A 48575-nucleotide genomic window follows, 5' to 3' on the forward strand; every position below is an offset into this window, starting at 1 on the left:
GAAGAGTCATGACTTCTGTATAAGGAAATGCCTTAAGTCAGCATGACTTTCGTCGAGGCAATGGCTGGCCTGCCAAGCGTATCAACGTTAAGGCACACAATCATGCTAGGCAGAACATCCACGCTTTGCCGGTCGACAATGTTTGGACAATCGGTAACCGTACAAGTATTGCTTACCGCTTGAACAATTGAGACGGACCAAGACGGCAGGCGGACCCCTATCAGGCCACTCTGCGATCGCAATGATCTGGTTTAGTTGCTCACAAGCCGCAGCAAATACCTCCAAGGGAGCCTGTCTCCAGGTCTCACGGCCACCTTGCGGATTGCAGTCGATCCAGATGATGTCACGTCGCTCAGGCACCCATAGCTTGCCCGCCATTAGATAGCCTCCGCGCCGATGCGTTGCGTGACCATGGATTCGCCGCCGTGCTTGATTGGGTCAAACTGAAGGATATGCATCCGATGCTGGTCCTGTCCCCGCGGCCGTTCAATGAACGGACCAGCATCGTGATTGGCTTGCCGATGACTACCGCAGCCTACAACGAGACCAATCCGTTTGCGATCAAGTTTCAAGGACCGAAGGAAAAGGTCAGCTACGTTCTGGCTCATCAACCCAAGTCGATTGACTGGCGTGCCCGGAATGCAAAGGCTCACAGCCAGACGCCCCGGCGCGGCCGCGCGTGCTTGTTGTTGGCGATCAATAATTCTGCTAGCGACGCCCCTATGTGCGCTAATGGGCCGAGAGGCTACTTCACGAATATGAGCGGCCCGAAGCCTAACCCCTCCATCGAGCGGCAGCCGCAAGCTGCGCTTGAGGCTGCCGCTCATGTCGAACGTTGAGTGAGCGCATTTGCCGCGCGATCCCGCGCCACGAATGCCCGCTCCGGGTCGGTCAGAGACCGGCGGCCAGGAGCAGCGTTCCTGAAGGTGACTCGGGAAGCAGCTACCATTCGGAAAGCCATCCCTACAACGACGGTGAGAAAACGATGGGTTCAAAAATGACCGAGCCAGATCTGACGCTTTATCGAATAGTTGACGAGATTCTCTATTATCTCTGGGATCCCATTGGCGTCGCGAACTCTGCGGGTCCTCGGGATGAATATCGCATGTACGTGCCAAAAGTCTTTGAGCTGGTGATATTGGCCGATGGTCCCACCCTGTTGGCATACCTTCTGTCAGTCGAGCGAGACGGGATGGGCCTCGCTGGGAATTCCGCATCCGCCCAGCAGATTGCCGAACTACTGCTCGCCTGGCGAGCAAAGCTTTCCGAAGCTTCCCTTTCGTGACAATGCGTGCCGCTGTCTGGTTGGCCGCATCCGGCCATATGCTGTCATTCGCCACATCCGCCCCAGATGACCGCAGTGGATCACAAACCGGTCAAACGGCGAAGTTCGCCTGTGGTGCTGTGTTCGAGGGAGCGGTCACCCCTCACTTCAAGCGCAGAAGAGAGCCTATCGAATCCACTGGCTGCAATCGATGTCCAAGTTCGTTAGCTGTACAATTGACCTAAATCCTTTCGAATGCCGGGCCACAAGGGAACCGGAGACATCGTCAGCTTAGATACCGATGAAAAATTCACCGAGTACTGCCGCAAGCGAGCGGGCAAAACCAGCCTCAAGTAGCGTTCCTGGCATCGTTCGGACCAAAACGAGGAAGGCTGGCGATGCCACTCGCGACCGAATGCTCGATGCCGCAGAAGCGTTGTTTGCCAAGAGCGGATACCACGGAACGTCGATGCGAGACGTGGCAGAGGCCACTGACACCCGGATCGCCCTGGTTACGTATCACTTCGGCACCAAGGACGTTCTCTTCAACAAGGTTGTCGAACGTCGCGCTTCCTATATGGCGCATCAGCGTATTCTCGCCCTCGATGCAGCACGAACTCGCGCAGGCGACAATCCTATACCGCTCGAAGACCTGGTTTCCGGTTACGTTTACCCATTTGTGGAGCGAAGCTCCCACGGCGGACAGGGCTGGAAGAACTATTCACTGCTGATCTCTCGCGTCTCCAATTCTCCCGATTGGGCGAAGTTCATCAGCGACCACTATGACCCCATTGCGCGTCAGTTTGTCGCGGAGTTCCGCCGGAGTTTGCCAACAGTCCCTGAAGAGGACATCTACCACGCATTCAGCTTTATGGTCGGCGCGATGGTTGCCTTGGTGTCGGAGCCCGGAAGAGTGGAGAGTCTTTCGCTTCGCAAGTTCAAATCCACCAATCTGGAACGGGCTTTCGAGTGCATGCTCCCATTCCTGGCCGGAGGCTTTCGGGCGCTTACCGACAGGTTATAACGCGTCCGCGCGTCATGCAGGATGGCGACCTGGACGCAGGCGCCTGGTCGTGTGGCATGGACGCCGGACTCATTCACGACATCCCCAAGGCCGAGGAACTGATCGACCGAATCATGCACCAGTCGGAAGAGATTGTCGCCAAGCGGCTTCAGGGGATGCTGGCGCGTGGCTGAATATTGGCAATACCGGCAGCGGAGAAGGCCATGTGTGGAATTGTGGCGAAGTCCAGGGTAACCCCAAAGATCAGGGTAACCCTGTTGAACGCCAGCAACATCGTTAGTGGCCGGACTGGGCGATGTACGCCTCGATCCAGTTGGAAAACTCACAGGCGAGGTGCCAGCGGTGCTCGGTTATGAACCAGTAAGGGAGCGCAGCAGGGAAGAAGATGGCCGCATGCACTTGGAAGCCTTGCGCAAGCGTTCGCATCCGATGGTTAGTCCCGCCGATCACCACCCCGTAGCTATTCATTGCGGCCCCCGAAAACCGGACCGGGAAGTCGGGATCGACAACGATCGGTAAGCCACGTGAGTCGCTGTAGTCGATGACAAAGTGACTTGCCTCGATGGCGCCGCCCGTCACTTCAATGACGTCCTGGCTGTCAGGTCTGATTCCGTGAAGTAAGTAATGGTCGGGGCAGGCCACGAGCATCGAACGCTCGTCGTCGAGCGAGATGGCGTGATCCGTGAACCATTGGGCGAAGTCTTCGGCGGTTCCGCGGTTACTGAAAATATCGATCTCACTGATTGCCCATTGCGGGTACACCGCTGCCAGGTTTGATGCCTGATCGGTAATCAGAAGGTCTGTCGCTACCAACTGACGCATGGCCGCGTCGCCCGCTTTAATCTTGGTGTCAGCTAGAAGATTGCGCTCCTGGACGATGTTGGAAATGTCCTCCGGTGGGCGGATCAGCAAAGCTGAAAGGTCGCCGACGTACGCTGCAAGCAGGTTTCCGCTCATGCGATTTGCAACAATCTGCAAACGTCTCGCCTCCCAGACGAGCACCTCGTTACGCGTGACAGCCTGACCGGCCAGGTTGGAAGTGAGAACGAGATTCGATTTCGCAGTTGTTGAAGCTATTGAAGCTGTTGGAGCCTTCGCGACCGTGTCAGGTTCGGATGAGGCGTCGCCAGCGCCGCAGCCGACGAGTCCCAATGGCACAACCGACGAAGCGCCAATGAGCCCGACTATTTGAGAAACGACCTGCGACTCAGCTTGGATATGGGCGACACGATTCAGTCTCCTTTTTGTATTGCAATCTAGATTGCGATCTAGGCTTCCGGCAAGGTGGGACGGTGGGACGCCTACTCTGCGTCAGCTTGCTCCTGATGCATTCAACGCGATGCATCGGAGCCTATACGTCATGACTTAGCGACGCAGTTTTGCAGTGAGTACATCCGCGATCCAGTCAGCCATGTAATCCGTCGCAAGACTCATGTTCCCGATGCTGCAGTGTTGCTCGCCACCTTCATCGGCCGTGAAGATTCGCAGCTCGCGACGCGGGCTGTTGACGCAATCCTCATATGTCAGATATGCCGACTCCACCGGAACCTGACGATCCAGCTCGCCATGGTTCACAAGAATCGGCACGCGGATTCGGTCGAGAATCCCTTTCAGAGTAAAGCCGCTGGCAGTATCGAGACACTCCTCGACCGAATCCGCGCCAAGCACCCATTGCACGTGTTCGAGAAAATGTGGAACCGACTTTTGAGTGCCGTGGCCTTCCAGCCGCATGCGGAAGCGCTTGCCGAAGTCGTAGTTCGCCCCCCAGGCGACGCAGCATTTGAAGCGCGGTTCGAACGCGGTGGCGCGCGGCGCATGATAGCCGCCCATACTCAGCGCAATCATGCCAATCCGGTCGCGATCCACCTCCGGGCGACCTTCAAGGAAATCGATACACGCCGCAGCGGGAACCTCAGCCTCCGGGAAGTTGCTCAGGCCGTGCTTGCGCAGCGCTTCGCCGACTCCGGGATTGTCGACGATCAGTGTAGAAACTCCGCGCTTTGCCAAAGCGGCGGGGAAGCCTGACAGGAACAAAAACTCTTTGACGCCATCCAGGCCATTGAAATGCACCATGCAGGGCTCCGGCTTTTCGCCTTCTGCCTTAACCAGCAAGGCCGGCAATACAGTGTCCTTGTAGGGAACCATGACGCGCTCACAATTCACCTGGCCGAGCTCCACATACTTTGCAAAGTAGTGGAGCATGCGGTCATACGCTTCCAAGCGAGGCGGATAGTCGTGGTGTGGCATCCGCTCTGCGGTGATAAGCATGATTGCCGCTCGCCGGTACTTCTCCGACGCCGTCAGGCTGTGCCCGGCTGCTTCGTCGCCAGCTGCGCTTGCAGCCAGCTTCTGACCTGCGTCATTCCACTCGTGAAAGAACGCCTGAGCCGGGTCCATTCCTTCCGGAACCTTCCCATCGCGTAGCGAACGCGATGCCCGGTCAATCTCGTCCATGTTCGCCCCCATGTCCAGGGCCATGGAGAGCGACAGGTTCCAGGCGTAATCCGAAAAGTATTCAAGCATGCTTTACCTCTGCTGTTTCCAACAACAAGTTATCAATCAGTTAGTTTGCGCGCAGGTGCTCCGCGGCGAAATCTGCAGCGAGCCGGCCGGCGATGGTGAGGTCGCTCTGGTTCGAGTACAGGCTCATGTGCGAGACCTTTGGCAATACTGCGAGCTGCTTGCGAACCGAAGGAATGCTGTTGAAGACGCCAATCTCGATGTCCCAAAGCGTGATGTCATCGCCTTCCGCGACCACCATGAGGACGGGCTTGTCGTAGAGGCGTTTTGCGAACGGCGCCACGTCATAGGACAGCAGCAACTCTGTCGATTCGACCGTGCTCCAGTGTTCGTGCCGAGGCGCCTCACGCGCCTTGATGTCATGAAAGATTGTGTGAATCGAAGGGAACGGCCAGGTGCACAGTTCTTCGAACGGCTGCGTCGACGACATCGGCAAGCGCCCCCCTGCTGACCCCTCTCGCGTCCTCTCGCGCCGATCGGCCAAGATCAGCTCGTTCAGCTCATGAAAGCGTCGGGAACCGTGGACGCGGCGCATATTTTCGTAGCCGTCCACCACCGGAATGTTGGAGATCACGCATTTGACCCGCTCGTCGGTCGCTCCGACCGCCAGCACGTGACCACCGGCGTATGAAATGCCCCAGACACCAATTCGCTGCGCATCGATCTCGGGCAGCGATTCTCCATACGTTACGGCACTTTTAAAATCTTCGATCTGAGCCGCTGGATCGATATGTTGCCGGGGCTGTCCTTCGCTCGCCCCCATGCAGCGGTAGTCGAACATGAGCACAGCGACGCCCTTCGCGACGATCGCCTTGGCGTAGTGAGGCATGACGATCTCTTTGACGTAGCACCAACCCCCTCCCATGATGAGCAGGGGGAACGGTCCACTCCCATCAGGCAGCACCAAGTCCCCCCGGACCTTTTCCCCTTTACTCAGGAATTCCACTTCTCGCCGCCGAAAAATCCCCATCGCAGTCTCCTCTGCAAAGCCGTTTGAAGCCATCGCATCGCTCCGGCACAGCTCAATTATCGGTACACTTGACCAAGTACGTATACATAGGGGATACCCGGTACGACGCGGCAAAGTCAGGCCCTTGCAGGCGAGAGGGATTCAGACAGCTTTCTACGTGATATTTACGGGATCTTTCGCGTCCATGTCGGCGCGACCACGCCGGCCTCACGAACGTAAAGACCGTCCTGGCAGCCCCCGTTTAATTGGTCGTTCGTACACTTCACGTCGTTTGGCAATACGAATCCCGGCCCAAACCAATTTGGCAGCGTCAGTGGGGATGAGGCATACCTTCTGACAGGTTTAAGGAGGGCGACCGCGGGCGAGCGGGCCGCCCGCCAGAAGCCGAGGGCGGCACGACGGATCAAATGCGGGTCTTGATCAGGTCAGCAGCCTTCTCTGCCACCATGATTGTTGGCAGGTTGGTATTGGCGCTTGGCACCGACGGCATGATCGAAGCGTCCACGACACGCAGGCGCTCAAGGCCGATAACCCGGCAATGCGGATCGACCACTGTGTCCGGGTCATTGGCCTGGCCCATGCGGCAAGTTGAGGCCACATGCCCCATTGGTGCCACCGCGCCGAGAATTTCATCGTCCGAAAGGCGCCGTTGCTCCGCCCGATTCGCGATCCATTTTCCCGGCTTCAGCGCACGGCCAAGCAACACACGCGAGATGTAGCTTGGCGAGTTCAAGGCAACCTTCGCTCCCAAGGCAAGCAGGTGCCCGCGCACACCGCCTCGATTGAACTGATTCGCCGCCATCACCGGCGGCAGAATAAACGCATCGTGATAGTAGTCTGCGAACTCAGGCGCGGCCAGCAGCGTTTCGACCAGCCGAGCCGCCTGCAGCATCCGCGGCGCATCGCGCGGATCGTCGAAAAACCGAAAGTCGATCGAAGGGGTGACATCCGGATCGGGCGATATCAGGCTGACGCTGCCGCGGGAGCAAGGCGCATACAGGGCGGCACTGAGCATTGCGAGGTCGGTTCCGAAACCGCGCGGTCCGACCCGTCCCAGCAAGGAAAGGAACAGGTCGCCATCAGGACTCCCTTCCTGGCCCGACGAATGCCGCAGCCCGGCGCATGCAAAGGTGCGCAGCGAGGCGGACTGACGCGCATGGCGCGGTAATGTCATCGCGAACTGCAGATAAGGATGGTTCTGCAGATGGCGCCCCACACCCCTAAGGTGATGTCGGGGGGTCATACCCAGAGCCCTCATGGCTTCGGCATCGCCAATACCGGAGCGCAGCAGGATCGCAGGTGAATGGACGCCACCCGCGCACAGTATGGTTTCCTCAGCAGCAACCTGGGCCCGCTCCCCTTCCCTCACGTAGACGGCGCCTGTGACCCTGCCACAGTCAATCTCGAGGTGATGGACGGTTGCGTCCGCCAGGATGGTCAGGTTCGGCCTGGCGCGGACTTCCCGGGTCAGATAGCACGACACTCCCGAGGATCTCTTGCCACCGTTGGCAGCGTAGGGCATGGCGAAGAATCCACACCCAGGCTGCTCGTTGATGTCGTCGATCGTCGAGAATCCGCGTGCGTTGAGCACCTTCTCAGCGGCGACAGCGAATCCCGGCCACTCAGAGCGCGGCGGGCGGCGGATCACGAACGGGGCCGATTGACCGAAGTCAGGTGGCCTGCCGACATCCCCCTCGGCGCGCCGAAAGTAAGGTAGAACATCGTCCCAGCCCCAACCCTTCGCACCTGCTTTCGCCCAACTGTCGTAGTTGGCGGGCAGTCCGCGCAGCGTCCACATGCCGTTGATGCTGGATCCGCCGCCAAGAACCCTGGCCTGCGGATAGGGGTATTCTTCGCCGCCGGACCGCCGACGCGCGCGCAAGTCCTTCCAGAAATATGCCGGATTCAGCGACGCGCTCGGAAAAGCGTCATCAATGTCCGAAGGCACGGCTTCCGGCCGGATATCGGGACCCGCCTCGAGCAAGCACACTGTAGTGGAGGGATCTTCCGACAATCTCGCCGCGAGGACCGCGCCGGCCGTCCCGCCGCCGATGATCAGGTACGTTACTTTCACTGAGTTCCAGCCAGGATCAGGTTGCGCGACACGTCGGGCCGCGCAAGGCCATCGTTGCGGTGCTTATCGATTGTCGACGCGCTTGTTGAATGCATGAATGCTGACTTGTTGCCAGAGCCCTGCGTGCGCAAACGGGTCATTGGCATTGAAGGCAACCGCATCCTCCTTCTTCTCAGCCTCCACGAGGAAGAAAGAGCCGATCATGGTCTCACCATCGTCAGCAACAAGCGGACCAGAAATCAGCGTCTTGATGGATGCCTGCGCAAGGTAGGCCTTGTGCGCATCGTAGTTCGCCAGGCGCACGGACAGCGCACCCGGCTTGTCAACGGCATGAATGACGTAGAACATATTTTTTCTCCTTAGTTGGCGATGTAGTCAACCTGATATCGAGCGATACGCAAGTCACCGAGCTCGCGCTTGACGCGCTGATGCTCAGGATGGCTCGCATAGTCTTCCAGCGCGCTGCATGAGGCGAACTCCGTATAGAGAACGACGTCGCATGCATAGTCAACGCGGCTCGAATCGACCCCGACCTCAAGGTGCAGAAGTCCGGGAATCCGGCCACGCAGGCTTTCGAAAGCGGACTTGAGCTGTACCACCGCGGCGTTCTTCTCGTCATCGCTGTCACCGCGCAGGTTCCACATCACGATATGCTTGACCATGGTCACCGCTTCCTCCGCGTCGGATCGGTCACCGGATTCAGGATGAAGTCGAAATCCAGCGTGTAGAACGGCGTATCCGATTGGCCGCCATCTGGCGTGCTGCCGGGGGCGTGCTCAACCCAGTCAGCGATCAGGGAGGACCGCACACCAAACACCGCATCGGTATCGAGATACTCGCCGCCTTCGCGGAATACGTGCGTGACCAGCGTTTCGTAGCCGGGTGCCGATACCATGAAGTGCAGGTGCGCCGGCCGCCAGGGGTGACGCCCCATGGCATCAAGCATCCTTCCAACCGGGCCGTCGTGCGGAATCGGATAGCTTTCCGCGACGATGGACTTGAAGTCGAAATGCCCTGCCGAATCTGCCACCAGTGTCCCGCGTCCTTGTGCATGGCCCTCGGTCTTCTGCACATCGTAGAAGCCTTCCGAATCCGCCTGCCACACCTCCAGCTTTGCACCGGGAATCGCTTCGCCTGAAATGCCGCGGACCTGTCCGCTCACGAAACAGGGCTGTCCGACCATCCCGTTGCCAACGTCCGCGCCGAGCTCGTAATCGGGCGCATCGTCGACATAGAATGGCCCGAATACGGTTGCCTCAGTACAGCCCTCGGGCTTTCGATGATTCTGGGCGGTGACCAGCGTCGACAAACCAAGGGTATCGGAAAGCAGGATGAACTCCTGCCGCGTCGGCGAACACGTCTGGCCCACCTCGGTCAGAAACTGGATGCCTGCGGCCCACTCAGCCTCAGTCAGCTTGGTTTCGCGAGCAAAGGCATGAAGGTGCTGGATCAGGCTGGTCATGATCTCCTTGAGCCTGCTGTCCTTCATGTCGATGTTGCGCGCCAGTACCGCCTGGGTAATGGTCTCCTCATTGAGGTTGCGCATGATGGTGACTCCTGAGTTGCAGATGAAAGGGTTCAGGCCTTGTCAAGGTCTTCCCAGCGCGGACAGGTTCGCTTGTCGGCGGGAATATCGAGTGCCTGGAAGTTGGTCTTGTCAATCACGGTGGCCGGCAGCACGATCTCCTGCTTGACCGGCAGCCCGCGCAGTTTGCGGATCGCGGTCATGGTGCCAAGGCAGCCTTGTACGAAACCGTTGTAGTCACCCGTAGCCAGCATCGTGCCGCTCTTGATCGCGTCGATCGCTTCCTTGGTTCCGTTGATGCCGGAGACCAGGGCCTTGCGATTGGCCCCTTGCAGCGCCTCGATCGCACCGATCGCCATTGCATCGTTCGCAGCGAAGACCGCGTCAATCTGCGGATACGACTGCATCAGGTTTTCCATCACCTGCAGCGCCTGCAAACGCTGGTAGTTGGCAGGTTGCGAGGCCAGCAGCTTGATACCGGGGAATGACTTCATCGCATCCTTCACCCCACGCGCGCGATCGATGCTGGTGGCGGACCCCTTGACGCCTTCCAGCATGATGATGTTGCCCTTGCCACCCATGGTCTTGAACAGATGCGTCGCGGTCTTCAGGCCCAGTTCATAGTCGCTGGCGCCGATGAACGCCACGAAGGTGCCGGAGTCGCTGCGATCTGTCACGTTGACGATCGGGATGTTTGCGGCATTGATCTTCTTCACGCCCGGCCCCATCGCTTTGTAGTCGACCGGTACGAACACCACGGCGTCGGCCTTCTTGACCACGACGTCTTCGATCTGGCTCATCTGCTCCGGAATGCTGTCCGGCTTGGTAGGGATGTAGTGCGTGGTCTTTGCATTCATACCCTTCGCCGCCGCATCCGCACCCTGCCGGAGCGCCTGGAAGTATGGATTGGTCTGGTTCTTGGTGAAGACCGCAATCCGCTCACCGTCCGCATGCGCCGCCGTCATGGCAAGCATGCCGAAGGCGACCAGTGCCGCGGTCTGTTTGAGATGTCGCGTGTTCATAAGATGTCTCCTGTTATCTGGTAGGTATTGCTCTTGAGGATTTACCGCGTACCGTTGCGGCGACGTGAAATGGTGTCGAGGAAAACCGCAAGCACGACGATGACGCCGGTGAGCAGCGGCTGCCAGTTCGCGCTGATGGTCAGCAGGTTCATGCCATTGAGCACCAGCGTCAGAATGATGGCGCCGACCAGCGTGCCCGAGACCCGGCCCACGCCCCCGAACAGCGACGTACCACCGATCAGCACGGCGGCGATGGCCGGCAAGGTCAGCGCCTCGCCAATGTCGCCCTCGGCCGAGTTCAGACGCGCGAGGAACACCAGGCTTGCGAGCCCTGCCATCGCGCCACTGACCAAATAGACCAGCACCAGGCGCCGCTTAACCGGAACGCCGGACAAGCGCGCAGCGACAGGATTGGCGCCGATCGCATAGATCTCTTGTCCGAACGTAGTCTTTTGCGACACCGCCATACCCGCAAACAGGAACGCCAGCATCAGGAACACCGGAATCGGCACCCCCCAGAAATATCCGCTACCGATGGCACGGAACGCGGGCGAGAATCCGTGGATCGTTTCACCGGCCATGAACCAGTACGTGAGCCCATGAAGTACCCAAAGCATGCCGTAGGTGGCGATGAACGGCGGAATCCGCAAAGCTGCCACCAGCACACCGTTGGCAAGGCCGATCAGCATCCCGCAGCCAAGCCCGGCGCCGACACCGAGCAGGGTGGAGCCCGTTGCCTTCATCACAGTCGCGGCAAGGCAGGCGGACATCGCCACATTCGCGCCGACCGACAGATCAAGCCCACCGGTCAGAATCACCAGGGTGAGGCCAGAAGCGAGCAGGAACAGCAGGCTGGCCTGGCGCAGCACATTGAGCAGGTTTCCGGCTGTCAGAAACGCATCGGATGCGACGGCCAGCAAGGCACAGAGCAGCCCGAGCGCCCCGAGCCGGTACACGAATGAACGGGCATCGGCGGAAAGCGTCAAGCGCGGCGTAATAGCGTGGGTATTCATGCTTTCTCCTTGGTCTTGTACGACTCGATCAGCAGTACCACGAGAACGAGCAGACCGATGGCGGCAACCTGCACCGCGGATTGGACCCCGAGCAGATTGAGCCCGTTGCGCAACACACCCACCGTCAGCACACCGAGAAGCGTGCCGGGCAACCAGCCATTGCCGCGATCGAAGGTGGTACCACCGACTGCCACCGCCGCAATGGCATCGAACTCGAGCCCGATTGCAGCGGTCGGATGCCCGGCGTTCATGCGGGCGGTCAGCAGCAGTGCGGCGAGGCCCGCCATCAATCCACCCAGGGCATAGACCGCAATCAGGTAGCGATTGACGCGGACGCCGGCAAACTTGAGTGCTTCGCGATTGCCACCCAAGGCAAAGACATAGGCGCCGAATCGGGTGCGGTAGAGCAGCCAATGGAACAGGCCGTAGCAGATTGCGGCAATCCAAAGCGGGATCGGGATGCCGAGCCACGCGCCGGCATAGATCTCCGGAATCGTGTCGCCGATGCCGACGACGCTCTGGCCGTCCGTCATCACCAGCGCGAGCCCTTGCGCGACTCCGAGCGTGCCAAGCGTCGCCACGAACGGCGGAATGCCAAGCCACGCGACCAGCCCGCCATTGAGCAGACCGAACGCAACGCCGACACCCAGGGCGGCCACCAGGGCGAGGGCCACCGAGCCCGTGCCAATGACAACCGTTGCCAGCACCACACCGCATAGCGTCAGCACCGCGCCAATCGAGAGATCGAGCCCCTCCGTCATGATGATCAGCGTCATCGGCAAGGCGATCAGCAGCAGGATCGTGGATTGAGTGCCGACGTTGAGCAGATTGGCGACGCTAAGGAAGCCTTGACCGGACACGCTGAATGCGAGCACCAGCAGAAGCAGCACCCAGGCCGAGCCGGGTACCCGCGCCAGCGCGGGGACGAAAAAGCTGCCAGGCGATACGGCAGGCGGTCGCGACATGGCTTGTGAGAGAGTTCGGGTATCAGGCGTATCAGACATCGTTCATCCCCAGTTGCAGAATGCTTTCCTCACTCATCTGGCCGTGAGCGAGTTCGCCGGCAATCCGGCCTTCCCGCATGACATAGGTGCGGTCGCAGACATTGATAATTTCCGGCAGCTCGGAACTGATCAGCAGCACCGCTGCGCCCTGCTTCACAAGCCCGTCGATCAGCGCGAAGATCTCGGCCTTCGCGCCGACATCGATGCCGCGTGTCGGTTCGTCGAAGATAAAGAGACGCGCCTCGGCCAGCAGCCACTTCCCGATCACGATCTTCTGCTGGTTGCCGCCCGACAAGTTCTGCGCGAGCTGGTCGCCATTGGGCGTTGCGATGCGCAGCCGCTCGATCTCCCGGGTCGACATGACTTCGGCCTTGCCTTGGCGATACCACTGCTTCGGAAACGCGCGGCGCAGCCCCGCCAGCAGCAGGTTGTCACGCACCGAGCGGATCAGCGCGAGGCCTTCGGTCTTGCGACTTTCCGGAATCAGCGCCGCGCCGAGCGCCCTTGCCTTCTCGGGTCCGCCCCGCATCGTCTTGCCAAAGATCCGGACCTCGCCCTCCCGGATCGGGTCCGCGCCGAACACCGCGCGCGCGACTTCACTTCGCCCCGAACCGACCAGTCCCGCAAGGCCGACGATCTCTCCGGCCCGCACCTGAAGGCTGACGTTCTCGATTCCATTGCCGGCACTGACGTTGCGCACATCCAGCGCCAGCTCGCCGGGCTCCCCGCCGCGCTCGCGGCAATAGCTCATATCAACCTTACGGCCGACCATGCGCGTCACGAGCTCGTCGGGCGTCGCGTCGCCGGGCAGGTAGCTGCCGACCTTGCGGCCATCGCGCATCACCGTGATGCGGTCGCCGAGCGCAAACACTTCAGCCATGCGGTGCGAGATATAGATCAGCGATACGCCATCGGCCTTGAGCCGGCCGATCACCTCGAACAGCCGCTCTGTTTCGCGTTCGGAGAGTGCCGCGGTCGGCTCGTCTAGCACGAGGATGCGCGCATCCTGCGACAGCGCCTTGGCGATCTCGATCATCTGCTGCTGGGCCACGCCAAGGCGATGTACCGGCGTATGGGTACTCAGGTCCATGCCAAGCATGTCGAGCAGGCGACGCGCCTCGGCGTGCATCCGCTTGTGATCGACCGAGCCCGGAATACGGCCCCGCGGCTCGCGGCCGAGAAAGATGTTCTGCGCGATATCGAGATACGGGACGAGCGAGAACTCCTGGAAGATCACGGCAATGCCGAGCCGCATCGTATCGGCCGGACCGGACACCTTGACCTGCCTGCCTTCGTGGTAGAACTCGCCCGCGTCCGCGACATAGACGCCGCAGAGGACTTTCATCAGGGAGGATTTTCCCGCGCCGTTCTCGCCCAACAGCATGTGCACCTCGCCGGGATAGATCGAGAACGAGATATCGTCCAGTGCCTTGACCCCGGGAAATGTCTTCGAGATACCGCGCATCTCGAACAGCGGTGTTATTTCGTTGATTGTGTTCATAGTCTCCTCTTATGCGTATGCGTGCCCATGCAGCAGCCGCTCACCGGAAGCGCGCAGCGCATCGAGCGCCGCCGGCAGGCCGTCGACGAGCAGGCGGCCATTGCGCTTGCGCGCGACGCCGGCCACAAACACGCTGTCGATATTCGCCAGGCTGGCCTGCATCACGATGGCGCTGGCCGGATCGTGGACAGGGTTCATGTTGAGCCGGCGCGCATCGATCATGACGAAGTCGGCCTGCTTGCCTGGCGCAAGCGAACCGATGCGGTCCGCCATGCCGAGCATCCTTGCGCCCTCCAGCGTGATCCACGCCAGTGCGTCGCGGCAGCCCACCTCATGTTGGTCGGCGATACCCTCATGGACTGCGCGATATGCCGCGTGATCGAGCGCACGCTGCACACCCAGCGCGAAGCGCGCGGCCACGAACATTTCACCGGACAGGCCAGATTCGAGGTCGATGCCCAATGAAGGATTGACGCCGAGCTTGCGCAAGCGGCCCGTGATCGGGAAGCCGTGCCCTTGCGTCAGTTCATTCTCCGGTGTGATCGAGAAGCTCATGCCCGCGTCGACGAAGCGCGAGAGCTGGCCATCGTCGAGATTGTTGCCGTGAACAATATTGATATGGGGACCGAGCAGGCCTTCGGCGTCCAGCCGCTCCCAGCCGTCCGGTGTCCGCGCCGCGCCGCCGCCCTGATGCATGCTCGCGATCAGGCCGAGCTCGCGCGCCAGCTTGAAGTCGTGCAGCGCAACGTCCAGCGTCGAATAGTGCGGCCCGAGAACCGCCATGCCCAGGCTCACGAGACTGGAGCCTTCGAGGCGGCGCGCGATACGCGTGACTTCCGCGCGCGGATGCGGCACTTCCCAGAACGGCTTGCTGCCGGGCTTCGGATCCGGCTTTGGCGAACCATGGAAAAAGGCCGCGCGAATGCCAGCCGCTTCCAGCGCATCGACAGCAGCATCGCTATGCTGCGGGGTCGGATTGTTGTGGCACCAGTCGACCAGCGTGGTCGTACCGCAATCGAGCTGATTCCATGCGCCGGCCAGTGTGGCGATGCGGATGTCTTCCGGCGTAAAGCGTGTTGCCAGCCCCGCATGCATACGGCGGAAGTACTCGGTGAGCGTCCATCCTGCCGCCACGCCGCGCAGTGCCGTCTGCCAGGTATGCATATGCGCATTGACGAAGCCCGGCGCGACGATGAACCCTTGCGCGTCGACCTCGCTTGCACCGGGCGCCTCGATGCGGTGTCCGATGGCGGAAATGCGCTCGCGTTCAATCAGCATGTCGCCGACCAGATCGCCGTGTGTGGCGTCCAACGTGACAAGCGTAGCTCCGCGAATCAGTGTTCGCCTCATGACGTTGTCTCCTTCCTCCAGCATCAGCACTAATTGGTCACTAATTGATGACTGGCTGATTGCAAAGAAGTCTATACTTTAAAAAATCGAAAAAGAATGCCGCACCAAGGAAATCTTTCTTCCGCGCAGCGAGAAAATAGAATGGTGCAAGTGTTGGAGACGATGCATGGATCGGTGGACAGAAATCGAGTTGTTTGTGCAGACGGCGGAATTGGGAAGCCTCACCAAGGCCGCCGAAAATCTGGAAATGTCGAATGCTGCGGCCAGCCGCCACCTGACCTCGCTAGAGCGCAGACTGGCTGCGCGCCTGATCGAGCGGAGTACGCGCCGCCTTTACCTGACACAGGTAGGTGAGCAGTTCTTCAGACGTTGCAAGGAATTGCTTTCTGCGATGAAGGAGGCGGAGGCCGACGTCAGCGCCAACGTGCTGGAGCCGGCCGGCACCCTGACGGTGACGGCATCGCTGTCGTTCTCGATGATCCACCTGGGGCCCCTGATTCCGGAATTCACCGAGCGCTACCCGAAAGTCAGCGTCAATATCATTGCGGCAAATCGCTACTACGACATCATGGATAGCGGAATCGACCTCGCCATTCGCACCCGCGAGTTCGAGCCGGACTCCAATCTGACCGTGCGCCGGCTGGCGCAAATGCGCCGCGTGCTGGCGGCGTCGCCCCGCTATCTGGACCGCAAGGGAATGCCGCGCACCATCGAAGATCTCGCCAATCATTCGATGCTGATCTATTCCTACGCGCTTCACCCCAATGAACTGAAGTTCAGCCGCAATGAGGAACAGCGCACGATCAATGTGCGCAGTACGCTGGAATCGAACGACGGCCAGGTACTACGGGCCGCCGCGCTCAAAGGCATGGGCATCCTCGTGCAACCCAAGTACATCGTGCATGACGACATCGTCGCCGGAAGGCTGGTGCCGGTGCTGGACGACTGGGACCTGCCACGTCTCACGGTCAACATCGCGTTCCAGACCCGTGCACACTTGCCCGCGCGGGTTCGCTTGTTTATCGAGTTCCTGGTGGACCATTTCCACCAGATGGACTATGAGCGGAAGTGGACCACCTGAACGGCTCCCCGGTCGCAACCGGGAACTAGCGCTGCGGCAATCCGGCCGCTTGCCCGGCGAACTTGATCACTGCCGCGTAGTCCTCGCCGGCAAAGCCTTGCGCGGCGGCGCCTTGCAGCATCTGGCCCAGCAAGGCGGTCAGGCCCATCGGCACGCGCAGGTCTGCGCCAGCGTCCAGGATCAGGCCGACATCCTTGAGCATCTGGTCCACCGTGAAGGTCGGGGCGTAGTCATGCACCGATAACTGCGCGGACTTCGCCTTGACGATCGGCGATGCAACTGCACTGGCTGTGATCACTTCCCACATGGTCTTCCAGTCAAGGCCACCCTTCTGGCCAAGCGTCAGCGCCTCGGCGAGCATCCCGGAGGTCAGCGCAATCAGCAGGTTGATGACCAGCTTCATCAGACGGGCTTGCTCTGCATCGCCGAGATAGAACTGGGTCGGTCCGAATAGCGCGAGCAAGGGCTTGACGCGTTCGTACGGGGCAGCGGGGCCGGACACCATTGCTGTCAGGTTTGCCGCTTCCGCCATATGGTTGTTGCCCGACACTGTCACACGGAGGTACGCAATATCACGGGCAGCCAGCAACGAAGCCGCGGCTGCAGAAGCCGCCGGAGAGATCGTGCTGGTGTCTACGTAGATGGATCCAGGCGTTGCGTGGGCCGCGACCTCGGCGGATACGGCGGCAAACGCTGCGTCGTGTGGCATGGAGCTGAATATCACCTCTGCCGGTGCGACGGCATCGGCAAGCGATGCTGCAATCGCGAGGCCGGCCTCGCGTGCCTGTGCAATCTGCGCTGGGGCGATATCGAACGCCACGACATCATGCCCACCATGCGCCATGTGCCGTGCCATCGGCAACCCCATCTTGCCTGTACCCAGAAATGCAATCTTCATGCTCTCACTCCATTCTTGCCTGTCGTTCGCTTTGTCATGCCGGGCGGCTACCTTCGTACGCCGCCTGCAACAATGCCCGAATCGGCTCGCGCTCGATCGGACGGGGATTCCAGTAGGGATTGGCCAGCGCCTGCTCGACTGCGACGTCGATGTCTTGTTCGCGCATGCCGATGTCGCGTAGCGCGACCGGCACGCCATGTTGCATTGCCAGGTCGTACAGCGCCGCCGCGGCAGAGATCTCATGGTTGCCGAGTGCGCGCTGGATGCGGAACATCGCTACCTGGGCGGCCGCGGCGTTGTAGGCCAGCGCATGGGGCAGGACGATGGTGTGCGTTTCCGCGTGCGGTAAATTGAAACTGCCGCCTAGCGTGTGGCATAGCTTGTGGTGCAGCGCCATGCCCACGCTGCCAAGCACGGTGCCACACAGCCATGCGCCATAGAGGCATTGCGCTCTGCCATCAATATTTTCCGGGGCCGTCACAACGGCGGGAATGCCGGCGGCCAGTGCGCGAATACCCTCTTCGGCCATCAGTGCCATCACCGGATTGGCGTCGCGCGCATAGAGTCCTTCGGCCGCATGCGCAATGGCATTGAGTCCGCTCGTCACGGTGAGCTGGGCGGGCAGCCCGACGGTCAGCTCCGGATCGTAGAGCGTGACACGTGGCAGCACGCGCGGATCCCGGCCAGTCTTCTTCTGCCCGCCTGCGGTCAGACCATAGATCGGTGTCATTTCGGATCCGGCGTAGCTGGTCGGGATCGCGATATACGGCAATCCCGTCTCCAGCGCGATCGCCTTGGCCAGGCCAATCGTGGAGCCCCCGCCGATCGCCACTGCGCAGTCGGCATCGAGCGCGCGTACCCGCGCGACCGCTTCCTGCGCGACTTCCACGGGAACGTGCATGACGGCGCCGGCGAGGATCCCGGCGCAACGCGATCCAAGCAGGTCTGCGACACGCTGCGCCTCGGATCGCTGATTCGGGGTGCTGAGCACAAGGGCGCGACGCAGACCCTGGCGCTCGGCTTCCGCCGCGACCTGCTGCAGTGCGCCAGCACCAAACACTACGCGAGCCGCGTTCGCCTCATAGACGAATGACTGGACCGGTTCCATATGTCTCCTGTTAATGCGGATGGCACGCGGAAAATGCGTTATCGGGACCTTACACGTCCGCCTGATACGTCGAAACAGCGCGCGAGAAAAACAGATTTTTGGAAAGTGGAAGACTACTTGCGCAGGGCATCGGGCACGACTGAATGTCGCGTTCACTCCAACTGGATACCCAAGGGTGGCAGTTGAGTCTTGAACCTCAATACTTCGGACTCCAACTGCTTCGCGAACTGATCCGGCTTCATCAGCACTACGTTCGCTGCGTTGAGTTTCAGACTTGCCTGAAACTCGGGCGTCTTGACTGCCTGCTGCAACGCAGCATAGAGCTTCTTTACACTTTCCGGCGACATAGCGGCAGGCCCCAACAATCCGGACCACGCGGGCACATCGGCATCCTTGATCCCCAATTCTTCGAAGGTCGGCACCTCCGGCAAGGTCGGCGAGCGCTTCGCAGCCGATATAGCCAGGGCACGAACTTTTCCGTCCTTGAGAAGGGGCATTGCGGTCGACTCTCCGATAAAGATCGAGTCCACCTGCCCTCCCAGGAAATCACTTACGGGTGATCGGTAAGGGACATGCAGCATCTGGACTCCTGCACCTTTCGCGAACAGCGCACCTACCACGTGCGTGGTGTTCCCGATACCGAAGGAGCCATACGAAACTGAGCCGGGCTTTGCCTTCGCTGCTGCCACAAGGTCGCGCGCAGTCCGGAATGGCGAGTCAGCACGGACTAGCAGGACAAAGCCGGTGCTCTGCGTAATCATGCTGATGGGTGTGAAGCTCTTGATACTGTCGTACTGAAGCTTGGGGTGCAGCGCAGCGTTGGTACCGTGCCCTGCGGTCGTGTACAGCAGGGTCAGTCCATCGGGCTTGGAACGAGCCACCTCCGCGGTACCGACTATCCCGCCGCCGCCCGGCCGGTTATCAACGATGAAACTCTGCCCGGTCGCCTTGCGCAGCGCCTCGGCAAGCACCCGTGCGGACGTATCGAAACTGTTTCCAACGCCAATAGGCACTACGATTCGAACGACCTGCCCCTGCGCCAGCGCCGCATGGGTTGCGAACAGGCAGAAGCACGTCGCCAGGAAGATGAGCTTGCGTAACATCGATGTCTCCTTTCAGTCAGGCCGAATCTTATACTGTACGATTGACCAACTTAAAGAAGGGTTTTTACTATGTACGCTTCGGTCTCCGGATCGCGTCGAAATACTTCTTGCGAACAGGTCGCATATTTGCAGTGGTATCATTTGCCTGGAGATGCCATGAAAATTGGTCATTTGTACCGATATTGTTGCAGAACCGCTCTCGCGCAGGCACGGCGCAAGGGCGGTTCGGCTTACTTACTCCGAATCAAGCCTGGAGGATTGCTGCAACCCGATCCGTCATATGGCCTAGCGGTGTATTCAGGCTGTCCAGATGGCAATGTTGCTCACCGCCCTCCGCGGCCGTGTAGAGGTGAAGTTCCCTGGACGTTGCATTCACCGCATCGCCGACGACTCGATGAGCCTGCGAGACCGGCACCTGCATGTCAGCCTTTCCGTGGAAGACAACCAGGTCGCATCGAAGCTCGCCAATGACGTCCCGCAGCGTAAATTTCGGACGCTTGGCCTCCCATTCCTCCGCACTTGAGACCCCCATGAACCACAGCATGGTGCGGGGATCCAGGCCGTTCATTCCAGAAGGCGCATCCTCTTCGGCACCCACGGGCTTTTGAGGCTCAGGGATTCCGTAAAGTGCACCCCATGCGAGACACATGCGAAAGCGAGGATCAGTGGACGCGGCGCGAACGGTACGATAACCGCCGAAGCTGCATCCCACTGCGGCGACGCGATGCGGATCAACATCGCCCCGCGACAAGACGTAGTCAAGTGCGGGCTTTGCATAACGTTCAGTTTCGGGCTCGATGTGAAGGCCTTTGTGAAAACGCGCCGTACCCGAGCCTGGACAGTCAAACACCAGAACGGAGATGCCTCGGCGATTCAGTTCGCGAATGAGGCCGATCTGCCAGAACCACTCCATGGAAGAGTGCAGCCCATTGAAGCAGACTGCAGTTGGCCGCCGGCCCTCCCCGGCAGCCGGCCAGAACATGCCGTCGAGTTCTGTACCTGCGTAGGGAATTTTGACTTCTTCATATTTCTCCCCCAGCAGATCGATGGCTGTCAGGCACAGGTTTCGACCGCGATCAAACGTCTCCCGCTTGTCGGGCCCAAGGAGCATCGACCATTCGGCGTACCCGACAAGAATCGATGCTCGTTTGAATATCTCACCCGCGGTCAGCGTCTGCCCCGCTGCACGAAACGATTCGGCGACCGCTGCCAGACGTTCACCTTCATCAATCCAGCCTTTGCACCAGATCGGCGTCGCAGCGAACATGGCTTCTGCAAGTTTCAAGGGCACCGTCGCCGGATTGCCATCGAACTTAAGAGGTGCCAAGGCTTTCGCTCGCTCAAAGGCTTCCCGATTCTCCTCGACATATGCGAGGTAGGGCTTCATTGCACGCTCGATGTCGCCCATGGTGGCGCCTGCGCTGGCTGCCATATGCGCAGCAAAGTTCATCCAGTAGGTTGCAGTGGAAAAGGGGATCAGTTCCAGCATTTATGTCTCCGTTGGTGTTCATGAAGGCGCCAGACGCCCTGACGCTGCCGCCTGGCCTGTGAGCCCCTCGCTGCAAGGGAAGCGCCCACGAAGAAGTCCAAGGGAATGTCACTGGCTGCGACCGTGGTCGTGCGCCAGCAACACCCTTTATAGCAACTATAGTTGCTATAAAGGGTGTTATCAACTCGGGGAGGCCCGATAAGGGCAGGGAACGTGCGGGCCGCCACCAAAGGGGCGGTCATGCCTGCACTTCTGGCGCGGCCGGAGAGACCGAAGTTGCGGAGAGCGTGCAGATGGGCGCGACGAGGCTGCCTGAGCTTGCGGCTCTAGCTGCGCGAGCTGGTACTGAGAAATCGGCCGAGGCGAACCACCGACGGTTGCATGTGCCGAGGCAGCGTCAGCGCAACACGTGGGAACATTGTCTTGGCGTTCTAACGGAGCGGACGAGAGGCACTGACAGCAAGCTCAACGAGCGCGTCGATGTAACCATCACTGATTGCCTCATTAGCGACCAGGCTTCGAAAAAAAAGCGGAGAGCAAGCCAACTCAAGAAACACGCGAGGATTCGTTTCGGGCCGCAGCTCCCCGCGGGCCACTGCGCGCTCAACCAGCTTGCCGCTCACGTGAAACCGCTCGGCCCAGAATCGGCTACGCGTTGACTGTATCGTGGGGTCATCGTGGCCTGATCCGATAAAGGCCAGAAGCAAACCACGCGCAAAAGGCGTGGCAAGTTGGTTGGCAACGCCATGCAACAGCAGCCGGAGATCCTCCCTGACACTGCCCGTATCGGGCAATGGCACGCTTGCCTTCGTCTGCTCAAGCAATACGTCCAAAACCAACTCGGCCTTGTTCGGCCATCGTCGATAGATGGAGGTCTTGTTAACTTGCGCTCTATCGGCGATGCTGGGAATCTCCATCCTGTCGTAGCCGATTTCCTCAAGCAACGCCAACGTCGCCTGATGGATCGCCGCCACGACCAATGCTGCGCGACCACCCGGCCGGCTTCCCTTCTTTAGCTCTGTCCCTGCTTCGTCGTTGTTTCGGCGCATGTACCTGTCCCTTCTCAGTCGCGAGTGAAGATTATATGAGCCGATTCGCAGCCCCAACTGGACCACCTACGCGGCCGCTACGGTGCCCCCCCCGCTTTCGGCCTGGTTCTTGATCGCCGCAAGCCATCGTCCAACGACACGCTTTTTTCCTCGCCTATAGCAACTATAGTTGCTATAGTAGGACAGATGAAGACGAAACTGCACGTCAATCCTTCGATTCGGACGATTATCAACGGTCGCGAAATCCCACGCCAGGCGGTCCTTGAGTGGGAGCAGCGCCGTGCACAGACCGTTCTAAGAAAGTTGGGAGTCAGCCCTGCCAACCAGGACCTGGCGACCCTTCGTCGCCAATTGTTAGATCGCAAGCTGGAACTCGGCGCGGAGGGCTTGATGAAGGCGCTGCGTCTTGAGCTAGGAATCTCCTCGCCGCTCGCTGACCTGACGGCTGCCATGTCTCGCGGCTCCCGCCGCTTCTCCGTGACAGAGCTGATCGTCTCCGGGGGTACAGCAGAACATTTCGTAGACTGGTTCCACGAGCGCACCCGGAACAACGACGAACTGGCAATGCTCTCAGCCGCGCCTGACCACTACATTATTCGCACGAATGTTGATGGCGTTCAGGAAGTGGTCGAAACCACCGGTGGCGCGCCATTTGCCACCTGCTTCTTCATCAACTACTCCGACCTATCGAGCCTGCGATCCCCTCCAGACCATGCGTACCCCCTCCAGATTGCCGGAGTGGCCCGAAGCGCCAAAGGCATTGCTTTAGGAGGCGTTCGCCATCAGTTTCGCAATGAAGGCGCAGGCTTCAGAGCCAAACTTCTGGTCGAATTTCCCCTGCTGATCCTGCCGCAAGTCGTTTCGGGCCATCAATGGCACCTGGCAAGTGAATTTGGCAATTGGATCGATGCAGCCTTCGCATAAGGCAAAGTATTGAACCCCCTGCCCTGTCGCCATGACCGCGAAGATCCCGAGGATGCTGCTCCAGCGTGATTGCGGCGCCCAGCGCGCGCCGAAAACGGCTATAAGGTCGTGTAATTCTTCGAACCCGGCCGCTGGCTACGTGCACGCGCTTCCATTTTTCTGATTCACCCGGATCTGGGGGGATTCAGAATGGCTATGTGGTCATCGTGTGAACAAACGGCCTTCAGGACACGCTTACGTGTCGGTGGGATCGAGGCGCTCTTCCTTCAACAGAATCCGCGCCTCCTGTGAGAGGGACGGCAGCTCTTCGAGATCCTCAAAGACTGATGATTGAGAATCATCTGAGGAGATGCGCCCATCTCAGGAGTCAAGTGTGTTTCCCAGCCGATCGGCAACAACCCTGATCTTGCGCGATTGCGCATGGAGGCTTTAAGCCTTTTTCTCGGCGTACCCGAAATTCCGGGAAGAGTATCCAGCATAGAAATCTGCGAACGTCTGGTCCGCGTATTTCTTCGGATAGTCTTCACTGCAGCAGGTCGGCACGCATGAGATAACAGCGTCCAGATTCGGGTAAAGGAAGAAGATGGCCGAATAGCGCTCTTCCTTGGTCGACGCAAGCACACGATGCGGCGTGGCGATAAACTGGTCGTTGGACCAAGTGCGCAGGGTATCGCCCGTGTTCACCAGAATGCCGCCCTCGACGATTGGCTGGTCTATCCACGTACCGGTCGCAGTCAGAATCTGCAGACCAGGAGCCGTGGCCGGCGGAATCATGGTGAGGAAACTCAGATCCGTGTGTCCGGGCAAACCAAACTGGTTGTCCTCCGGCTTGACCACGGGATAGTAAGCGCTTCGCATCACGGAGTCGGTTTTCCGGAATGCCCCGTCAAAGAAATCGGGAGACTGGCCCAACGCAACCGCGACCGGCGCCAGGAGGCACTTGGCAAGTTCGTTGAACTCTGCGTGGTAACGCAGGAACGCTCGCTTGTCTTCTTCGGGCAGAGCTTCCGGCCATTGGTTATGCCCGCGAAAACGCTTGCTGCCCCGGAAATCGGGATCCGTCGGATCGAGCTCCGGGCCGAATTTGAATGCCTCCGTGGCTTGTGGTTTAACCACCTTGTCGAAGCTGTCGCCATGGATGGCGACATTCGGAGCTTGCCAGCCCGACTGGTGCTCGTTCATGCGCACCTTGACTTTTTCGGACGCAGGCAGCGTGAAAAACCTTTCCATCGCCTTGAACACCCGGTCCACCGTTGCCTGAGATGCGCCGTGATTGACGATATAAAAGAAGCCGATCTCGGTACAGGCCTTGCGGATTTGCTGAGCTACATCCTCGAGAGCGCCAGGAGCACCCGCGAGGTACGGACCCACCTCGATAACGGGAATCTCCTCGGCGATGGCCTGCGACTCCTGGCCTCCGACATTGACAGAAGTCACTTCTTGCCTACGTAGAACATTGCTCATGGACGTCCCTTCATGTAAAGTAAACGAATATATGATCTCTTAACGTTGAAATATTTATCACTAGGACAAACACCCTTGCGGCAAGCATCAGGTCGTGCTAGCAGAAGGCGTCAACGTTTGGTATCCGTGGCGTGGCAGGGATCTGGCCTGGGCACCAATGCAAATGCACGACAACATCAGAAAGTAGCCTGCGAACAACTATGAATAAAGACTGCATCGACGTCATCGTCGACCAATGGAGCAAAGAGCTCCCAGAACTTCAGGTGTGGCCTACCGGGTTGGCCGGCCGCCTCGTCAAAATCGGCGCGCAAGTGCGCAAGACCACCGACGAGCTGCTTGCACCGCTGGAGCTGACGTGGGAAACCTTCGAGATCATTGCCGCGCTCCGGCGCAACGGAGCGCCCTACTGTCTGAACGCGACGGCGCTGCAGGGCATGGTGCTGGTTACATCGGGAGCCATCACAAACCGGATTGATCGCGCGGAAACGGCTGGCCTCATTACGCGCTCGCGCAGCGACAAGGATCGACGGGCTGTGCTGGTCACGTTGACCTCAAAAGGCGTCGAAGTTGCCGAGACGGCCATGAGCCGCTACTACGCACACTACGCCCGTTTCTTCGACTACATGGATGTACCCACGCGCACACAGTTTGCGGATACTCTGCGCTCGATTCTGCAGAAGCTTGAAGAAGGCGAGTGACGCTGAGCGCGAGCCACATCACTCGACTCAAATGGACGACAGCATCGGAAACGCTCGCATCACCCCATCCGCCAGAAGCCTGGCCCTGCAGCGCCGCCAGGCATGCGATGACCGGGAAATCACTCGGCCACCTCCGCCCACGCGGGCCGCCTTTCATCCACCTTCGACTGGCTGAAATCCGTCAGAATGCAGCCGCCCACTGACAGCCGGAGGATGACCGCGATGGGTCGGCTAGAGACCTTCTCTTCGCGGATGAACGGCGGTTCATGAACGTTCGGCGGAAAGAGCCCGCCGAAGACCAAATGCGACAAGATCAAGCCCCGGCCAAGCGCCGGGCACACACGGCAGCGGCTCTTAGCCGGCTGGACCTGGAGCGGGCCATCGCGGCTTCAACCGCCCCCCTGAGCCGGACTCTGCCACTTCCGGCTAGCGCCACCGTCCGACGGGGCCACCCATCAAAACGATAACTACTACGCACAAAACGCGCGACCGTGCCGGGCTGGCGCTGCGACTCTTCAAAAAACGGCTGGACAGTTGGTGTTCGCGCTCTCCTGATATATTACATATCTGATGGGATTGCCGTGACGATCGACGTAGGCCACCAGTGTGCGATTCAGGGAACGCGTCGCCGGTTGAAACCGAGTACAGCCGAACATGACAACTACGATTATTTATACCCACACCGCGTGTCTCGAACACCGCCCCGGGCCGCACCATCCGGAGTCGCCCGAACGCCTGAGAGCCGTCGTGCAGGCGTTGCGAACGCCGGAGTTCGCTTCGCTGGAATGGCGCGATGCGCCAATGGGCACCGTCGAGCAGTTGCAATTGATCCACGATTCGCACTACATCGATGAGATCGCGCAAAGCGCCCCCACCCAGGGATACGTGCCGCTGGACGCGGGCGATACGGTCATGTCTTCGGGCTCGTGGGAAGCCGTCTTGCGCTGCGTCGGCGCTGCTTGCGCGGGTGTCGATGCGGTGATGGACGGCCAGGCGCGTAACGTGTTCTGCGCGACGCGGCCGTGCGGCCATCACGCTGAACCGGCGAAGGCGATGGGCTTTTGCATTTTCAACCAGGCGGCGATCGCGGCAGCCTACGCCTATGAGGTCCACAAACTCGAGCGCGTCGCTGTGGTCGATTTCGATGTGCATCACGGCAATGGAACGCAGGCAGCATTCTTCGACCGCCCGGAGCTGTTCTATGCATCCAGCCACCAGTCGCCTTTCTATCCCGGTACTGGAGCCCGGTCCGAGACAGGGGTGAACCACAATATTGTCAACGTTCCATTGCCTCGCGGCTGTGAGCCGGCGAAGTTCCGTGCCGCGATTTCCGCCCTCGTGCTTCCCGCGCTAAGGGCTTTCGCCCCCGAAATCCTCATTCTCTCCGCCGGATTCGACGCGCACCGCCTGGATCCTCTCGCTGGCATGAACCTGGAGGACAGCGACTTCCATTGGATCACCAAGGAACTGATGCAGATTGCCGACGAGACGTGCGACGGCCGCATCGTATCGATCCTGGAAGGAGGCTATAGCCTTGACGCATTGGCCACGAGTACGATGGCTCATGTCAGCGCTCTGATGCAGCTCGATGCCGAGTGAACAGACAGCGGTGCGACCGCGTACAGCGCTGATAGTACTTCGTCGCGCATGACGCTTGCCCCGGAACTCTTCATGACACTGTTCAGCGTTGCACGCACGGTCCGACCGGTGTCTCGGCCACCGATCTATATGCGAGCGGATGGCCGGAACGGCAGAGTTTCCGTCGCTAACGGCGGGTCGGACATCGCGAGAATGCACTCCGAGATCTAGAGCAGTCGCAACGGTAAGAATTGTCGTCCAATCTTGACGTTGAGACGGTCGCCCGAAGTAAAGTCGGGGACGGTCTCATTCTGGCTGATTGGAGACCGGTTCAGGCACCGTCTATACGTTGGCGCAAGGCAAGTTCACTCGCTATGTCGCACCACATCAAAGTCCTCATGCCGGAATGGTGCAAACATTTCGCCATCGAAGAACACGGCATAAACACCGGACCGCTTGCCGTAGGCGACGATTTGCACTATCTGGCCGACGAGAAATTCGGTACGCGGTGTACGTGCGTTTAGCACCTTGACGAACGTACCGTGGGCAAATGGAGTATCCATAGCGCATCTCCCAAGAGCCGGCAGGCGTGCTCTTGCCCACGGCTTTCAGCGGACCGGCTCCACCTCGCCGTAGCTCAGGCGTGCTGCAACCCTTCCCCCCCCGGCACGCTGTTCGCCTGTTTGGCCTTCATTGCAACGATGCCCCAAAGTCACAGGCCCTGCCGCGACTCGAACCGGCGATGCCAGATGTCGTCCCACGCTTGCTCATGTACTGCCAGATGCTGTGATCGAAGTGGGCGCGGTCGATGCCAAGGATGTCGGCTGCGCCATTGATCACGGCTTGGTCATCAGCATAACCACTCGGGATCAGCCCGGCCAACCAGAGAAAGTTGCGGAGATGTCGGTCAATTGCACTGGTGGATACTCCTACCAGGATTCGGAAGTAGTCCACTGTCTTCGGGCCAATGCCCTTGATGGACCGCAGCTTTTGCGGACTCGCACTGTCGGATAGCCAGTCGCGCAGGTGCACCTCAGTATCTATGCCTTCCGAGGCGAACAGGCCAAGAATGTGACAAAAGCGTTCGGCGCGATCTTGGCCTCGCCAATGAAGGAAGTCCGTGGCGCTGATTGTCCCCAACAGGGCAAGAACAGCACGGGTCGTCCGCGCCGTTGGATAAACCGCCAGAATTCGGTTCACACGCGGCTTCACATGCGTTGCATATCGCAAATTGGCTTGGAGAACCGCATCGGCAACGGTCGCACCGATATGGTTGTAGTTGCCATCAACGGTCTTATAGACAACGAAGTCGGGAAGGGCCCGGACATACTGAGCAAGCCTTTCGGGATCGGACAAGGTCATGGCTGCCTCACTCGGATTGATCGCGGATTCCAAGCTGACGTCTTCTGATTTACGCGCCTGTCGATCTGTGATCAATCCATCATTTGGCCATCATCCCTATTTTTTCCATTGAGAAACCTGGAGTCCCCCAACTGCGTGGCACGAGAGCACTATTTGGCCGCTCTCGGCCAGAAGCGGCCGTTCGACATGCGCGTGCTCCGTCAGGCCTCATACCCATCTGCGTACCCTCCCTTTGTAAGCCTCGTACTCTGCCCCAAATAGAGACGCCAACACACGTTCTTCCGGAATGATTTGGAACCGAGTGATGTAAAGGACGTACACGACCACCCATAGGACGGCGAGTGGATTCACCAGAAACACTGCCCACGCCAACAGGGTAAGCAAGAGCCCGACATACATGGGGTTGCGCGTATAGCGGTACACGCCTTGGATGACCAACGAGGACGCCAAGCTTGCCTTAACCGGGTTCACGGTGGTCTTGGCGCGCCGAAACGCAACCATTCCGGCGATGCTGATGCCTTGGCCGACGCACACCAAAACGACAGCGCAGAGCACGCGGGCCGGATAGGGAATCTGCACAAGGCCCACGACGGCTGGCGTCAGCCACATAAGAAGCGCCAAGACAAGCGCCACGATGGGGGGAGGAACCTTCAGTTCAAGCACGCTCATAACACTCCATGATGAGGCCTAGTGCCCGGCATGACCCGCCACGCACACACATGATTAGCGGCAGGTCTTGCGGATCACGCCCTCGGGAATCTATGCCCTCAAACCAGCATCGACTGCTGGGCGAAGATACCCGCCATCGCGCCCTGCGATGATGCAAGCGTGACCGAGGGCAAGAAGGGCGTGGCGAGATCGCCGGCGGCGTAGATGCCGGGCATGCTGGTTTGGCGGCGCTCGTCGACCTTGAGGGCGATGCCGACGGGCGTATCCACCGTGGCGAGGCCCAGTGATTCATGCAGGCTTGCGGACGGCTTGTTGCGCGGATGGGCGAACAGGATGTCGACCGCGATATTGCGGCGGGTATCGAGATTGACGGTGGTGATATGGCCCTTGTGATGGGCGATCTCGATGATCCGGCCATCGACAACAGGTATGGTGCGGCGCGTAAGATCGACCTGGATATCGGGCGGAATGTCGTGACCATCGGCGAAGACAGTCAACTTGTCGGTCCAATCGTGGAACAGCCTGACAGACTGGTGCGACTGCGGGCCGGACCAGACGAGGCCCCAATGCTGGCCGGCGACTTCAAAGCCGTCGCAATAGGGGCAGGGCACGATGGACGTGCCCCAGCTTTCGGCAAAGCCGGGAACATCAGGCATCTGGTCGGCGACGCCATAGCTCAGGATCAGGCGGCGCGCCTCAAGGCTTTCGCCATCGCCAGTAAGGACGGAGAAACGGTCGATGGCGCCGGAGACGCTGTCGGCCCGGGCACTGACCAGCCTGATCGTGGGATAACGCGCCAGTTGCTGACGCGCCTCGGCTAGGATGTCCAGCGGTGGCTTGTGATCGTGGCCGAGCAGGCCATGCGAGTGGCCGGCGAAGCGATTGCGCGGCAAGCCGGTATCGAAAACGGTGACCTTGCGGCGGGCACGGCCGAGCTGCAGGGCGGCGGCGAGGCCGGCAAAGCTGCCGCCGATGATGATGACGTCATTCATGGTGATGAGCTCCGTGTTGTGGATGGGGGCGGGCTGGGCCTGGCGCGCAATATCGTCCAGCGTTACGCGCTCGAGACGGGCAGCGGGGCCGGCCTGCGGCTGCTACAAGAAGAGGAAGTCATAGGCGGATGAATTATTGGACTACAAGTATAGTAATGTGAGACGGGAATAGCAAACTGTCAAGTCCAATTAATCTTCCACAGTCCGCCCTGCTTGATGGCCCGCTGCTGCCGCTGCTCGCCCTGCCCACCGTTGGGGGTGATGTTCCTCGTAACCCTGCTCAGCGCGGCGGAGACCTATTTCGTGATTTTGCTCGGCATGGACACGCGATCGCCGCGGCGTCGCGGGTGGTGCCCGCCACGCCTGCTGCGAGGTCCAGTCGGTCGTATCTGTTGCGTCATGGGGGTTCCTCGGGCCGCCGTCAGTTACTGGACCACAAGTCCAATAATGCGCGCGAGCTATAATGAACTGTCGAATCCACTAAATCTGCCCATGGCCCGCCCCCCAGTTCCCGCTCCCAAGCCCCAACGCGGGAGGCCACGCGATCCCGAGCGCCTGCGGCGCATTCTGGAAGCGGCGCAAAGGCACTTCAATGAGCATGGCCTGGAGCGTGCCAGCGTGGATGCCATCGCCGCGGACGCCGGTGTGGCAAAGATGACCGTGTACAGCAACTTCGGCTCCAAGGAGAGGCTGTTCCAGGCGGTCGTGCGCGACAGGACGGCGACAGTGGTGGCTGGCGTCCCGGGCGCCGGGGCGCTGGACCCGGACCAGCCGGAGAAGGCGCTGCTGGCGATCGGCGCCCGGTTTCTCGCACTGGCGCGCGGGGACGACGCCCTGGGCGCGTTGCGCTCTGTCTACGGCGTCGCGGGGGCGCAGCCGGAAGCCTGCCGTGCGTTCTACAAGGACGGCCCGGAGCGTGTGAACGGCGAGCTGGCTGCATACCTGCGCCGTGCCGACTCGGCGGGCACGCTGAAGGTGCGGAACCCGCTTCAGGCGGCGGACCTGTTCCTGTCGATGTTCCTGGGCTCCGGGCACATCCGCGGACTGCTGAAGCTCGAGATGCCGGATACCCGGGAAAACAGGGCTCTTCTGCGCGAGGCCGTTCGGGTCTTCATGGCGGCATACGGTGCGTAGGCTCCACAAAGCGGCCTGAGGTCGTGAGCATGCGGCGCGAAGCGAAGATCTCTGCCTGTGCGCGGCTGCCTCGGGATGGCGAGCGGCCTGCTGGTGCTCGCGGTGGCCAGGCTTTCGGCGCAGCGGGCGTCACGTCCGTCTGCGTGAAGACGCGACCGCGCGGGCTCCGAGCGGCTCCACCGCACGCGTGTACTGCGCCGAATGATCCGGCGGCACCCACGCGCCGCTGGCGACCAGATCGCGCTTTACTTCCAGCTTTTCGACGATCGCTTCCACCACCATTTCGCAGGCGGCCAGGTCTTCCAGCGCGTTGCATGCCTTGACGCGTGCCAGCGCCGCTTCGCTGTCGGCGGCGCTGATCTTGCCCTTGTCGGCCAGCTTAGCGAAGGTATCCTGCAGCTACTGGCGCGCGGCAGCCACATCTTGCGCGTTGATGTCGTACAGATCGACGGTCAGGCCTGCCTGCGCGGCATCTGGGCGATGCCCCGGCCAATGGCGCCGGTACCGACTGTACCGACAACGTTGATTTTCTTTCGCTTAGACAATTTGAGTTTCCCCTGGCCTGGCTCTCGGCCAGGGTCTTTGGTCAACTTGCCTCTGAAGACCGAACCTCAGACAGGTCTGCGACGAGACTACACGCAAAGCACCGCGCTACATCAGTTGATTTCCAGAGTATGGAACAAAGGGCGATTGGCCGGTTTGAAGGCGGTAGCAGACCCACGCGAAGAACCCTTGAATGACTCAGAAGGGTCAAAGAGACAGTGAGCGACCGGTGCGGGGCAGTCCAACGAATTCGCGCTTCAATTCAGGTCAGTCTCGCTATTTCCGGTTCTCATCCGAACGAGCGCGGACCGAATTGGACGCTAAGTCGTTGATTTTTCGGAGAACGCAGTCTCGAGAATTCCGATTCCTCACAGTTTTTGCAGGGAAACGGAATTAGTGAGACTAGGGCGCTTTTCGTGAGACTGGAAAAGCGGAAATCGTGAGATTGCCTGGACTCGGGCGCGACGGGTAGCGTTGCGATGACATGAAGGTCGGGGCTACTTCCGCCGTCGCCGGGTCGACAAGGTCACCGGCGACAGGCAGCAGTCGACCCACTCCTGCTCTTCATTAAAGCTTGGCGAGTGACTCAAGTTCGGGCCAGAGCGGACGCCGAAGCGGCATGTCTCGGCAGGCAACGCTAAATACCGAGGCTGCCTGCCAGGCGTTCGGCCATCTGCATTTGGCGAAATGCTTCCACAACGTACTCGATGAATACGCGCGTCTTGGTTGGTATCAGTGTGCGCGTAGGGTAGTACAACGAAATGGCGCCTGCATCGGCATACCAGCGTGGCAGTAAGCGCACCAGTTCGCCACGTTCAATCCATGGCAACACATCAGGTACAGCCAGCAGTGTCACACCGAGCCCCAGTAGCGCGGCTTCACGCATGGCGGCCGGGTCGCTCACCACAATGCGTTCGGGCATGGTCGCGGCAACCTCGTTGCCGGCGGCATCGCGCATGGCCCATTGGCGCGTGCGTCCTGTGCGTCCGGAGCGCATGACGATGCCATCCATGACGTTCAGCATGGATGGATCGGCAGGCAGCGTGCGTTCCCGCAGATACGCAGGCGACGCCACCGCGACGACATGCGCCGGTGCCAGTGCGCGCGACACGAGACCCGGCGCCAGCTCGAAGCCCCCGCCTATAGCCGCGTCGAACCCTTCGGCAATCAAATCGATCGCGCGATTCTCGAAATGCCATTCCGGGCGGATCGCCGGATAACGCTTCAGGAAATCGGGAAGCAACGGCAGCACGTAAGCCATGCCGAACGACGGGGCCAGGCTGACTTTCAGCACGCCAGCCGGTTCGCCGTGGTCGTTCGACATGGCGGCGATGGCGGCTTGCAGAGCGTCCAGGTTGCCGCCGATGGATGCAAGGAAGCGTTCGCCAGCCTCGGTAAGCGTCAGCTTGCGTGTCGAGCGCTGAAACAGTCGCACGCCCAGATTGCGCTCGAGCATGGCCACGTTGCGGCTGACGGCCGCGGGCGTCAGGGCCAGTCGGCGACCCGCCGCCGAAAAGCTACCGGTTTCGGCGCTGCGCACAAAGGATTCGAGGTTGGCGAGGGTTTCCATCCGACTCAGCTTACACGATCGCTTGAAGATGATTCCAGTCATTCGTGACTAATCACCGGGGAATCGCAGGCCCATACTTCGTTCACACCTTGTGATTCACCCCAACCGGAGAAAAAAATGATTCAACAGACGCTTTCCCTGGCCGGCAAGATCGCCCTTGTTACCGGCGGTTCGCGCTCCATCGGCGCCGCCATTGCCCGCCGCCTGGCCGCCGACGGCGCGTCCGTGGCGCTGACCTACAGTGCCTCACCGGATAAGGCCGCCACGGTGGTACGCGAGATCGAAGCGGCCGGCGGCCGGGCCATCGCGCTCGCCGCAGACGCCGGCGATCCTGCCGCGGTGCGCCTAGCCGTGGCCGCGACGGTCGACGCATTCGGTGGTCTCGACATCCTCGTCAACAACGCTGGCCTGGGCTTGGGCAGCGCTATCGAGGACATCCCGTTCGACACCTACGAGCGCATGATTGCGGTGAACGTTACCGGCGTATTTGTGGCCACACAGGAAGCGGTGCGGCATATGAAGGCGGGCGGGCGCGTGATCCACATCGGTTCGTCGATGGTGCGCTACGCAGCGTTTCCCACGGCATCGCTCTACACGCTGACCAAGGGTGCAATTGCAGGCTTCAATCGCAGTCTGGTGCGTGATCTGGGGCCGAAAGGCATCACGGTCAACACCGTCCACCCTGGCCCGACCGACACCGATATGAACCCCGCCGGCGGCCCGGTTAGCGAGATCGTAGGGCCCGGCATTGCCTTGGGCCGATACGGGCAGCCACATGAGATTGCCGGCGTGGTGGCATTCCTCGCCGGCCCGGACGCAGCCTTCGTGACCGGTGCCGAGATCGTTGCCGATGGCGGCTTCACCGCTTAAACAAGGAGTTCGTCATGCAAGCAAGCTACGGAAAGACCATTGGCATCATCGGCGCGGGCGCGATAGGCATGGCGTTCGCCACGGCGCTGGCACGCCACAGCATCCAGGCGGTGGTGGCCAACAGCCGTGGGCCTGAAACGCTTCGGGATGCCGTGAAAGCAATCGGGCCTTCGATTCGCCCGGGCACGCGCGAGGAAGCCGCAGCGCAGGACATCGTGCTGGTGGCTGTGAACTGGTCGAAGCTGCCACTGGCACTGAGCGGGCTGCCCGAATTTGGCGGGCGGATTGTCGTCGACGCAAACAACCCAATTGAGGCCCCGCTGTTTCGCCCCGCGGACCTGCATGGCCGCTCTTCGAGCGCAGTGTTTGCAGACCTCGTGCCCGGCGCGCGTGTTGTCAAGGCGTTCAATCACCTGCAACCCGCGCTGGTGTCTGGCGATCCGCAAGCAGAAGGTGGCCGCCGCGTGTTGTTTTTATCGGGTGACGATGCGAACGCCAAAGCCGAGGTGGCCACGTTGATCGATCGTCTTGGGTTTTTCAGCATCGATCTCGGTTCGCTCGATGTGGGCGGAAGGCAGCACCAATTTCCTGGAGGACCACTGGCGGCGCTTAACTTGGTGACAATGCGCTCGACTTGAAAGGCGGGACTGGAAGCAACCGAAAGAGGAACTCGCTAACGGCGGCCCGGCAAGCTCCATATAGTGCACGCGTCCGCTGTGGCAGAGCTTCGGCCATTCAGTCTGAGAGCCAGGCCGTCGCTTTCTGGCCAAATTCGGCCGTCGGGTCGCTGGCCTTCCCCGGAAATCAAGGTCCTCCTCGCCCAACTTCGGTGGAGTTCACAGGCAGGACAGCGATGGACCGAGGTCTGGAGACTGGCCGCGCCGGAAGTCCACTCTACGTAATCACCAATTTGGGTGATGCGGCAAGGTCGGCTGGCACCATACACTGCCCGTGTAGGCCTTCAGCCCCTCGGACACTCCCGCGCCGAGAGGTTTTTCTTGTCGGACATCAGGACTTGCAGCGGCTAGCGCCGCCCCGCACCACCGGGGTAGCCAATGTCGCCGACGCCGGCCGCACGCGGTGTCAAGCCCCGCTGACGTGCTGGCAATGTTCGCGAAACCAGCGGTCCAGCCCCTGCTGCGCGCCGGACCAGGTCGGCATCTCGCCGACTGCGCCGGGCGCCAGACCGAGGCTTTCCCACGCCGAGCGCAAGAGTTGATTGACAGGCTTCCAGAAACACCCACCGAGAGTCTGCGGCTCCAAGACGACGTCGTGCGCCGCAATCCAAGCGTAAAGAGCCCGCCGGTCTTGCTCCGAGGGCAGCTCGGTCGACTGCAGCGCCTGTGGCGGGGGTCTGCCGATCGCGGCCGCTTCTAGCCACGCGGCCAAGGCACCACCCATCGGCTGCTCGGCCAGAATGGCCGACAGCGCAACGCCCCGGCGCAGGTCCGCGAGCAGGTACAGGCAGGCGCGTGGCGGCATCTGCCCGCGAAAAAGCGTGCAGTGGAGGGCCCAAGTACGGGCGGAGGGCGAAGGGGACGTCTGCAAGGGCATGGGCGATAACTGGAGAGCCGCTTCCTTTTGCCAGCAAAGCTCGCGCCAGCCGAGATGTCAAGCGCTGGACACTCGGGAATGCGTCGCTGGCTCCGCATGGGCCGGGTTGCCGAGCCCATGCAGGGGATACCTCGCGCACCCAGGCGCGATGCGGAACCCCATTCCGCCACTTCTGAAGATCCTGTCTGGCAAGCTGATCAAGTGCAATGATTCGATGCCCGTAGACTCCAATGCCGCGCAGAGCGGTTTAGCCGAGAGATTCTTTTCGTAGCGAAATACTGTTGCTGGAAGCATGTACTGCGGCGCGCGATTGGGGCTTTGGGGGCGAGGGCGGGCCTCCGGTGCGTGCCCAGCAGGCGTGTTGCGAGAGCGAGTGCCAGTCGGCTCTTCCCGACCCGCTGCCGTCGTTCGCCCCAGTACGGCTCCGGCGTCAACTTCTGAAGTACAGCGGTCATTCAACGCTGCGTTACAGCCGGCAGATCATCGACATGGACATGCGTCATGTCTGTTCTCGGGATGACTGTACTAGGCGAAGAACGTTCCGCATATCTATGCGTGATTAAAAACGCACTCCTTCCCCGCCCAAGCCGGGCGGCCAATGCAGTTTAGGTAACGTCGAGCGTCAAATGAGTGGACTATTGGCCCACAGCGATGGCTGCCTGACCTATACGGGGCGGAAAACTTTACGCGGCTGTCTGGGCTAGGTCTGGCGCCCACTGGTAGAGTCGGCTCCTCACCGAGGACATGCATCGATTGCCTGCCCTATACGCCACTGCATAGCGCAGGAAATTCCTTGTGCTGGACGCAGTCTGAATTCAGGTCTATATTTGGACCGGTAGTCTCAAGCCTAGGGAGCGGATATGAAACCGAGTCAGGTCAAGCCTATAAGCTATCTGAAAAGCCACGCAGCAGAAATCGTCCGGGAGATCACCGAGAGCGGCGAGCCCATGCTGATCACACAGAACGGCGAGGCAAAGGTAGTCGTGCAGGATGCCCAATCCTATGAGGACATGCAACAGACGGTTGCCCTTCTGAAGATTCTGGCGATGGGTCAGAATGACATCGAGACGGGCAACTTCACCCCGACGGACGAAGTGTTTGCCGAACTGGAGCGGATGGACAGGGAGGAAGGGATCGAATGAAGTCTGTAATTCTCGGGCCTGCCAAGTCCGACTTGCAAGACTTGCGACGGTACATCATTAATAAATTTGGCAACAAAGCTTGGCTTGAGACCAGAAACAAGATTCAACAATCAATCAAGCAGGTAGAAGATTTCCCACTGAAGGGCAGCAACCCACCCGAGTTGATAGATTTCCAACCAACGAAATACTATCAAGTCATCAGCGGCATGAACAGAATCATCTACCAGATTGCAAACGACACCATTTACATACACATCATAAGCGACACCCGGCGAGACCTTAAAGCAATACTCGCAAAACGGCTCCTAAGAACGTAGGAACTAAGAAGGTCTCATTTTCCTGTCCTCCGTGGGAGCCTACGCTTGCTTCCGCAACACCTAACTCACACAGATTACGTTGCTCGCGCAGCGATTCGCGGTCGAGGTCATAGGTCTTCGATCTGGCGGGGTACCTTCACGGATCTGGGCTCGCGGGATCCTCGTGTGAATTGCAGTGCTGGCATGTATCTATGGTTCCAATGCCCAGGGGAAATGAGTTCGCGTGGAAATAGGTGGGATGCGTGCGTTTCGATCCCAAGGTGCAGGCCGACTTCGTCTACCACAATGGCCTTCGGTAAATGGCCCTGATGGCCGATCAGCAGCCTTGGCCTTCCTGATCCCGGGCGTCGCTTCCCGACCCTTCTGAGCCGTTCGACTCCTCCACAACTCGGTGGCAGCTATCCGAGTCCAACAGTCATCCGCTTCCACTGTCGCTTTGGCAGTTGATCGACCGACGCGGGCGATCGCTTGTCGACGGCTGTTCCGCATAGCCAATCCAGAGCATGATAAAGGGATCGCCGTTGTCCAGGCCCACGGTCCGCTCTATGTCAGGTTCGCCACATACCACGGCGTATCGGAGACGTTTGCGCCTGCTATCTCGCATTGCAGTCGCCCGTCCGCTGGTGCCCCAACCTATCCAAATTCTCCCCCTCATCCACGCCGGCGCCGTCGAAGCGTCTGCGATGGGAGAACCCCAAAGTAGGCGCGATAGAGCGCCGCGAACCGGCCAAAGTCCCAGACACCAAATCGTCCGCAGATCGCGGATACCGTATCGCCCGGCATCGCATTGCAGAGGGCTGCGCGAATAGCATGCATGCGGTACAGCGCTAGGTAGCGATGCGGTCCCATGCCCAGGTATCGATGGAACACGTTGCGAACCGTGCGTTCGGATGCATCGGCAGCCGCGCAGAGGTCGTCCACAAGGACCGTCGTTTCCCCCACGCACTTGAGGTAGCCCAGCGCCCTGCTCAGGATCTACCGATGACGAGGGTTGAGCCGGAGATAGGTCGCGCCATCGCCGACCGTCAGCACGGCGCGAAACACGAGGTTGATCAGCTCGGCGCGAGCCGTGAGCGTGGCGGCCGGATGGCGCAATTGGTCTGGGTCGTCGCGCTCGACGCGCAAGATGCGCCGAATCGTTGCCAGCAGTTGCGGCACGCCGTTTCGACCGGTGCAGACCAGATTGTTGGAGAGCAGCGTGGCGTCGAACTCGTCGACGTGCGTGTGGACCCAGTGCAGGACCAATGGCGCCGATATCGCCACCGTCAGCCAGCTTGCCGCCCGCTCCGCAACGATGTGGAACATCTGGTCGGGCGCCATCCAGCCGACCGTGCGCTCGTCGAAGGCACGGCCATCGACAATGGTGCATTGTTGTGCACTCAACGGCACGAAGACATTGAAGTAGTCGGGCATGCCGATACCCGAATAGGCCGTGGAGGCGCCCTCCCGGCCCATCATGATCGCCACGCCATTGAGGTCGATCACCTTGAGCTGCCAGTCTCGCTGCGGCCGGGACCGCAAGACATACCTTCCCTGGACGCCGTAAAGCGCCGCCTCGAATTCGTCGAACTCCGGGCAGACCAGCTTCGTCAATGGATTGCTCCTTGGGCGGCCCTTCACGGCGGGTTGCCATGCAAGTCCAGGCGACATTTGCCGATTTTACGTAGCCGGGGGCCAAGGTTTCAAGAAATAATTACCAGCAAATGGATGCGAAGCCAGGGACGTATCCCGCGGCTTCCACAGGATTGCTGCTTGTGGATCCCTACAACGATTTCCTCAGTGAGGGCGGCAAGCTCAACGGCCGGGCAAAGCCGGTAGCCGACCAGGTCTATAGGGGACCGTACTGATCGGACGCAAGGGGAAGCGCAAAATGAACGACGAAAACGGGTCGGTGATGACAGCGACGCGCCGTGGCGTCCTGAAGGCCGTCGCGTCAGTGGCGGCATTGTTCACGATGTCTCGCGCGGCGGACGCCGCCACCAACGCGACCGCCCCGGCGAGCAGGGGCAACCAACAAGGAGACAATGCCATGCATACGGTCAGAACGAAGGACGGCGTCGACATATTTTACAAAGACTGGGGCAGTGGCCAGCCCATTGTTTTCTCCCACGGATGGCCGCTGAGCGCGGACGACTGGGACGCGCAGATGATGTTCTTCCTGAACCACGGATTCCGGGTGATCGCCCATGACCGGCGTGGCCACGGCAGGTCGACCCAGACTGCCAGCGGTCACGACATGAGCCACTATGCCGACGATCTGGCAACGGTGACGTCCCATCTAGACCTGAAGAACGCCATCCATGTCGGCCACTCCACCGGCGGTGGCGAAGTCGTCCGCTATCTGGCTCGACACGGGGAAAGTCGCGTTGCGAAAGCCGTGCTGATCGCCGCGGTGCCACCATTGATGGTCAAGACTGAGGCCAATCCGGGTGGATTGCCGAAGGACGTCTTCGACGGCTTCCAGGCGCAGGTCGCAAACAACCGAGCACAGTTCTACCGTGACATTCCAGCCGGTCCCTTCTACGGTTTCAATCGACCGGGCGTCAAGGCGGACGAAGGCGTCATCGCGAACTGGTGGCGGCAGGGCATGCAGGGCGGCGCCAAGGCGCACTACGACGGCATCGTCGCCTTTTCACAGACCGATTTCACGGAGGACCTGAAAAAGATCACTGTGCCGACGCTGGTAATGCATGGCGACGACGACCAGATTGTGCCCTATGCTGACTCCGCACCCCTTTCGGCAAAGCTGTTGCGCAATGGCATCCTGAAGACATACAAGGGATTCCCACATGGCATGCCTACTACGCATGCCGAGACGATTAACGCGGACCTGTTGGCTTTCGTTCGCTCCTGATTATTCCCCCCGCTGCGCAGACGTGCTGCCGATACGGATCCTCCACGGCGTCTAAGCAAGCGAACCCGGAGTGCCATCATGCTCAACCTCAGTCCGCTCGGAATACTCCACACCTCGATTGCCCTGGTGGCAGTGGCGTGTGGTCTGGTGGCGTTGTTTAAGCACGGCGAAATCGAGATGAGGACGCGATCCGGCCGGCTCTATATATGGCTGACGGCAGCTACGGCATTCACCGGGCTCTTTATTTTCCGCCATGGCGGATTCGGGCCGCCCCATGCACTGGCAATCTTGACGTTGGCAGTGCTCGCCATTGCCAGTGCCTGCGAGCGACATAGGGAAGCGGGCGTAGCACGCTACCTTGCCGTACTGGGCTACTCGCTTACGCTGTTCTTCCATCTGATCCCAGGATTGACGGAGACCGGCACGCGCATCCCGATCGGCAATCCGGCCTTCAGCGGTCCGGAAGATCCGACACTGAAGGCTATGGTTGGCATCGGCTTCCTCGTCTACCTGACTGGCGCGACGGTCCAGGCGATGCGTATCCGCCGCTCCCACCGACTGACGGTCAGCCCCTGAATCTCTGTTGCCCTTGCCATGAGCCAGCCAAAACAAGGACAGCCGCGGCTATTTGCCCAACTGCCGCTGCTCGACGGCACTCTTGAACAGCATAGGGCGCAACTCGGCGCCGACTTCATCGCCTATCGCAACCACGCGTATCGGGTCGCCAATTTTTGCAGCGCGCTAGCGCCATCCGCGGTGGCCGGAGAGCCTGTCATCAGCATCGCTGCCGCCTTTCACGACCTGGGGATATGGACCGGCCGGACCTTTGATTACCTGCAGCCGTCCCGGCAGCTCGCAAGCGACTACCTGGACGATGCCGATTACCGGAGCATGGGCGAATTGGTGGACGCCATGATCTGCCAGCATCACAAGATCCGACCCTATCGCGGCACCGAAGGCGAGTTGATCGGAGTGTTCCGGCAGGCCGACTGGGTAGACGTGACCGGCGGATTCATCACCGCGTCGATTCCGAAAGGATTTCTGGCCGATGTATTCGCGCGGTTTCCCAACGCCGGATTCCACCGCTGCCTTCTTCGGCTGACATGCCGGCACGCTGTCCTGCACCCCCTCAAGCCACTCCCAATGATCCGGTGGTGAGATAGCCACCAACTTTCCAGGAGATACAGTCATGAAGCGTTTTTTCGCCCGATGCATGCCAACCTTCGGCGTTCTGCCCACTGCGGGCCACGCGGCTGCCGTCGATGCCGCGGTCTCCGCGGGTACCGCCCCGACGTGCTACGTGACGGTCGAGGGCGACAGGATTGCCTACCGCAAGATAGGGCAGGGGCCGACGATCATTCTCGCCAACCGCTTACGCGGGACGCTCGATACATGGGATCCGTTGTTTCTTGACGGACTAGCGTCGCGGTACACCGTCGTCACCGTCGACTATCCCGGCATCGGTTACTCGACTGGCAAACTTCCCGACTCCATGGCATCGGCGTCGAAGTTCATCGATGAGTTCGCCAACGCAATCGAGGCCGATCGTTTCGTCATCCTCGGCTGGTCGTGGGGAGGACTTGTGGCTCAGACCTATCTTCTGGACCACGCGCAACGCGTTACTCACGCGATCCTCATCGGAACCAACCCACCCGGACACAACGATATCCCACTGCAGCAGGTGTTTCTCGATCGTGCATTCAAGCCTGTGAACGATCTGGCGGATGAGGAGGTTTTGTTTTTCGAGCCCGCCTCCCAGGCAAGCCGTGCCGAGGCCAAGGCATCTCACGAACGCATCTACGCTAGGGCTGACGTTACCTCCAAGATACCCTCCAGGCCCGACGAGTTGGCACCGTACTTCACGGCGGCAGAGGGCTTCCATAAGGATGAGGAGCACCGGCGCGATCGCATGGGGCAGGTGAATGTGCCGATCCTGGTAATCGCAGGAGACCACGATACGAGCACCGCTGGGCAGAACTGGTTTCCTTTGATCGGGAATATGCGACAAGCACAGTTCATCTTCTTCTCCGAAGCGGGGCATGCACCACAGCACCAACACCCCGAACTTATTTCCGACTACATTCACGATTTTCTCGTTAGGACAGTGACAAAGCTTTCCTCAAACTAGATTGCTGAGCGCCCTCAAATCTGAAGTGCAACACCTTGCCATCCGGTTAGGTGCATTCGCGAGCATGGGTGCCCCTCCTTCAGCGGGCGTCAACACAGCAAAGCGTACGGCAGGATCGTCCGATACGACCGCCATGATCAGCGCAGGTACTGTCCGTTATCTGGTGCAGAGCTGCCTCTCAGGCGTCCGCACTAATCTGCGTGCCAGTGTCCGTAGATGGCCGGTAGCTGACCGTGGCGCTGGCCGGCACGCGTCAGGGCGGCCACCGTCCGAGATCGACCATCAACGGACTTTAAGCCGCAGTCTCATACGGACATTCAAACGACCCTCCGCTACCTGATTGCCTTTCTTCACCCACAACTGCCTCGACCAGCTTGGAAGCAAGGATTGCTTACATGATGGGCATGCGCTCGCGTCGACTGCGGGCGCGCGGGCCGCCAAGGGAAACCATGCCTGGCCCGGTCCGCAAGCGCCAGTTGGCCAGGCGGCCTGAGCGAGCGGGCTAGTTCCACTGTCGTATTCCGCCTGCCGGCAACGTAGTGATTCCCACTATGCGCCCGTCGACAGGATTATCTTACCCACGCTTTGGTTCGACTCCATGCGCCGGTGCGCTTCGGCGGCCTGAGCCAGCGGGTACACGCTGTCCACCACCGGCACCAGTCCGCTCTCGGTAAAGCCCGGCAGCCAGCGCTGCGCGAAGCGCGCGACCATCTGCCGCTTGACCTCCGGCGTACGCGATTTCATCACCGTGCCGATGATCTGCAGATGGCCGTAAAGCAGCCGCTCCAGTGGCAGGTTGGCACCTTCTGCGCCGCCAAGCAGGCCGACCTGCACCAGCCGGCCGCCATTGGCCAGCGACAGGACGTTTCGTTCCAGGTAGGAACCGCCGATGAAATCAACGATCACGTCCACGCCTTTGCCACCGGTTTCGCGCTTCACCACCTCGCCGAAATGCTCGGCCTTGTAGTCGATCAGCACGTCCGCGCCGAAGCCGCGAACGCGCGGCAGCTTGCCGCTATTGGCCGTGGCGAAGACCCGCGCGCCCGCCGCACGCGCTAATTGCACGGCGGCCGAGCCCACGCCGCTCGCGCCCGCGTGGATCAGCACTTTGTCGCCAGCCTGCAGACGGCCCAGGTGCAGCAGCGCCTCGTGCGCCGTGACGAACACCTCTGGAATCGCGGCGGCGTGCACGTAGTCAAGCCCGTCGGGGATGCGCATGGCCTGCCGGTAGTCGATGCGCGCCACCTCGGCATAGGCGCCGCCGCCCACGATGCCCATTACGCGGTCGCCAGTCGCAAAGCCGGCCACCTCTGCGCCGGCAGCGATCACCTCGCCGGCGATCTCCAGGCCCATCACCGTGGAATCGCCAAAGCTTGCGCGCCCATAGCCGCCGCGGCGGTGGATGATGTCGGCGCGGTTCACGCCGGCGGAGTGGGTGCGCACCAGCAGATCCTGCGGGCGCATTTCTGGCACGGGCAGATCACGCAGTTGCAGGACGTCGGCCTCGCCGAAGTCCTCGAAGTCGATGGCTTTCATGGGAATGTCCTTTGGATGGGCCGGAGACTGATGGGGAGTTCAGCGATACGCGGCCCGGTTTCTGTGCCAAGGCCTTAATGTAGGTCGGCGCGGTGATACAGTCATGCTGATATATTCGCGTTCCGCAATGCATTTTTGCATCACCTCATTTGCCTTCTCCCAAGGATCCGACATGAACTGGGACGACACCCGTGTATTCCTAGCCGTGCAGCGCGAGCGCACTCTGCGGCGCGCGGCCAAGGTAGTCAACATGGACCAGGCCACCGTGGGCCGGCGTATCGCCGCACTAGAGCACGCGCTGGGCGCCACGCTGTTCCTGCGCACCTCCGATGGATACGAGCTGACCAGCGCGGGCGAGAACGCGCTCAGGTCCGCCGAGAAGATGGAGCAGTCGGCCCACGAGCTGGCCCGGCAGGCGCAGGGCATCGATACCCGTCTGGAAGGCGAGGTGCGCGTGACCACCACCGACACGCTGGCGCTGGCGTTCCTGATCCCGGCCATCGAGCGGTTGCACGCCGAGCACCCGGACGTGCGGGTGCTGCTCAACACGTCCACCCAGATGATGAACCTGGCACGGCGCGAGGCGGATATCGCGGTGCGCACGATCAAGCCCGAGAACCCCGACCTGGCGGCCCGACTGCTGGCCCGCTGGACAGTGGGACTGTACGCATCGAGGGCATACCTGAAGCGGCACGGCGAACCGGCCGTCGGCACCGGCTTCGCCGGGCACGACCTCGTCATCTACCAGCCCCACACCAGCGGCAGCCGCCTTCCGACGCTGGTGGGTGAGCCGACCCACGCAGGCCGGCTTGTGTCGGCGGTCAACTCTAGCCTGATGCTGCGCGCGACGATCCGGGCCGGCATTGCCATCGGCGAAGTGCCGGTGCACCTGGCCGAGCGCGACGGACTGGTGCGGATCTGGCCCAAACGCGAGCGCGCACAGCCCTACGAGGTATGGCTGGTCACACATCAGGATCTGCGCCACACCGCCAGGGTGCGGGCGATGATCGAGGCCATCGTGGCGAAATTCGAGGGCAGCCGCTGAGCACTTGGGGGCGGGGTATTGGCAGCCACAAAGATACCAAGTCGCCAGGAATTTCTGAAGAACACTTCCTAGGCCTTGGACGGCCGAGCCGGCCGAATGAGCGGTCGTCCGCAGACGGGTGCGCGAATGACCTTGAGCGCCTTCTCGGGCCAGTTGGAGATTGGCAAGCGACATCTGCCAGCCGCTTGCCAGCCGGCGCTTCCCGGCCACAAGGAGGCTTTCGCGGGCGCGTGCTCAGTCTTCACCAAGAGCGGACATGCAGCGCCGTCACCTACCGGCCTAGCGGGGCAGTAACCCGAACTGATACAAGGAGCTGCGCACGGACGGGGTCCCCCCCTTCGCTAGACCTTCTGTCATCTGCGCCCCCCGCTCGACGCCCAAAGCGGCGCCTGTTACAGACGATTCTGCGGGAAGCGTGGCCGGCAGTGTTTGAACGCTAATTGGGATGGATGGCCTCCACACCTTGAAAAGGTATTGCTGGGAAACTTGAAGTCGAATAATCTGCCTGTGCCAGCAAGGAGGTCGAACGGCCGCCTGCCCCGGAATTAATGGGCGTGCAAGAAAGGGAAAAATGGCGATCTTCAATCTTGAGGAATCACATGATGAGGGAGCACAGCATGTCTACGGCGGCTCAAGAGCCAACACTCCTGTTCTTCCGAAAGCGTCCACATGGATGGGATACAAGCACGTCGATCGCAAGCTCGCTCCAGTCAATAGAGACAAGCTTCTTTCTGACTGCGCTTGGTCGTTACCCCCATGCATTACTCGTGTGCGTTTCTGCGATCGAGAGCTGCCTTCAGGCAGCGAGCATTGGTCCTAATGAGAAGGATGGCCTCCAAGATCTGATCAAGAAGGCCAGACGGTCGTCCGCAGAGGTCAACGATTTCCCGGAGGCTTCTCTCGAGCGCCTACGCTCCGCACGAAACCGGATCGTGCATCACGGCTTCAGTCCGCATGACGACAGCGAATCTGTCAGCATCTATCTCGAGGTAGGGATTCCGTTTCTTGATCTTTGCTATAAGCAATTTCACTCGTTCGATCTCATGGACGGACTATTGATCGAGTATGCGGAACACGTTCGCGCTGCGCAGAAGGTTCACACGCTTGCGCAGGGAGCGCACAACATTGACCTCTCCTACTGCGTGCACGGCTTTTCTCATAGTATCCGTTGGTCATTCAAGGAAAGCTTCTCTTCAAGCTGGGAGATCGACGCACTCGCTCACGCAGAAGAAATAGGTACAAAATTCGACCGCACCTTCTCGGAGAAGAAGAAGCTAGAGAATCTCTTTGAGGTGCCATGGTCGGTCTCATGTCCGGTCTGCCGTGAGATCGATGCTGCGGTTGTTGAGATTGATCCTGACAAGATGGACGAACATGAAATCGCCACGAACCGACTAGCTTGCACGAACTGTGGCTTCGTGGTGCACAGCGACGAACCTTATCTGAGTCAAGTTCTACTTGAAGGGCAAGTCAGCAGTTCAAAGTCAAAGATTCTCGAAGAATACGGTCCTGCTTGAACGTCCGCAGCAAGGCCATCATTTAAGCCGGAGCTGCTTCGCGACACGCTTAATTCAGGCGTTGAGTGACTGCAGTCGCCGCGCAATCCCGCGCCACGAATGGCCGCTTCGGGTCGACAGCTGCCTGTCGCCAGTAGCCCTGTCGGCCCGGCAACGGCGGAAGTCGCGCCGACCACCTTCATGTCATCGCAGCACTACCCGTCGCGCCCGAGTCCAGGCAGTCTCACGATTACCGTTTTTCCAGTCTCATGAAAAGCGCCCTAGTCGTAAGCGGCCTGCCGTCCCACCTTGCCGACCGAGAGCGATTGTGAGAGCGCAGACGCGCTCAGCGTGCAGGATGCCTGCTCGATGTCGGCACTGTTCAGCGCCTGCTCGCAACGGGCAAGTTGTCCGGAGATGGCCGCACTCGCCGTGGCTTCCGATGCCGGCGTGGCTCCCTGGGCAGCAAGCGGTAACATAATGGACGCTGCAACCGCAGCCAACAGGACCTGAAGTAAGTTACGCATGATGATGTCCTCGGAATTGGTTCGGACTAGAGTCGCACGACGAGCTTGCCGAGAGCACGGTCGCTCTCCATCAGGCTGTGCGCCTGGCGGACTCCATCGAAATCGAACGTTCTGGCATGAGTCGATGGAAGGTGCCCCTTGGCGAGATCCTGCGCAATCCATGGCAGCGGTGATTCTGACAGGGGCAAAGCGGCAGTTCCCAGCAGACCGCTCGGGGAGGAAATTGAGGCGCACCGCGGCGGGAAGGTCTTGCATCAGGTTAAACGACTCCAGGGCAGGAGGCCATCCTAGCAATCCGATAACACTGACCGCCCCGAACGGCCGCAGGGTTTTGACCGTATCACGCAGCGTCGTGGCGCCGACGACTTCCAGCGCCGCATCTACGCCTTCCGGTGGGAGTTGGCGAACATCGCCCGCGATTACGCCGGTGTCGACGACAACTTTGTCAGCGCCGACCTCTCGCAGGCGCCCTGCATTCGCCTGCGAGCGGGTGGTGGCAATGACATTCAGGCCGAGCGCCTTGGCGTAGGTGAGCGCTGCGAGGCCGACGGACGACGTGGCACCGCGTATCAGCAACGTCTGCCCGCGTTCGGCAGCAAGGCTCTTCTCCAGTACGCCCCATGCGGTCAGATAGGCCTCCGGCAGCGCTGCAAGCTCCTCCTATGTCAGCGGGACGTTGTCCAGGGCAATGACATTGCTGCGCAACACGGTTACCTGTTCGGCGTAGCTCTCGCGTGAATTGCATGCCCTCCATGGCGGTGGCGACGCGCTCACCGGTGCGAAACACGCCCGCGGGATCGTCGACGATCTCGCCGACGGCTTCGATGCCTGGCACGCGTGGTGCGGTGATGGGCCTCTTCCTCCCGGCCCGCAGATAGGCTTCGGCGCGATTCAAGCTAAACGCGCGCACGCGAATCCGAACCTCGTCCGGCGTTGGCTCTGGAGATGCAATCTCACGCATTTGCAAGACTTCGGGGCCGCCCGCTCGAGCAAGGCTTTGGATGGATCAAGACCGTTGGCCGCATACGTCAGGTGATGGTGCGCGGACTCAAGAAGGTCGACTAGATGTTTGTGCTGAGCATGGCTGCCTACAACCTCGTGCGCATGCGCTCGCTGGGACAAATCCGTCCGCAGTTGCAGTAATCATGGTAATGAGGCCGGAAATGGGCGCCAAAAACGTGGAAAAAAAAGACGCAGCGACGCCTTCCGGATTGTGAAAAGTAGCGAACACACCAGCCCTTTTGGGGGAAGCTCCGCCGCTTCCATGGTGAGTACTTCAGCAGCCTGCTAGCCCTGTTTCACTCCATTGTGCTGGCCCGCCAAGAAGCCTGATGACCCTATCTAAATTGGCAGGTTATATTTTACGGATATGGTGCGTACTATCCAAGCAAAGATTTCCAGACTGCCACTACATGGCAGCTATCTACGCATTGGGTCGAAATATATCGCATATGTATTATAAAGAAATATGCGATGAGATTGACATCAATCCAAAGAAATTATTGAGAGCCTGATGAGTATCGGCAAGAGCAGCATGGGTTTATTAAGTGAACCCAGAAATCGCATCAAGTTAATTGATTATGTGTCTCCAGACACGGAAATCTCCGGGTACGAGTTTGCTCTCATGTTCGGCAGTCGGCATGCTCAAGCGGAGCTGGTTGACGCCGCATTGGAGCTATTTCACTCCGGATACTATGAAACTCTTATCATAGCGGGAGGGAAAACCAGAAATCGCGCAACCAGCGAAGCGAGTGAGATCGCAGAGCGGCTGATTTCCGCAGGCCTGAGCAGCACAAGAATAATTCTGGAAGAAGACTCATCCAACACTGCCGAAAATGTGCAATATGCGCGCACCCTAATGAAGAGCAGTAGTGTTCTGGAATTGCTTCTAATCGTAAAGATATACGCCAAGCGCCGGTACGTAATGCACCATAAAAAAGAACTGGCCAGAGATTGAGCGAGTTTCATGCTTCGCGGTTAACTATTTTTGTGTCAGTCGGGCTCAATGGTGGGAATCTCCGACGCTAAGAATGCGAATCCTGCAAGAGGTTAGGAAGATCGAAAGATATCTGGAAATTGGCTACCTCTCTGAAGTAGAGGTAATTAAGCGTGAATTCAGACTGTGGTCGCCGTCACAACCTCTAATGCACCTCATTACACACAACTCCTGGTGGCTG

General features: G+C 60.3%; 50 protein-coding genes and 3 pseudogenes. 21 read left to right on the top strand and 32 right to left on the bottom strand.

Translation table 11 applies throughout. The features are described from left to right. The first annotated feature begins 425 nt into the window (after positions 1 to 425). From CF68_RS39225 to CF68_RS36630, 4 genes are all read left to right on the top strand, one after another. A complete protein-coding gene (locus tag CF68_RS39225) occupies positions 426 to 839 on the top strand; it encodes a type II toxin-antitoxin system PemK/MazF family toxin (RefSeq protein ID WP_369798918.1) in 414 nt (137 codons plus the stop codon). Next, entirely contained in the window at positions 836 to 1285 is a 450-nt protein-coding gene (locus CF68_RS37560; protein WP_161786880.1) for a hypothetical protein, read from the top strand. The genes CF68_RS39225 and CF68_RS37560 overlap by 4 nt, the downstream gene beginning before the upstream one ends. Positions 1286 to 1679: 394 nt before the next feature. Next, positions 1680 to 2288 carry a TetR/AcrR family transcriptional regulator gene (locus CF68_RS28695; RefSeq protein WP_035825634.1) on the top strand — a complete coding sequence of 203 codons (609 nt, stop codon included), beginning with the start codon at positions 1680 to 1682 and terminating at the stop codon, positions 2286 to 2288. Positions 2289 to 2302: 14 nt separating this feature from the next. Beyond that, on the top strand, positions 2303 to 2461 hold the full coding sequence (locus tag CF68_RS36630; RefSeq protein ID WP_200872605.1) for a hypothetical protein: 159 nt from the start codon (positions 2303 to 2305) through the stop codon (positions 2459 to 2461). Between the two features lie 103 nt (positions 2462 to 2564). Here the strand turns inward: CF68_RS36630 and CF68_RS28700 are convergent, their stop codons facing one another. The 12 genes from CF68_RS28700 to CF68_RS28755 all read right to left on the bottom strand — a co-directional run bounded on the left by CF68_RS28700 (position 2565) and on the right by CF68_RS28755 (position 15291). Further along, positions 2565 to 3245 (bottom strand): hypothetical protein, encoded by a 681-nt coding sequence (locus CF68_RS28700; RefSeq protein WP_051591732.1) that lies wholly within the window; start codon positions 3243 to 3245, stop codon positions 2565 to 2567. 408 nt (positions 3246 to 3653) lie between these two features. Beyond that, positions 3654 to 4811: a S9 family peptidase gene (locus CF68_RS28705; RefSeq protein WP_035825636.1), complete on the bottom strand. Its 1158-nt coding sequence runs from the start codon at positions 4809 to 4811 to the stop codon at positions 3654 to 3656. Positions 4812 to 4851: 40 nt separating this feature from the next. Continuing rightward, positions 4852 to 5811 carry an alpha/beta hydrolase gene (locus CF68_RS28710; protein ID WP_152548568.1) on the bottom strand — a complete coding sequence of 320 codons (960 nt, stop codon included), beginning with the start codon at positions 5809 to 5811 and terminating at the stop codon, positions 4852 to 4854. 370 nt (positions 5812 to 6181) lie between these two features. Next, on the bottom strand, positions 6182 to 7852 hold the full coding sequence (locus CF68_RS28715; RefSeq protein ID WP_035825638.1) for a GMC family oxidoreductase: 1671 nt from the start codon (positions 7850 to 7852) through the stop codon (positions 6182 to 6184). Positions 7853 to 7915: 63 nt separating this feature from the next. Then, on the bottom strand, positions 7916 to 8200 hold the full coding sequence (locus CF68_RS28720) for a YciI family protein (protein WP_035825641.1): 285 nt from the start codon (positions 8198 to 8200) through the stop codon (positions 7916 to 7918). 11 nt (positions 8201 to 8211) lie between these two features. Further along, complete coding sequence (locus tag CF68_RS28725; protein ID WP_035825648.1) at positions 8212 to 8514, bottom strand: Dabb family protein; 303 nt, start codon at positions 8512 to 8514, stop codon at positions 8212 to 8214. Between the two features lie 2 nt (positions 8515 to 8516). Next, a complete protein-coding gene (locus CF68_RS28730) occupies positions 8517 to 9398 on the bottom strand; it encodes an intradiol ring-cleavage dioxygenase (RefSeq protein WP_035825650.1) in 882 nt (293 codons plus the stop codon). 32 nt (positions 9399 to 9430) lie between these two features. Further along, complete coding sequence (locus CF68_RS28735; protein ID WP_235205915.1) at positions 9431 to 10342, bottom strand: sugar ABC transporter substrate-binding protein; 912 nt, start codon at positions 10340 to 10342, stop codon at positions 9431 to 9433. A gap of 98 nt (positions 10343 to 10440) precedes the next feature. Then, a complete protein-coding gene (locus CF68_RS28740; protein WP_035825656.1) occupies positions 10441 to 11412 on the bottom strand; it encodes an ABC transporter permease in 972 nt (323 codons plus the stop codon). After that, positions 11409 to 12416 carry an ABC transporter permease gene (locus CF68_RS28745; protein ID WP_235205916.1) on the bottom strand — a complete coding sequence of 336 codons (1008 nt, stop codon included), beginning with the start codon at positions 12414 to 12416 and terminating at the stop codon, positions 11409 to 11411. Before CF68_RS28745 ends, CF68_RS28740 begins: the two co-directional genes overlap by 4 nt. Then, positions 12409 to 13917, bottom strand: coding sequence for a sugar ABC transporter ATP-binding protein (locus CF68_RS28750; RefSeq protein ID WP_035825663.1), 1509 nt, complete (start codon positions 13915 to 13917; stop codon positions 12409 to 12411). The genes CF68_RS28745 and CF68_RS28750 overlap by 8 nt, the downstream gene beginning before the upstream one ends. Before the next feature lie 9 nt (positions 13918 to 13926). Beyond that, complete coding sequence (locus tag CF68_RS28755) at positions 13927 to 15291, bottom strand: amidohydrolase family protein (RefSeq protein WP_235205919.1); 1365 nt, start codon at positions 15289 to 15291, stop codon at positions 13927 to 13929. 142 nt (positions 15292 to 15433) lie between these two features. Between CF68_RS28755 and CF68_RS28760 the strand changes: the two genes are divergently transcribed. Beyond that, the gene (locus tag CF68_RS28760) at positions 15434 to 16348 is read left to right on the top strand and encodes a LysR family transcriptional regulator (protein ID WP_035825669.1); all 915 of its coding nucleotides are present in this window, start codon (positions 15434 to 15436) and stop codon (positions 16346 to 16348) included. A gap of 25 nt (positions 16349 to 16373) precedes the next feature. Here the strand turns inward: CF68_RS28760 and CF68_RS28765 are convergent, their stop codons facing one another. The 5 genes from CF68_RS28765 to CF68_RS28785 form a co-directional block, all read right to left on the bottom strand. Continuing rightward, positions 16374 to 17246, bottom strand: coding sequence for an NAD(P)-dependent oxidoreductase (locus tag CF68_RS28765; protein WP_035825671.1), 873 nt, complete (start codon positions 17244 to 17246; stop codon positions 16374 to 16376). A 34-nt stretch (positions 17247 to 17280) separates the two neighbouring features. Then, a complete protein-coding gene (locus CF68_RS28770) occupies positions 17281 to 18354 on the bottom strand; it encodes a maleylacetate reductase (protein ID WP_035825673.1) in 1074 nt (357 codons plus the stop codon). A 152-nt stretch (positions 18355 to 18506) separates the two neighbouring features. Continuing rightward, positions 18507 to 19457: a tripartite tricarboxylate transporter substrate binding protein gene (locus CF68_RS28775; protein ID WP_051591734.1), complete on the bottom strand. Its 951-nt coding sequence runs from the start codon at positions 19455 to 19457 to the stop codon at positions 18507 to 18509. A 244-nt stretch (positions 19458 to 19701) separates the two neighbouring features. Then, positions 19702 to 20946: a S9 family peptidase gene (locus tag CF68_RS28780; RefSeq protein WP_035825676.1), complete on the bottom strand. Its 1245-nt coding sequence runs from the start codon at positions 20944 to 20946 to the stop codon at positions 19702 to 19704. A 431-nt stretch (positions 20947 to 21377) separates the two neighbouring features. Continuing rightward, positions 21378 to 21995, bottom strand: coding sequence for a TetR/AcrR family transcriptional regulator (locus tag CF68_RS28785; RefSeq protein ID WP_035825679.1), 618 nt, complete (start codon positions 21993 to 21995; stop codon positions 21378 to 21380). Positions 21996 to 22181: 186 nt separating this feature from the next. Here CF68_RS28785 and CF68_RS28790 point away from each other — a divergent pair, with 186 nt between their 5' ends. Next, entirely contained in the window at positions 22182 to 22919 is a 738-nt protein-coding gene (locus tag CF68_RS28790; protein WP_200872606.1) for a hypothetical protein, read from the top strand. Positions 22920 to 23348: 429 nt separating this feature from the next. On the opposite strand, the gene CF68_RS28795 is transcribed toward CF68_RS28790, so the two are convergent. Further along, a complete protein-coding gene (locus CF68_RS28795) occupies positions 23349 to 24383 on the bottom strand; it encodes an isopenicillin N synthase family oxygenase (protein WP_035825681.1) in 1035 nt (344 codons plus the stop codon). Positions 24384 to 24583: 200 nt separating this feature from the next. Here CF68_RS28795 and CF68_RS28800 point away from each other — a divergent pair, with 200 nt between their 5' ends. Further along, entirely contained in the window at positions 24584 to 25081 is a 498-nt protein-coding gene (locus CF68_RS28800) for a MarR family winged helix-turn-helix transcriptional regulator (protein ID WP_035825685.1), read from the top strand. A gap of 119 nt (positions 25082 to 25200) precedes the next feature. On the opposite strand, the gene CF68_RS28805 is transcribed toward CF68_RS28800, so the two are convergent. Continuing rightward, on the bottom strand, positions 25201 to 25392 hold the full coding sequence (locus tag CF68_RS28805; protein WP_152548569.1) for a hypothetical protein: 192 nt from the start codon (positions 25390 to 25392) through the stop codon (positions 25201 to 25203). Between the two features lie 343 nt (positions 25393 to 25735). On the opposite strand from CF68_RS28805, the gene CF68_RS28810 reads away from it, so the two are divergent. Further along, positions 25736 to 26680, top strand: a complete 945-nt coding sequence (locus tag CF68_RS28810; RefSeq protein WP_035825689.1) for a histone deacetylase family protein — start codon at positions 25736 to 25738, stop codon at positions 26678 to 26680. Between the two features lie 344 nt (positions 26681 to 27024). Here CF68_RS28810 and CF68_RS28815 read toward each other — a convergent pair whose 3' ends face one another. The 4 genes from CF68_RS28815 to CF68_RS28830 form a co-directional block, all read right to left on the bottom strand. After that, positions 27025 to 27222 carry a hypothetical protein gene (locus tag CF68_RS28815; protein ID WP_035825691.1) on the bottom strand — a complete coding sequence of 66 codons (198 nt, stop codon included), beginning with the start codon at positions 27220 to 27222 and terminating at the stop codon, positions 27025 to 27027. A gap of 127 nt (positions 27223 to 27349) precedes the next feature. Continuing rightward, positions 27350 to 28054 (bottom strand): hypothetical protein, encoded by a 705-nt coding sequence (locus tag CF68_RS28820; RefSeq protein ID WP_152548570.1) that lies wholly within the window; start codon positions 28052 to 28054, stop codon positions 27350 to 27352. 174 nt (positions 28055 to 28228) lie between these two features. After that, the gene (locus CF68_RS28825; protein WP_035825701.1) at positions 28229 to 28690 is read right to left on the bottom strand and encodes an isoprenylcysteine carboxylmethyltransferase family protein; all 462 of its coding nucleotides are present in this window, start codon (positions 28688 to 28690) and stop codon (positions 28229 to 28231) included. Positions 28691 to 28788: 98 nt separating this feature from the next. Then, positions 28789 to 29682 carry an NAD(P)/FAD-dependent oxidoreductase gene (locus tag CF68_RS28830; protein ID WP_035825703.1) on the bottom strand — a complete coding sequence of 298 codons (894 nt, stop codon included), beginning with the start codon at positions 29680 to 29682 and terminating at the stop codon, positions 28789 to 28791. A gap of 492 nt (positions 29683 to 30174) precedes the next feature. Here CF68_RS28830 and CF68_RS28835 point away from each other — a divergent pair, with 492 nt between their 5' ends. Further along, the gene (locus tag CF68_RS28835; protein ID WP_035825706.1) at positions 30175 to 30816 is read left to right on the top strand and encodes a TetR/AcrR family transcriptional regulator; all 642 of its coding nucleotides are present in this window, start codon (positions 30175 to 30177) and stop codon (positions 30814 to 30816) included. 228 nt (positions 30817 to 31044) lie between these two features. On the opposite strand, the pseudogene CF68_RS36635 reads toward CF68_RS28835, so the two are convergent. Beyond that, a pseudogene (locus tag CF68_RS36635) lies at positions 31045 to 31361 on the bottom strand (3-hydroxyacyl-CoA dehydrogenase NAD-binding domain-containing protein); the annotation flags it as partial. Between the two features lie 635 nt (positions 31362 to 31996). Next, the gene (locus CF68_RS28840) at positions 31997 to 32929 is read right to left on the bottom strand and encodes a LysR family transcriptional regulator (protein ID WP_035825708.1); all 933 of its coding nucleotides are present in this window, start codon (positions 32927 to 32929) and stop codon (positions 31997 to 31999) included. Between the two features lie 117 nt (positions 32930 to 33046). Here CF68_RS28840 and CF68_RS28845 point away from each other — a divergent pair, with 117 nt between their 5' ends. Both CF68_RS28845 and CF68_RS28850 read left to right on the top strand, forming a co-directional pair. Next, positions 33047 to 33799 carry a 3-oxoacyl-ACP reductase family protein gene (locus CF68_RS28845; protein ID WP_035825710.1) on the top strand — a complete coding sequence of 251 codons (753 nt, stop codon included), beginning with the start codon at positions 33047 to 33049 and terminating at the stop codon, positions 33797 to 33799. 14 nt (positions 33800 to 33813) lie between these two features. Continuing rightward, positions 33814 to 34437, top strand: a complete 624-nt coding sequence (locus CF68_RS28850; protein ID WP_035825712.1) for an NADPH-dependent F420 reductase — start codon at positions 33814 to 33816, stop codon at positions 34435 to 34437. 445 nt (positions 34438 to 34882) lie between these two features. On the opposite strand, the gene CF68_RS28855 is transcribed toward CF68_RS28850, so the two are convergent. Next, on the bottom strand, positions 34883 to 35281 hold the full coding sequence (locus CF68_RS28855) for a hypothetical protein (RefSeq protein ID WP_235205917.1): 399 nt from the start codon (positions 35279 to 35281) through the stop codon (positions 34883 to 34885). 932 nt (positions 35282 to 36213) lie between these two features. Between CF68_RS28855 and CF68_RS28860 the strand changes: the two genes are divergently transcribed. Next, positions 36214 to 36495, top strand: a complete 282-nt coding sequence (locus tag CF68_RS28860) for a type II toxin-antitoxin system Phd/YefM family antitoxin (RefSeq protein ID WP_035825717.1) — start codon at positions 36214 to 36216, stop codon at positions 36493 to 36495. Next, the gene (locus CF68_RS28865) at positions 36492 to 36812 is read left to right on the top strand and encodes a type II toxin-antitoxin system RelE/ParE family toxin (RefSeq protein ID WP_035825719.1); all 321 of its coding nucleotides are present in this window, start codon (positions 36492 to 36494) and stop codon (positions 36810 to 36812) included. Before CF68_RS28860 ends, CF68_RS28865 begins: the two co-directional genes overlap by 4 nt. Before the next feature lie 651 nt (positions 36813 to 37463). On the opposite strand, the gene CF68_RS38740 is transcribed toward CF68_RS28865, so the two are convergent. After that, positions 37464 to 37754, bottom strand: coding sequence for a helix-turn-helix domain-containing protein (locus CF68_RS38740; protein ID WP_369798919.1), 291 nt, complete (start codon positions 37752 to 37754; stop codon positions 37464 to 37466). A gap of 33 nt (positions 37755 to 37787) precedes the next feature. Next, positions 37788 to 38405 (bottom strand): hypothetical protein, encoded by a 618-nt coding sequence (locus CF68_RS28870; RefSeq protein WP_235205918.1) that lies wholly within the window; start codon positions 38403 to 38405, stop codon positions 37788 to 37790. A gap of 436 nt (positions 38406 to 38841) precedes the next feature. On the opposite strand from CF68_RS28870, the gene CF68_RS28875 reads away from it, so the two are divergent. From CF68_RS28875 to CF68_RS28890, 4 genes are all read left to right on the top strand, one after another. Then, positions 38842 to 39666: an alpha/beta fold hydrolase gene (locus CF68_RS28875; RefSeq protein WP_035825742.1), complete on the top strand. Its 825-nt coding sequence runs from the start codon at positions 38842 to 38844 to the stop codon at positions 39664 to 39666. A gap of 78 nt (positions 39667 to 39744) precedes the next feature. Continuing rightward, the gene (locus tag CF68_RS28880; protein ID WP_035825720.1) at positions 39745 to 40242 is read left to right on the top strand and encodes a hypothetical protein; all 498 of its coding nucleotides are present in this window, start codon (positions 39745 to 39747) and stop codon (positions 40240 to 40242) included. Positions 40243 to 40260: 18 nt separating this feature from the next. After that, on the top strand, positions 40261 to 40824 hold the full coding sequence (locus CF68_RS28885) for a hypothetical protein (RefSeq protein WP_051591736.1): 564 nt from the start codon (positions 40261 to 40263) through the stop codon (positions 40822 to 40824). A 31-nt stretch (positions 40825 to 40855) separates the two neighbouring features. Beyond that, positions 40856 to 41794 carry an alpha/beta fold hydrolase gene (locus CF68_RS28890; protein WP_035825723.1) on the top strand — a complete coding sequence of 313 codons (939 nt, stop codon included), beginning with the start codon at positions 40856 to 40858 and terminating at the stop codon, positions 41792 to 41794. Positions 41795 to 42343: 549 nt separating this feature from the next. Here the strand turns inward: CF68_RS28890 and CF68_RS28895 are convergent. After that, a complete protein-coding gene (locus tag CF68_RS28895; RefSeq protein WP_035825725.1) occupies positions 42344 to 43330 on the bottom strand; it encodes an NAD(P)H-quinone oxidoreductase in 987 nt (328 codons plus the stop codon). Between the two features lie 172 nt (positions 43331 to 43502). On the opposite strand from CF68_RS28895, the gene CF68_RS28900 reads away from it, so the two are divergent. Then, positions 43503 to 44375, top strand: coding sequence for a LysR family transcriptional regulator (locus CF68_RS28900; RefSeq protein WP_035825727.1), 873 nt, complete (start codon positions 43503 to 43505; stop codon positions 44373 to 44375). Between the two features lie 617 nt (positions 44376 to 44992). Beyond that, positions 44993 to 45892 (top strand): hypothetical protein, encoded by a 900-nt coding sequence (locus tag CF68_RS28905; RefSeq protein WP_152548571.1) that lies wholly within the window; start codon positions 44993 to 44995, stop codon positions 45890 to 45892. Between the two features lie 532 nt (positions 45893 to 46424). On the opposite strand, the gene CF68_RS38745 is transcribed toward CF68_RS28905, so the two are convergent. The 3 genes and pseudogenes from CF68_RS38745 to CF68_RS39230 form a co-directional block, all read right to left on the bottom strand. Further along, positions 46425 to 46586, bottom strand: a complete 162-nt coding sequence (locus CF68_RS38745; protein WP_235205921.1) for a zinc-binding dehydrogenase — start codon at positions 46584 to 46586, stop codon at positions 46425 to 46427. A gap of 124 nt (positions 46587 to 46710) precedes the next feature. Then, positions 46711 to 46908: pseudogene (locus CF68_RS38750) on the bottom strand (zinc-binding dehydrogenase); the annotation flags it as partial. After that, positions 46844 to 47359, bottom strand: coding sequence for an alcohol dehydrogenase catalytic domain-containing protein (locus CF68_RS39230; protein ID WP_369798920.1), 516 nt, complete (start codon positions 47357 to 47359; stop codon positions 46844 to 46846). The pseudogene CF68_RS38750 and the gene CF68_RS39230, both read right to left, overlap by 65 nt. A 23-nt stretch (positions 47360 to 47382) precedes the next feature. On the opposite strand from CF68_RS39230, the pseudogene CF68_RS36650 reads away from it, so the two are divergent. Both CF68_RS36650 and CF68_RS28920 read left to right on the top strand, forming a co-directional pair. Then, positions 47383 to 47541: pseudogene (locus CF68_RS36650) on the top strand (transposase); the annotation flags it as partial. Positions 47542 to 47911: 370 nt separating this feature from the next. Then, entirely contained in the window at positions 47912 to 48355 is a 444-nt protein-coding gene (locus CF68_RS28920; protein WP_035825736.1) for a YdcF family protein, read from the top strand. Positions 48356 to 48575 lie beyond the last annotated feature (220 nt).

Origin of the sequence: Cupriavidus sp. SK-4 (assembly GCF_000611125.1) — a bacterium.
Classification (GTDB): Bacteria; Pseudomonadota; Gammaproteobacteria; order Burkholderiales; family Burkholderiaceae; genus Cupriavidus; species Cupriavidus necator.

What these genes read in the sequence shown, in the direction of transcription:
- CF68_RS28695 (WP_035825634.1), top strand. Translation starts at nt 1,680, where the DNA reads ATGCTCGATGCCGCAGAAGCGTTGTTTGCCAAGAGCGGATACCACGGA.
- CF68_RS36630 (WP_200872605.1), top strand. Translation starts at nt 2,303, where the DNA reads ATGCAGGATGGCGACCTGGACGCAGGCGCCTGGTCGTGTGGCATGGAC.
- CF68_RS28700 (WP_051591732.1), bottom strand. Translation starts at nt 3,245, where the DNA reads ATGAGCGGAAACCTGCTTGCAGCGTACGTCGGCGACCTTTCAGCTTTG.
- CF68_RS28705 (WP_035825636.1), bottom strand. Translation starts at nt 4,811, where the DNA reads ATGCTTGAATACTTTTCGGATTACGCCTGGAACCTGTCGCTCTCCATG.
- CF68_RS28710 (WP_152548568.1), bottom strand. Translation starts at nt 5,811, where the DNA reads ATGGCTTCAAACGGCTTTGCAGAGGAGACTGCGATGGGGATTTTTCGG.
- CF68_RS28720 (WP_035825641.1), bottom strand. Translation starts at nt 8,200, where the DNA reads ATGTTCTACGTCATTCATGCCGTTGACAAGCCGGGTGCGCTGTCCGTG.
- CF68_RS28725 (WP_035825648.1), bottom strand. Translation starts at nt 8,514, where the DNA reads ATGGTCAAGCATATCGTGATGTGGAACCTGCGCGGTGACAGCGATGAC.
- CF68_RS28730 (WP_035825650.1), bottom strand. Translation starts at nt 9,398, where the DNA reads ATGCGCAACCTCAATGAGGAGACCATTACCCAGGCGGTACTGGCGCGC.
- CF68_RS28735 (WP_235205915.1), bottom strand. Translation starts at nt 10,342, where the DNA reads ATGACGGCGGCGCATGCGGACGGTGAGCGGATTGCGGTCTTCACCAAG.
- CF68_RS28740 (WP_035825656.1), bottom strand. Translation starts at nt 11,412, where the DNA reads ATGAATACCCACGCTATTACGCCGCGCTTGACGCTTTCCGCCGATGCC.
- CF68_RS28745 (WP_235205916.1), bottom strand. Translation starts at nt 12,416, where the DNA reads ATGTCTGATACGCCTGATACCCGAACTCTCTCACAAGCCATGTCGCGA.
- CF68_RS28750 (WP_035825663.1), bottom strand. Translation starts at nt 13,917, where the DNA reads ATGAACACAATCAACGAAATAACACCGCTGTTCGAGATGCGCGGTATC.
- CF68_RS28755 (WP_235205919.1), bottom strand. Translation starts at nt 15,291, where the DNA reads ATGCTGGAGGAAGGAGACAACGTCATGAGGCGAACACTGATTCGCGGA.
- CF68_RS28760 (WP_035825669.1), top strand. Translation starts at nt 15,434, where the DNA reads ATGGATCGGTGGACAGAAATCGAGTTGTTTGTGCAGACGGCGGAATTG.
- CF68_RS28765 (WP_035825671.1), bottom strand. Translation starts at nt 17,246, where the DNA reads ATGAAGATTGCATTTCTGGGTACAGGCAAGATGGGGTTGCCGATGGCA.
- CF68_RS28770 (WP_035825673.1), bottom strand. Translation starts at nt 18,354, where the DNA reads ATGGAACCGGTCCAGTCATTCGTCTATGAGGCGAACGCGGCTCGCGTA.
- CF68_RS28775 (WP_051591734.1), bottom strand. Translation starts at nt 19,457, where the DNA reads ATGTTACGCAAGCTCATCTTCCTGGCGACGTGCTTCTGCCTGTTCGCA.
- CF68_RS28780 (WP_035825676.1), bottom strand. Translation starts at nt 20,946, where the DNA reads ATGCTGGAACTGATCCCCTTTTCCACTGCAACCTACTGGATGAACTTT.
- CF68_RS28785 (WP_035825679.1), bottom strand. Translation starts at nt 21,995, where the DNA reads ATGCGCCGAAACAACGACGAAGCAGGGACAGAGCTAAAGAAGGGAAGC.
- CF68_RS28790 (WP_200872606.1), top strand. Translation starts at nt 22,182, where the DNA reads ATGAAGACGAAACTGCACGTCAATCCTTCGATTCGGACGATTATCAAC.
- CF68_RS28795 (WP_035825681.1), bottom strand. Translation starts at nt 24,383, where the DNA reads ATGAGCAATGTTCTACGTAGGCAAGAAGTGACTTCTGTCAATGTCGGA.
- CF68_RS28800 (WP_035825685.1), top strand. Translation starts at nt 24,584, where the DNA reads ATGAATAAAGACTGCATCGACGTCATCGTCGACCAATGGAGCAAAGAG.
- CF68_RS28810 (WP_035825689.1), top strand. Translation starts at nt 25,736, where the DNA reads ATGACAACTACGATTATTTATACCCACACCGCGTGTCTCGAACACCGC.
- CF68_RS28815 (WP_035825691.1), bottom strand. Translation starts at nt 27,222, where the DNA reads ATGGATACTCCATTTGCCCACGGTACGTTCGTCAAGGTGCTAAACGCA.
- CF68_RS28825 (WP_035825701.1), bottom strand. Translation starts at nt 28,690, where the DNA reads ATGAGCGTGCTTGAACTGAAGGTTCCTCCCCCCATCGTGGCGCTTGTC.
- CF68_RS28830 (WP_035825703.1), bottom strand. Translation starts at nt 29,682, where the DNA reads ATGAATGACGTCATCATCATCGGCGGCAGCTTTGCCGGCCTCGCCGCC.
- CF68_RS28835 (WP_035825706.1), top strand. Translation starts at nt 30,175, where the DNA reads ATGGCCCGCCCCCCAGTTCCCGCTCCCAAGCCCCAACGCGGGAGGCCA.
- CF68_RS28840 (WP_035825708.1), bottom strand. Translation starts at nt 32,929, where the DNA reads ATGGAAACCCTCGCCAACCTCGAATCCTTTGTGCGCAGCGCCGAAACC.
- CF68_RS28845 (WP_035825710.1), top strand. Translation starts at nt 33,047, where the DNA reads ATGATTCAACAGACGCTTTCCCTGGCCGGCAAGATCGCCCTTGTTACC.
- CF68_RS28850 (WP_035825712.1), top strand. Translation starts at nt 33,814, where the DNA reads ATGCAAGCAAGCTACGGAAAGACCATTGGCATCATCGGCGCGGGCGCG.
- CF68_RS28855 (WP_235205917.1), bottom strand. Translation starts at nt 35,281, where the DNA reads ATGCCGCCACGCGCCTGCCTGTACCTGCTCGCGGACCTGCGCCGGGGC.
- CF68_RS28860 (WP_035825717.1), top strand. Translation starts at nt 36,214, where the DNA reads ATGAAACCGAGTCAGGTCAAGCCTATAAGCTATCTGAAAAGCCACGCA.
- CF68_RS28865 (WP_035825719.1), top strand. Translation starts at nt 36,492, where the DNA reads ATGAAGTCTGTAATTCTCGGGCCTGCCAAGTCCGACTTGCAAGACTTG.
- CF68_RS28875 (WP_035825742.1), top strand. Translation starts at nt 38,842, where the DNA reads ATGCATACGGTCAGAACGAAGGACGGCGTCGACATATTTTACAAAGAC.
- CF68_RS28880 (WP_035825720.1), top strand. Translation starts at nt 39,745, where the DNA reads ATGCTCAACCTCAGTCCGCTCGGAATACTCCACACCTCGATTGCCCTG.
- CF68_RS28885 (WP_051591736.1), top strand. Translation starts at nt 40,261, where the DNA reads ATGAGCCAGCCAAAACAAGGACAGCCGCGGCTATTTGCCCAACTGCCG.
- CF68_RS28890 (WP_035825723.1), top strand. Translation starts at nt 40,856, where the DNA reads ATGAAGCGTTTTTTCGCCCGATGCATGCCAACCTTCGGCGTTCTGCCC.
- CF68_RS28895 (WP_035825725.1), bottom strand. Translation starts at nt 43,330, where the DNA reads ATGAAAGCCATCGACTTCGAGGACTTCGGCGAGGCCGACGTCCTGCAA.
- CF68_RS28900 (WP_035825727.1), top strand. Translation starts at nt 43,503, where the DNA reads ATGAACTGGGACGACACCCGTGTATTCCTAGCCGTGCAGCGCGAGCGC.
- CF68_RS28905 (WP_152548571.1), top strand. Translation starts at nt 44,993, where the DNA reads ATGTCTACGGCGGCTCAAGAGCCAACACTCCTGTTCTTCCGAAAGCGT.
- CF68_RS39230 (WP_369798920.1), bottom strand. Translation starts at nt 47,359, where the DNA reads ATGCGTGAGATTGCATCTCCAGAGCCAACGCCGGACGAGGTTCGGATT.
- CF68_RS28920 (WP_035825736.1), top strand. Translation starts at nt 47,912, where the DNA reads ATGAGTATCGGCAAGAGCAGCATGGGTTTATTAAGTGAACCCAGAAAT.